Source organism: Ruegeria sp. CJ2, assembly GCF_056536745.1.
In genome coordinates this window covers 278984-335967 of record NZ_JBQFQF010000004.1, presented here as the reverse complement: position 1 = coordinate 335967, position 56984 = coordinate 278984, and the positions used below count along the sequence as shown (strand labels likewise).

Genomic DNA, 56984 nt, shown 5'->3' with positions numbered 1-56984 from the left:
CGGGATGCAGAGCAGTACGGCGGATCCAAGTTGGCGCGCGATATGCTGCCGGTTTACGACAACATGAAACGTGCGCTTGAGGCCGCCACGGACGAGCAAAAGGACGTTGCTGCCGGGTTGCTGGAAGGTGTCGAATTGACCATGCGTGCGCTGAAGGACGTATTCCAGAAACACGGGATTGTGGTGATTACGCCTGAAGTTGGGGATCGCTTTGATCCGAATGTCCACGAGGCGATGTTCGAAGCTCCGGTGCCTGGCACCCGTGCCGGTGACATTATTCAGGTGTCGGCCGAAGGGTTTATGCTGCACGACCGGCTGCTGCGTCCGGCACAGGTGGGCGTATCGTCGACACCTGCAAGCTGATTGGCCTCTGCGAGGCCAAGCCTCCGGCGGAAGTATTTTTGAACAGAAGAAGGGGCGGTCAGGATTTGGCCGCCTCTTTCAGTTTGTAGATCAGGTCGAGCGCTTCGCGAGGAGTGAGTTCATCGGGCAAGATGTCGCCCAACATATCCGTGACAGGGGATGCCTTGGGTGCAGGTGGCGGAGGGGGCGGCGCGGCTGAAAACAGGGGCAGGTCGTCGATCAGAGCCTTTTGTTTGCCGCCTTCGCGTTCGGTTTTTTCCAATTGGTCCAGCACCACGCGGGCACGTTCGACCACGGATGCAGGAAGCCCGGCCAATTGCGCGACCTGAACGCCGTAGGACCGGTCGGCGGCGCCTTTGTGCACCTCGTGCAGAAAGATGACTTCGCCTTCCCATTCCTTGACGGCGACGGTGGCGTTTTCGACACCTTCCAGCTTGCCTGCCAGTGCGGTGAGTTCATGGTAATGGGTGGCGAACAGCGCCCGGCATTGGTTGGCGGCGTGTAGATGTTCCAGCGTGGCCCAAGCGATCGACAGGCCGTCATAGGTGGCTGTACCGCGACCGATTTCGTCCAGAATGACCAGAGCGCGATCATCGGCCTGATTCAGGATCGCGGCGGTTTCCACCATCTCAACCATGAAAGTTGACCGCCCTCGGGCCAGATCGTCCGACGCTCCGACGCGGCTGAACAGTTGGCTGACGATGCCGATATGCGCCCTCTCAGCCGGGACATAGCTGCCCATTTGCGCCAATAGCGCGATCAAGGCGTTCTGGCGGAGGAAAGTTGATTTACCGGCCATATTGGGACCGGTCAGCAACCAGATCGCCGCGCCTTGATCTGCGCTCAGATCGCAGTCATTGGCGATGAAGGCATCGCCCGACTGCTGACGCAGGGCGTGTTCGACCACCGGGTGGCGGCCACCTTTCACGTCGAACGCGCGCGAATTGTCGACCTGCGGGCGGCACCAGTTTTCTCCGCGTGCCAGATCCGCGAGGGCCGTGGTCAGGTCCAGCTCGGCCAGCCCTCGGGCGGCCTGGTTCAGGCGAGCGGCGAGAGCCAGAATTTCATCAGAAAGCCTTTGATAGAGCCTTTTTTCGATCTCCAACGCCAGATTGCCCGCGTTTAGGATGCGCGTTTCGATCTCGGACAGTTCCACCGTGGTGAACCGCACCTGGTTGGCGGTGGTTTGACGGTGGATATAGGTCTCAGAGAAGGGCGGGTTCAGCATTTTCTGGGCATGGGTGGCCGTGGTTTCGATGAAATAGCCCAGCACGTTGTTGTGCTTGATCTTCAGAGAGGTGATGCCCGTATGTTCTGCGTATTTCTGTTGGAATCCCGCGATGACCGAGCGGCCTTCGTCGCGCAGGGTACGAGCCTCATCTAGCTCACTGTCGAAACCGGGGGCAATGAAGCCGCCATCACGGGCCAGTAAGGGGGGTTCAGCGACCAGGGCTTCGTCCAGCAGGTTCAGTAGATCGTCAAAGCCGACAAGGTTCTGTACCGCAGTTGCCAATAGGACGGGGAGATCCTGACTTTTGCACAATTCAGCGATTGCCGATGCCTGTGTCAGCCCGTTGCGAATGGCGGCCAGATCGCGGGGACCGCCGCGCTCAAGCGATAGGCGCGACAGGGCGCGGTCCAGATCGGGAGTCTTGCGCAGCGCCTCGCGCAGATCCGAGGTGGTCAGGCTGTCCTCAGCGGCAAAACTCACCGCATCCAGCCGGGCGTGGATCACATCCAGATTGCGGGAGGGGCTGGACAGGCGCTGTTCCAGCAGTCGCGCGCCACCCGGTGTCACGGTGCGGTCAACCACCGACAGCAGTGATCCGGCGCGGCCACCGGACAGGGACCGGGTCAGTTCCAGATTGCGGCGCGTGGCGGCGTCGATCTGAACCACGCGGTCTTCGGATTCCTTGAGCGGCGTTTGCAGCAGGGGCAGTTTGCCCTTTTGCGTGATCTCAAGATAGTCGATCAGCGCGCCCATCGCCGACACCTCGGCCCGGCCAAAACTGCCGAACGCGTCCAAAGCGCCCACGTGAAACAGCCCGCAGATGCGTTTTTCGGCAGCCGTGCTGTCGAAGCTGGCCCGTCCGATCGGGGTCAGGGAAATACCCAGATCACGTACCGTCTCGTTCAGCGCCTGTTCCATTCCGTCGCCCACGATCAGCTCGGACGGGGCCAGACGCGCCAGTTCGGGGCTGAGCCGGACCGAGGTCAAGGGCATCACATGAAACGCACCTGTCGAGATATCGGCCCATGCCAAAGCAGCCTCATCCCGAACTTCGGCGTAAGCGGCCAGAAAGTTGTGGCGGCGGGCCTCTAGCAGCGCATCTTCGGTCAGCGTGCCGGGGGTGACCAGACGCACAACATCGCGCCGAACCACTGATTTAGAGCCTCTTTTCTTGGCCTCAGTCGGGCTTTCCATCTGTTCGCAGACGGCGACGCGAAAGCCTTTGCGGATCAGAGTCAGCAGATACCCTTCGGCCGAATGGACCGGGACACCGCACATCGGGATATCGTCGCCATTGTGCTTGCCGCGCTTGGTCAGGGCTATGTCCAGCGCCTCAGCCGCGTTCACGGCGTCTTGAAAAAACATCTCGTAGAAATCGCCCATACGGTAAAACAACAGGGCGTCGGCATGGGCCTCTTTGATCTCAAGATACTGTGCCATCATCGGCGTGACTGTGGACAAAAGCGGCCCCCTTTTGGCGTCTTCCGGGCGCGACCTTACAAATCCCCCATCCGTGACGAAAGGTGAAAACGTATTGTCGTTGAGGCGCAGCCCTGCCTGCGCTATGACGCAGCAGCCCTGAAGTCATGGAAACGACCGATAAGATGCCCAAAACGAAGATCACAAAAGAAGAGGCGCTGGCCTTTCACCTGGACCCCACCCCCGGCAAGTGGGAGGTGCAGGCCACTGTTCCCATGACCACGCAGCGCGATCTGTCGCTGGCCTACAGTCCCGGTGTGGCCGTTCCTTGCGAAGCCATCGCCGAAGCGCCCGAGACCGCCTATGACTATACCAACAAGGGCAATCTGGTCGCCGTGATCTCGAACGGGACGGCTGTTCTGGGCCTTGGTAACTTGGGTGCGCTGGGCAGTAAGCCGGTGATGGAGGGCAAAGCGGTTCTGTTCAAGCGTTTTGCCGACATAAACTCGATCGACATTGAGCTGGACACCGAAGACCCGGACGAGTTCTGTCGCGCTGTGCGGCTGATGGGGCCGACCTTTGGCGGCATAAATTTGGAAGACATCAAGGCGCCCGAATGTTTCATCATCGAACAGCGCCTGAAAGAAGAGATGGACATCCCCGTCTTTCACGACGATCAGCACGGCACGGCGGTGATCTGTGCGGCGGGTCTGCTGAACGCGCTGCATATCTCGGGCAAGAAGATCGAGGATGTGAAGATCGTTCTCAATGGCGCGGGCGCGGCGGGGATCGCCTGTATCGAATTGCTCAAGTCGATGGGCGCGCGGCATGAGAACTGCATCGTTTGTGATACCAAGGGCGTGATCTATCAGGGCCGCACCGAGGGGATGAACCAGTGGAAATCGGCCCATGCGATCACCACGGACCTGCGCACACTGGAAGAAGCAATGAAGGGCGCGGATGTGTTTCTGGGTGTGTCGGTCAAGGGGGCCGTGACCCAAGAGATGGTTAAGTCGATGGCCGACAACCCGGTGATTTTCGCCATGGCCAACCCCGACCCCGAGATTACCCCGGAAGAGGCCCACGAAGTTCGTGTGGATGCGATCGTCGCCACCGGCCGCAGCGACTATCCGAACCAAGTGAACAACGTATTGGGCTTCCCCTACCTGTTCCGTGGCGCGTTGGATATCAACGCCCGGGCCATCAATGACGAGATGAAGATTGCCTGCGCCCATGCGTTGGCGCGTCTGGCGCGTGAAGATGTGCCGGATGAGGTCGCAATGGCCTATGGCAAATCGCTGACGTTTGGCCGCGACTATATCATCCCCACGCCGTTTGATCCGCGCCTGATCCACCGTATCCCTCCTGCCGTGGCCAAGGCCGGAATGGATACCGGGGCCGCGCGGCGCCCGATCATCGACATGGACGCCTATGAGCTGAGCCTGAAATCCCGCATGGACCCGACCGCCAGCATCCTGCGTGGTCTGAACGCCCGTGCGCGCCAGGCGCAAAGCCGGATGATCTTTGCCGAGGGCGACGATCCCCGTGTGCTGCGCGCCGCTGTTACCTATCAACGCTCGGGCTTTGGCAAGGCGCTGGTTGTGGGGCGCCCCGATGACGTGAAGGTCAAGCTGGAAGAGGCTGGTCTGGGCGATGCCGTGCGCGAGCTTGAGGTGGTAAACGCCGCCAATACCTCGCATCTCGAAACTTACTCGAACTTCCTGTACGAGCGGCTTCAGCGTAAGGGTTTCGACCGCAAGGACATCCACCGCCTTGCTGCGCGGGACCGTCACGTGTTTTCCTCGCTGATGCTGGCGCATGGGCATGGCGATGGTCTTGTGACTGGGGCCACGCGCAAATCGGCGCATGTTCTTGACCGGATCAATCACGTGTTTGATGCGGATGCAGCGCATGGGGCGGCTGGCGTGACCGCGCTGTTGCACAAGGGGCGGATCGTGCTGATCGGCGATACGCTTGTCCATGAATGGCCCGATGAGAATGATCTGGCCAATATCGCCGAACGCTCGGCTGCTGTTGCGCGTCACATGGGGCTTGAGCCGCGCGTGGCCTTCGTCAGCTTTTCGACCTTTGGCTACCCGGTGTCGGAACGGGCCGAGAAAATGCACCGCGCGCCAGCGGTTCTGGACCAGCGCGGCGTTGATTTCGAATATGAGGGCGAGATGACTGTCGACGTTGCCCTGAATGTCGATCAGCAGGCCAGCTATCCGTTCCAGCGTCTGACGGGTCCTGCGAATATCCTGATCGTACCCGCACGCCACTCGGCCTCGATCTCGACCAAGCTGATGCAGGAAATGGGCGGCGCGACTGTCATTGGCCCGATCCTGTCGGGTGTCGATAAGCCGATTCAGATTTGTTCGACCGTTTCGACGGCGAATGACATTCTGAACATGGCTATCCTGGCGTCTTGTGACATTGGATAAGCCATGACGATCTGGAACCTCGGCTCGATCAACGCGGACATGATTTACGACGTACCGCATCTTCCCGGGCCGGGGGAGACGCTCTCGGCCAGCCGTTTGGATCGCTTTCTGGGCGGCAAGGGCGCGAACATGTCCGTGGCCGCGGCCCGGGCCGGGGCGCAGGTGGCGCATGTTGGGGCCGTGGGGTCGGATGGGCGCTGGGCGCTGGATCGTTTGACGGAATATGGCGTGGATACGCGCCATATCGCTCTGGTCGATGTGCCGACGGGCCACGCCATCATCGCCGTGGATGCGCAGGGTGAGAACAACATCATTCTGTTTCAGGGGGCGAACCACGCCCTTTCGACCGATCAGTTGGGTCAGGCACTGTCATCAGCTTCGCAGGGTGACTTGCTGGTGATGCAGAACGAAACCAACTTGCAGGTTGAAGCCGCGAAGATGGGGCGCGAGATGGGTTTGACCGTCTGCTACGCCGCGGCACCGTTTCAGGCCGAGGCAGTGCAAGCCGTGCTGCCCTATCTGGATTTCCTGATCCTGAACGAAGTTGAGGCCGAGCAACTGCATCAGGCCACAGGTCAATCGGTCACGAATTTGAAGGTCGAGCATGTGATCGTCACTTTGGGCTCGAAAGGTGCGCGATATTATCATCGCGCTGCGGCTTCGGATTTCCCGGCCCACAAAGTTCAGGCTGTGGACACAACCGGCGCGGGGGACACGTTCACCGGCTATGTTCTGGCCGGTATGGATCGAGGGATGCCGATGGCGCAGGCGATTTCACAAGCAAATCGTGCCGCGGCCCTGATGGTCACGCGGCACGGTACAGCCGATGTCATCCCGGATTTGAAAGAGGTCCGGGACGCGCAGTTCGATTAGGATCCGGCAAACGGCGCGTCGCTGCCCCAAAGCTGTTTCACGCGGGCGTCCCGGCCGCAGGCTTTGCGGTACGCCTTGTATGCGCTGTGCTGACGTTTGGGACCAAACCGTGTGAGAACCAGCTTGGATCCCTTGTAGTAATCCTGATGATATGCCTCGGCCGGGTAGAACGCACCCGCCTGCAGGATCGGAGTAACCACAGCCTGTCCCAGCGCACGCTGTGCATCTGCTTTGGCTTGTTCAGCAGACGCTTTTTCACCTGCGTTAGAGACGAAAATAGCGGTTCTGTAGCTGTCGCCCCGGTCGCAGAACTGCCCTCCGGCATCTGTGGGGTCGACCGAGCGGAAGAAGAGGTTCAACAGCGTTTCACGGGAAACGACCGATGGGTCAAAGGTGATCTGAACGGCCTCGTAATGACCGGTGCCCCCTTTTGAGACCTGATCATAGGTTGGGCTTGCCGAAGTTCCGCCGGTATATCCCGAAACCGCCCCTGTCACGCCTTTCACGGATTCAAAATCGGATTCCACACACCAAAAGCACCCGCCTGCCACCGTCAGGGTTTCAGTTCCTGCGGCTGGCGCTGGGGTTGCACGCAACAGTGCGGCTATGGTGATCAAGGCAAAAAGAAGCGTCGGTTTGACGTAGTCGAGATAAGCAATGCGGGTCATGGCAGGTCTCCTTCTGAGATCAGGCTGCCCTGTCTTTTTGCCCGACGCAATCACCTGACATCGTATGTCACGCGCTGGTGAGAGGAGTTTATCCCAGCAACTGCCCCAGTTTCATCGCAACGCCCATATTTCCCGAAATCTTGAGCTTGCCCAAAGCCACGCCCGTCATCGGGTTCAGTTTCCCTGTCAGTAGCTTGGTCAGGTTCTTCTGCGAGATGCGGATGGTGCAGTCGGTGTCCTGATCCTGCGTGGTGGCCTGATTTTCGGACAGCACGATCACGCCGTCATCGCCGCAATCGAACTTCAGTGAGCCTTCGAAGCTTTTACCAACCAGATTTTTCTGAATGTCGTCCGCAATGGCTTGCAGCATGGTATCTCTCCTCGGTTGACCCGTGCGTAAAGCGAAACAGGTTAACCAAGCAAGGATGACCCAACGGGAACCGCTGGCTACGACCCCTGCAAGACCTGGGCGGTGCGCTCGCAGTGATGGCCGTCATAGAATGCGTCGAGTACGGCCTGAAATTCCTGCGGTGCGCCGGGTACAGACGAGAACAGCGTCATGCTCGACCGCAGTTTCTTGGCATCAATCCCGCCCAGAATGTCCGTGGCGTCGCGTCCTTTGTGCAGCAGTACCAGCTGCGCCGTTTCCGTCAGGCGTTTGCGCAGCTCTGGATGATCCAGATAGGCGGTCGCCTCTTCCAGATCTTCAATTCCATATAGCTGCGCCATGTCAGACCGGCCAAGCTCGGCCAGTTGTGGAAAGACGAACCACATCCAATGGCTGGTTTTCTGCCCCTGTTTCAGCTCGCGCAGGACGTCGGACCAGACCGTGTCCTGCGCTTCGATGAACAGATCAAGCTCATCACCGATGTCGTCGTCTTCGGTCACTTGGACAAACGCTTGTCGCGCGCGGCCAGAAGTTTCAGACGCAGGGCGTTCAACTGGATGAATCCTGCCGCATCTGTCTGGTCATACGCGCCTGCGTCTTCTTCAAAGGTCACGTGTGCCTCGGAATAGAGCGAGTGATCCGACCAGCGGCCCACGGTCGAGGCCAGACCTTTATACAGTTTCACCCGCACGGTGCCGGTGACATGTTCCTGAGATTTGTCGATGGCGGCTTGCAGCATCTCGCGTTCGGGCGAGTACCAGAAGCCGTTATAGATCAGCTCGGCATATTGCGGCATCAGCTGGTCTTTCAGATGCATCGCGCCCCGGTCCATGGTGATGGATTCAATGCCACGGTGCGCTTCCAACAGGATAGTGCCGCCGGGCGTTTCATAGATACCGCGCGACTTCATCCCAACGAAACGGCCTTCGACCAGATCCAGACGGCCAATGCCGTGCTTGCCGCCATATTCGTTCAGTTTGGTCAGGATAGTCGCGGGGCTCATCGCCTCGCCATTGATGCTGACCGCGTCGCCTTTTTCAAAGCCGATTTCGATGAATTCAGGCTCGTTCGGTGCGTCCTCGGGGTGGACGGTGCGCTGATAGACGTAGTCGGGCGCCATGTCTGCCGGGTCTTCCAGAACCTTACCCTCGGACGAGGTGTGCAGCAGGTTGGCATCGACCGAGAACGGAGCCTCGCCGCGCTTGTCCTTGGCGATCGGAATCTGGTTCTGTTCGGCGAACTCCAACAGCTTGGTGCGGCTGGTCAGGTCCCATTCACGCCACGGCGCAATCACCTTGATATCGGGGTTCAGCGCGTAGGCGGCCAGCTCGAACCGCACCTGATCGTTGCCCTTGCCGGTTGCACCATGCGCCACAGCATCGGCACCTGTTTCAGCCGCAATCTCGACCAGACGTTTCGAGATCAGCGGGCGCGCAATCGAAGTGCCCAGCAGGTACAGACCTTCGTATTGCGCGTTGGCGCGGAACATGGGGAAGACGAAATCGCGGACGAATTCTTCGCGGATGTCTTCGATATAGATGTTCTCGGGTTTGATCCCCAGCATCTCGGCCTTTTGTCGTGCCGGTTCCAGTTCCTCACCCTGACCCAAATCAGCGGTGAAGGTGACGACCTCACAGCCATACTCGGTCTGCAACCATTTCAGAATGATCGAGGTATCAAGGCCACCGGAATAGGCCAGAACAACTTTCTTGGGCGCGGACATCTGAACTTCCCCTTATGCGTAGAACGATTGGCCCCTAACGGGTTTTGAAAGCGGGGGCAAGTTATCTGCGTTGACGCAGGCAGCGATTTCAGGTGAAACGGACGGATAGAGAACAAGGATTGGTTGAAAGGGCAGTTTTCACAATGTTGGGTTGGCAGATTTTTGTGCATTCTGTGCGGATGGTTTTTGGAAACATCAAGCAGGTTCTGCAAATTACTTTTGGTCCGGCACTTGCGGCAACTGCCGCCATCGTCGCGCTGTTACTGGTTCTGGACATACCGTGGGATCAGCTTGACCCGGAATCCGGCGCGTTGCCACCGGGCACCTCATACGGATCACTGGTGTTCTTTATCGCAAGCGTGGCCATTTTGGGGATAATCACGATGTTCTGGATCGCCGTGTCCTGGCATCGCTTTATCCTGCTTGAAGAATATCCACGTGGTATCTTTCCGACTTTCCGGTTTGACAGGATTCTCGCGTATTTTGGGCGGGTGTTGCTGTTGGGTTTACTGATGGGCCTTGCCTTCTTGCCGCTTAGTTTGGTTATGGCCGCGATGGGGGCTGGCGCTCTAACCATGGTCGTAATGGTCGTTTTCGCCATTTTTCTGATTGTTTCATTCTATCGCTTGTCGATCATCCTGCCGGCGGCTGCAATAGGCCATCCGGTAACGATTGGGGATGCGTGGAACAGTACACAGGGCATGGGTGGCGCAATCATCCTGCTTTTGATCGTGAACTTCCTGTTTCAGTTTCTGGTGCAGCTTGCGTTCACTGCGCTCGCGTTCATTCCCCTGCTGGGCATCTTGCTGACGCTGTTCTTCGGTACTTTGGTGTTGCCGCTGATCAACGTCAGTATTCTGACCACGATGTTCGGTGTCTTCATTGAAAAACGCGACCTCGCCTGAGCGCCCGTACACATATGTATTCCTTGCGCTTTCGGCGGTGATGCGGCACTGAAACCGTCATGAGTGATTTCATGACCCGTGCCCGCGCCGCCGAACAGGAAATGCGATCGGTTTTTCCGCCGACACCCTTGCAGCGGAACGCCCACCTGTCTGATCGCTATGGGGCTGATATCTGGCTCAAGCGTGAAGACCTCAGCCCGGTGCGCTCCTACAAGATCCGTGGTGCGTTCAACGCCATGCGCAAGCAGCAGGGGCATGACCTTTTCGTCTGTGCCAGCGCAGGCAATCACGCGCAGGGCGTGGCGTTCATGTGCAAACATCTGAACGTGCGCGGTGTGATCTTCATGCCGGTAACGACACCGCAGCAGAAAATTCAGAAAACCCGCATCTTCGGCGGTGACAATATCGAGGTTCATCTGTCCGGGGACTATTTCGACGACACTCTGGCAGCGGCGCAGCAGTGGTGCGCACAGCAGGGCGGCTATTTCCTGTCGCCCTTCGACGATGAGGACGTGATCGAGGGGCAGGCGTCCCTTGCTGTTGAGATCGAAGCGCAACTGGGCCGCGTCCCGGACCACGTCATCCTGCCGGTCGGTGGTGGGGGAATGTCTTCGGGTGTGGCAACGTGGTTCGCGGACCGAACTCATTGCCTGTTTGTCGAACCCAAGGGCGGGGCGTGCCTGCATGCGGCGATGGCGGCGGGTCACCCCGTTTCGCTGGATCACGTGGACAATTTCGTTGACGGTGCCGCGGTTGGCCGGATTGGGGCCAAGCCGTTTGAGTTGCTCAAATCACGCCATCTTTCGGATGTGCTGGTCCTGTCCGAAGATCGCATCTGCACCACGATGATTGAAATGCTGAATGTCGAAGGCATTGTTCTGGAGCCCGCGGGTGCCCTTGCGGTCGAGGCGGTTGCCGATGTGCAAAGCTTCATTCGTGGCAAGACCGTGGTTTGCGTCACGTCGGGCGGGAATTTCGATTTTGAGCGTTTGCCCGAAGTGAAAGAACGCGCGCAGCGCTACTCGGGCGTGAAAAAGTACTTTATTCTGCGCTTGCCGCAGCGACCCGGAGCGTTGAAGGAATTCCTGAATATCCTTGGCCCGGACGACGATATTGCCCGGTTTGAGTATATGAAGAAATCGGCGCGCAATTTCGGCTCGGTCCTGATCGGCATCGAAACCCGGAAGCCCGAGAATTTTGCACGTCTTTTTGCGCATCTGGACGAAGCGGGGTTCACCTATACCGACATAACAGACGACGAGACGCTGGCGCAGTTTGTCATCTAAGTCAGGTTCTGTGCCTTTTCGGTCAGGAAACAGGCACGCGACTCGTCAAATGCGGTCAGGATTTCCGGCAGGTTGACATCGACGGCCTGGCCAGAGGCCGCCGACCGCTCACCGTCCTGACACAGCCGCGAGAAGTGATCAAACCCAAGACTCAGGGCACTGCCCTTGAGGAAATGCAGGTTTTGTTCCAGATCCCGCCGCGCCGTGTCCTGTTCCAGACGGTCGATCGCTTCCTGAACTTCGTCCAGAAAGATCTGAACGACCTCATCAAACTCTGCGCTGCCAACCTCGTTCCGCAACTGAATGACCCTGGACCAGTTGATCATGCCCGCATTCTCCACAAAAATCGTGATGTGATTTTGGTAGCGTTTCGCCGGTAAAGGGCGGGTTAAGCGATGCGAAATTCAACCTTCACCGGATGTTAAACAGCCCAAGCCTAGGGTCCTCTTGCGCGGGGATAGCTTGGGAACAGAGGATTCGGGTGGCAGAGGTCAGTCAAGCAGAAGCCAGATCGGAGCTGGATTTTGGAGTAATCCAAAAGGTGCTTGTCGTGGATGACAGTCGGCTTCAGCGCCGCATTCTGGTGGCATCGCTCAAGAAATGGGGGTTTCAGGTTCTCGAGGCGGATAACGGCGATGCGGCGTTGGAAATCTGTGCAACGGACCCTCCGGACCTGGTCCTGAGTGACTGGGTCATGCCGGGGATGAGCGGTCTGGATTTCTGCCGGGCGTTTCGGTCATTGAACCGCGAACTATACAGCTATTTCATCCTTCTGACCTCGAAAAGCGAAAAGCAGGAGGTCGCGCGTGGGCTGGACGCCGGGGCAGATGACTTTCTCATCAAACCGCTTGAGGCAGACGAGCTGCGGGCCCGTATCTCGGCGGGTGCGCGAATTCTGGATATGCAGCGCGAATTGTCCGAGAAAAACCGCTTGATTGAATCGGCGCTGGAAGACCTGAAACTGGCGCATGACGCCATCGACAAAGACTTGATTCAGGCCCGCAAGATTCAGGAATCGCTGGTGCCTGAGCTGACGCGCAGCTTTGGGAATTCCCGGGTCAGCCTGCTGCTGAAACCCTGCGGACACATCGGCGGTGATCTTGTCGGGATGTTCTCGCCGGGTGTGAACAGGTTGGGGTTTTACAGCATTGACGTGTCCGGCCATGGCATCACCTCGGCTATGATGACAGCGCGGCTGGGCGGGTATCTGTCCAGCAAGCATTTCGATCAGAACGTCGCGATGGAGAAGCGGTTCGACAAGTTTTACGCCTTGTTGCCGCCCGAGCGGGTGGCCGAGACTCTGAATTCCCGATTGATGGCCGATGCCGGGATCGAAGAATACTTTACCATGGTCTATGGGATCATCGACCTGCGCAACGGTCACTTGAAAATGGTGCAGGCGGGCCATCCCCACCCATTGGTGCTTCGTCAGAATGGAGGAACCGCGTTTCTGGGCGAAGGCGGGTTGCCCATCGGGTTGCTGCCGGACGTGTCCTTTCAGCGGATTGAAACTTATCTGAATCCCGGCGACAGGCTTCTGTTGTATTCCGACGGCTTTACGGAATGCACGATGGCGGATGGGCAATTGCTTGAAGAGGAAGGGCTGCGTCAAATGGCGACCAAATGCGCCAAGGGTGCCGGAGGGTCCGATTTTCTTGACAACATCTTTCATGACCTGACCCACGCCATGGCCCCCGGCAGCAGCATGGATGACGATGTCTCGGCCGTATTTTTCGAATACGGAGGTCCCTAGAGCGTATCCAGATGCAAACCCGCGAAATGACGGTCGCCGCCATTGCCCAACATCTCAACCGCGTCGGCGGTATCCATCCACAGCGCTTCGTGGAACGGCTCGGTCGGCGCGCCGATATTGCGGACGGGACGCGCGCGGTAGATCAGGCAGACCTTTTCGGCCCATAAGTCATATTCCGGCATATAGGTGAACCGGCGAAATGCGCCGACACGACGCGGATTGGCCACCAGCCAGCCCGTTTCCTCAAAAACCTCTCGGTGCAGGGCTGTGATGGGCGATTCGCCGGGATCAATACCGCCACCGGGCAGTTGCAGATCGGGGCCGGGTTCCGTCTGACAGGTCAGCAAAAGGTGCCTGCCCCGAGGCAGCAATGCGTAAACGCCCACCCTTCGCGTGTATTTACGACCCGCTTGTGGGGTTTCACCGAACCGTCTGATCATGTATGGCCCCTTACAACCCGAATTGTTCGACCTATATGCTGGCGGTATGCCAACCTGTGGCGTGTAAGGAAACCCCATGTCTCTTGGAACCAAAATCGCGTGGGACGATACCGTCCTGCCCTTTCAACTCGATGTATCGGACATGCGTGGCCGTGTGGCCCGTCTGGACGGGGTGCTGGATGGCATCCTGAAGCAACACGACTATCCCGAAAAGGTCGAAGCGCTGGTTGCTGAGATGGCCCTGCTGACTGCGTTGATCGGTCAGACGGTTTCGTTGCGCTGGAAGCTGTCCCTTCAGGTTCAGTCCAAGGGCGCCGTCCGTATGATTGCCACCGATTATTATGCGCCCACCGAAGAAGGTGAACCGGCGCGCATCCGGGCCTATGCCAGCTTTGACCGGGACAGGCTGACCGATGCCAGCCCGTTCGATCAGGTAGGCGAAGGGTATTTTGCGATCATGATCGACCAGGGCGAAGGCACGCATCCCTATCAGGGGATCACCCCCTTGGCCGGCGGGTCGCTCAGCGCCTGTGCCGAAGCCTATTTTGCCCAGTCCGAGCAGTTGCCGACCCGGTTCTCGCTGAGCTTTGGGAAATCGACCGAGCCCGGCGTTGGCGAACACTGGCGCGCGGGCGGGATCATGTTGCAGCACATGCCCAAAGCCTCACCTTTTGCAGCCAAGGGTGAAGGCACCGGTGACATCCTGACCGCCAGCGATCTGGTCGATGGTGAGGAAGGCGAAAACTGGGGTCGCGTCAATATCCTGCTGGATACGGTCGAGGATCTGGAGTTGATCGGCCCGTCAATCGCGCCGACCGACTTGCTGGTGCGTTTGTTCCACGAGGAACAGCCCCGCGTCTATGACGCGCAGCCGGTGCAGTTCGGGTGTACCTGCTCCGAGGATCGCGTACGGCAAAGCCTGTCGATCTATTCGGCGAAGGACATCGAAAAGATGACGACGCCCGAAGGCGAAGTTACAGCCGACTGCCAGTTCTGTGGCGCGCATTATGTGTTGGATCCCAGCACCGTTGGCTTTGATGCTGACCGGGCCTGATCCGACAGACGTGCTGCGGGCGGCGCTGAGTCGCCCCGGCCACGGGTCAAGCGACTTTGACCTGAACCCCGACACGGTTCTGCCCGCAGGCCGCAAGTTGCGCCCGGCCGGAGTTTTAGTTCCGGTTTCCGTTGTCGGAAACACCCCGCGCGTGATCCTGACCAAGCGTTCGTCAGCGCTTAAACATCATCCCGGTCAGATCGCCTTTCCGGGCGGCAAGCAGGATGAGGGTGACGAGGATGTCACCGCCACCGCCCTGCGTGAAGCGCAGGAGGAGATCGGTTTGCCCCCGGATCTGCCGGACATTCTGGGCCATTTGCCGACCCATGAAACGGTGACATCTTTCACGGTCACTCCGGTAATCGCCATTCTGCGGGACAGGTTCCAACCCGTGCCGGAACCGGGCGAAGTGGATGAGGTGTTCTCGGTCCCGCTTGCGCATGTCCTTGATCCTGCAAATTACATTGTTGAATCGCGCCGCTGGCGGGGTCAGAAACGGTATTATTTCACAGTGCCGTTTGGCCCCTATTATATCTGGGGCGCGACGGCCCGCATGTTACGGGGTCTGGCCGCGCGGGTGAGCGAATGACGCAAATATCCGAAAGCTGGGTATCCGATCCGGCGACGCAAAAGGTTTGCGCGGCGTTGACGAAGGGCGGTGCGCAGGCGCTGTTTGTGGGTGGCTGCGTCCGAAACGCGCTTTTGGGTGCGCCAGTGTCCGATATCGACATTGCGACGGACGCCCACCCTCAGCAAGTTGTCGAACTGGCGCAGAATGCAGGGCTGAAAGCAATCCCAACCGGGATGGATCATGGCACGATCACGGTGGTCTGTGACGGCATCCCGCATGAGATCACCACCTTCCGCCGCGATATCGAAACCGACGGACGCCGCGCGGTTGTGGCCTTCTCGGACAATATCGAAGAGGACGCAGCGCGCCGGGATTTCACCATGAACGCGCTGTATGCGCAGCCTGACGGGACGGTGTTGGATCCGCTGAACGGTTTGCCGGACTTGCGGGCGCGGCGTGTGCGCTTCATCGGAACCGCCGAACACCGCATCCGCGAAGACTACCTGCGGTCTTTGCGCTATTTCCGGTTTCACGCCTGGTACGGTGATCCCGAGGCTGGGTTTGACGCCGACGCGTTGGCGGCGATTGCGTCCAATTTGGACGGCTTATCCGACTTGTCCCGCGAACGCGTTGGGGCCGAGCTTTTGAAGTTGCTGGGCGCCCCCGATCCCGCACCCTCTGTTGCGGCCATGCGCAGTGTCGGCGTACTGGCGCAGCTTTTGCCGGGGGCGGACGACCGGGCCCTTGCGCCGCTGATCATGTTGGAGCAGCAGGCTGGCACCGCGGCAGAGCCGATCCGACGGCTCGCCGCGATTGCAACGCCCGAAATTGCAAAGACCTTGCGCCTGAGCAAGGCGCAGCTTCAGCGTCTGACCCGGATGCGGGACGAGGTAAGCGGGGCTGCATCCGTTGCCGAGCTGGGGTTCCGTTATGGAGAAGAAAGCGGTTTGCACGAAGTGCTGCTGCGATGCGCCTTTTTCGAACAACCCTGGTCCGAGGAAATGCGCGCCGACCTTCAAGCAGGGGCCAAAGCCGAGTTTCCGATCAGCGCATCAGACTTGATCCCCGAATTCTCTGGCCCCGCGCTGGGCCGGAAACTGGCCGAGCTTGAGGCTCGCTGGATCGCCTCGGGTTTTGCCCTGACCCGTGACGACTTGTTGGGCGGCTAAGGCGAAGTCTCAAAAAGGGATGACAAATAAATCATATTGTGGTTACGTGCCCCTGTTACCTGATTTGGAGGGAGGCATGCGAATGTATTACGGGATCTGGTTCGGCTAAAGCCGGAACACTTTGACCCGTAAGGGTGGTGTTCTGGCGCCATCTTTTTTCGCACGTCCTGAATTTCCTGCTCAATCGGAGCACTCTCCATGTTTCGCTATTTCGAAAACCTCGTTGACCCTTTTGTCGCCTACAAGGAATCTGACACGCCGCCCACGCGGTTGTGGCCATTCATGCTGGAATACACCAAGCCGTTCTATCGGGTGTTCTTCTGGGCGGGTCTGATCTCGGTCGTCGTTGCGGCGATTGAGGTCGGGTTGATCTACTATATGGGTCGCGTGGTTGACCTGTTGACGGGTCCACCCGCCGAGGTTTGGCAAGCGCACGGGACCGAATTGATCCTGATGGCAGTCTTTGTTTTGTTGCTGCGGCCTTTGCTGCACGTGGTCGACGTGCTGCTGCTGAACAACGCGATCCTTCCGAACATTGGCACGATTTTCCGCTGGCGGGCGCATAAGCACGTGCTGCGTCAGTCGGTGGGTTGGTTCGAGAATGACTTTGCGGGCCGTATCGCCAACCGGATCATGCAGACACCCCCGGCAGCGGGCGAGGCGGTGTTTCAGGTCTTTGACGCGATCTCTTTTTCGCTGGCCTATCTGATCGGGGCGGCGGTGCTGCTTATGGCGGCTGATCCACGCCTTTTGCTGCCATTGCTGGTCTGGTTCGTTCTGTACGGCCTGCTGGTGCGCTGGACGGTTGCGCGGGTCGGTCCCGCGTCGCAGGCGGCGTCTGATGCGCGGTCTGCCGTGACGGGCCGGGTGGTCGACAGCTACACCAACATCCACTCGGTCAAGATGTTTGCCCATGACGCGCAGGAACTGGACTATGCCCGCGAAGCCATCGAGGAAACGCGCCGCACTTTCCAGATCGAGATGCGGATCTTCACCATCATGGACGCGGTTCTGGTCACGCTGAACGGTCTGCTGATCGTTGGCGTTGTTGGATGGGCGATTGCCCTGTGGATGCAAGGCAGCGCGTCCGTCGGAGTAGTCGCGGCGGCAACGGCTTTGACTTTGCGGCTGAACGCGATGACTGGCTGGATCATGTGGGCGCTGACCAGCTTTTTCCGTCAGCTTGGTGTCGTGGCCGAGGGGATGGAGACGATTGCCCAACCCATCGACTTGCTGGACGCCCCCGGTGCCAAACCTCTGCACCTGGGCAACGGTCAGATCGACATCTGCGATCTGTCGCACCATTACGGGCGCAAGACCGGGGGTTTGGATCACATCAATCTGACCATTCAGCCGGGCGAAAAGATCGGTTTGATTGGCAGGTCGGGTGCCGGTAAATCGACCCTAGTAAAGCTGCTTTTGCGGTTTTATGACGTCGAGCAGGGCGCGATCCTGATTGACGATCAGAACATCGCGCAGGTCACGCAGGACAGTTTGCGCAGTCATATCGGAATGGTGCAGCAGGACAGTGCCTTGCTGCATCGTTCGGTCCGCGACAACATCCTGTACGGTCGTCCCGACGCGTCCGAGGCGCAGATGATCGCCGCTGCGAAACAGGCCGAAGCGCATGAATTCATTCTTGATCTTCAGGACCCACAAGGGCGCACCGGCTATGACGCGCATGTGGGTGAGCGGGGCGTGAAACTATCCGGCGGGCAACGTCAGCGGGTGACCTTGGCGCGGGTGATCCTGAAGGATGCTCCGATCCTTCTGTTGGATGAGGCGACATCCGCCCTAGATTCCGAGGTCGAAGCGTCGATACAGGAAACTCTATACGGCATGATGCAAGGTAAAACCGTGATCGCCATTGCCCACCGGCTGAGCACCATTGCCCAGATGGATCGCATTCTGGTTATGGACGGAGGTCGCATTGTTGAGCAGGGCGGCCATGCAGAACTGCTGTCGCAAGGTGGGCTTTACGCCCAGTTCTGGGCGCGGCAATCTGGGGGCTTCCTGAACCCGGAGGCCGCGGAATGAGGATAGCCGACCTCATAAACCCGTTAAAAAACATCGAAACGCCCCCGCCGCAAACGCTGGGGGCGTTCATTCGCTGGTGCTTGTCCGGCGCGTGGCCCATGCTGTTTGTCGCGGCCTTCTTTTCCGCAACCGCAGGCGCGATGGAGGCCGGAACTGCCTGGATTTTGGGGTTGGTGGTAGACGTTGCAACCGCCGGCGGGCCCGAGAACTTTCTGACCGCCAGCAATATGTGGATGATCCTTGGCGCAGTTGCGTTTTTCATGCTGTTGCGCCCGGTCCTGTTCGGACTGTCGTCATTGTCGAACAATTACATCGTGATGCCCAATATCACGCCGCTGGTTCTGGCCAAGCTGAACCGTTGGACGCTGGGGCAGTCCGTCACCTATTTCGACGATGACTTTGCAGGTCGGATCGCGCAAAAGCAGATGCAAACCTCGAATGCGATGGCGTCCGTTGTGTCCGAGACCATCAGTGCGATTGTCTTTGCACTTGCCTCGCTTGTGGGCTCTTTCCTTTTGTTAGGGTCTATTCATCCGCTTGTTATGCTGCCCTTCACGGTCTGGCTTGCGGTCTATTTCCTGTTGATCCGCTGGTATTTGCCGCGCATCCGCAAACGCTCGGCCGCGCGGGCCGGCGCGCGGGCGATGGTGTCGGGACAGGTGGTCGACACCATCACGAACATCAAGACCGTCAAGCTGTTTGCGCATTCTGCCTATGAAGATCAGGCCGCCCGGAATGCGATGGTTGATCTGCGGGAACGGTCGCTGGAATTCGGCAGCCTGTCTGCCAGTTTCAGGTTCATTCTGATGACCCTGGCCGGGGTGCTGCCGGTTCTGCTGATGGGTGCCACGCTATGGTTGTGGCAGGCGGGAAGCGCGACGGCGGGCGATATCGTTGCGGCGGGTGCGGTTTCGATCCGTATCGCCCAGATGACGGGCTGGGTCAGCTTCACGCTGATGGGTCTCTACGCGAATGTCGGTGAAATTGAAAATGGAATGAAGACGCTCGCCAAGCGGGACCGGGTTGAGGACGCGACAGGCGCGTCTGATCTGCAGGTGCCGGATGGTCGGATCGAGTTTGACCATGTCAGCTTTGCCTACGGGCGCGATGTTGGCGGCGTAAGCGATGTGAACATGACCGTATATCCGGCTGAGAAACTGGGCATCGTCGGTGCATCGGGGGCGGGAAAGTCAACCTTGGTTTCGCTTCTGTTGCGGCTCTATGACGGGGAAAAGGGCGCGATTCGTATCGACGGTCAGGACGTCAGCCAAGTGACACAGGACAGCCTGCGCAGGCATATCGGTATGGTCACGCAGGAAACCGCGATGTTCAATCGGTCCGCGCGTGAAAATATCCTGTACGGCCGTCCTGACGCCACCGAAGATGAGATGATCGCCGCTGCAAGGAAGGCCGAGGCACATGAGTTTATCCTTGGCCTGCAGGACGCCCATGGTCGCACAGGGTATGATGCCCATCTGGGTGAGCGGGGCGTAAAGCTCAGCGGGGGACAGCGGCAGCGGATCGCCTTGGCGCGTGCGATACTGAAAGACGCGCCGATCCTTGTATTGGATGAGGCGACATCTGCGCTGGATTCCGAGGTTGAAGCCTCGATCCAGGCCGCGTTGCACCGTGTGATGCGGGGTAAGACCGTCCTGGCGATTGCACACCGGCTTTCGACGCTGCGAGAGATGGACCGGATCATCGTTCTGGATCAGGGGCGCATTGTCGAATCCGGCACGCATGACGATCTACTGGAACAGGGCGGCCTTTATGCACGGTTCTGGCATCGTCAGTCCGGCGGTTTCATTCAAGCTGAGGCCGCGGAATAGCGATTGACTGACTAGCAGGCACGGCGTGTGCGTTTTGCCGGGACCAGCGGCGTATTTTTGTTCAAGCTGACCTTGGTGATGCCTAGGGGGTTTTGTTGCAGACAAAGCCCCGGTATCAGGCGCATCATGACTCAGACATTCACCATAACGCGCCTTGGCCATCAGGGGGACGGCATTGCCGAAGGCCCCGTTTTTGCGCCGCGCACCTTGCCGGGCGAAGTGGTCAGCGGCACCGTTGTTGGGCAGCTTTTGACCGAGATCCGGGTCGAAACCCCCTCGGATCAAAGGGTTAAGGCGCCGTGCCGCCATTACAAGTCTTGTGGTGGATGCCAACTGCAACATGCATCAGAGGCTTTCGTCGCCGACTGGAAGGTCGAAATTGTGCGCAAGGCACTTGATGCGCAGGGGATCGAAGCGGACATGCGCCCGGTCCATACCTCACCCGAACGGTCCCGGCGTCGCGCAACCGTTGCCGTGCGGCGGACGAAAAAGGGCACGTTGGCCGGGTTCCATGGCCGCGCATCCGATACGATTACCGAAATCCCCGATTGCCACTTGCTGCATCCCGACCTGATCGCCGCGATCCCGGTGGCCGAGGCGCTGGCCCTGCTGGGGGGCAGCCGAAAAGGGGTTCTGGCCGTGACCCTGACCCTGTCCGAGGGTGGTCTGGACGTGGCAGTTAAAGGCGGCAAGCCATTGGACGGCCCGCTTGAGCTGGCCCTGGCGCAGGCGACCGAACACCACGGTCTTGCGCGGCTGAGTTGGGATGATGAGGTGATCGCCACCCGGCAGCAGCCGGTTCAACGCTTTGGGGCAGCCGAAGTCGTGCCTCCTCCCGGCGCGTTTCTGCAGGCGACAAAGGATGGGGAACAGGCTCTATTGCAGGCTGTTTTGCAAGCGACCGAAGGTGCAAAACGCGTTGTCGACCTGTTCGCGGGTAGCGGTACATTTTCGTTGCCGCTGGCGCAGACCGCCGAAGTTCACGCAGTGGAAGGCGAGGCTGACATGACGGCCGCGCTGGATCAGGGGTGGCGCAAGACCAAAGGGCTGAAGCGGGTGACGACCGAGGCGCGCGACCTGTTCCGCCGACCCTTGATGCCAGATGAACTCCGGCATTTTGACGCAATCGTGCTGGACCCGCCGCGCGCGGGGGCCGAGGCGCAGGTGTCCGAACTGGCGCAGGCAAAACGCCCGGTGATTGCTTATGTCTCGTGCAACCCGGTCACGTTTGCCCGTGACGCAAAAACGCTGGTTAACGCGGGTTACACCCTTGAATGGGTACAAGTGGTTGACCAATTTCGGTGGTCGTCACATGTCGAACTTGCCGCCCGCTTTACTTTGAACGCAAAACCCTGACAGGAGAGCACCCGAATGGGGATCACCCAACGCCTGCAGACCATCATCGACGCCCCAGCTTTTGGGCATTTCATCACCGGAGTCATCCTGTTCAACGCAGTTCTGCTGGGGATGGAGACGTCTCCGACCCTGATGGAACTGGCAGGCCCGGTAATCGTGACGTTGGATCAGCTATGTCTGGCCATCTTTGTTGCCGAAATCTCGATGAAACTGATCGCAACGGGGCGGAATTTCTTCAAGAACGGCTGGAACAATTTTGATTTCCTGATTGTGGGCATCGCCCTTGTACCCAGTGCAGGCAGCCTGTCGGTTCTGCGCGCGTTACGTATTCTCAGGGTTCTGCGTGTGATTTCGGTTGCGCCCCGTTTGCGCCGGGTGGTCGAAGGGTTCATTTCAGCCTTGCCGGGTATGGCCAGCGTGTTCCTTCTGATGGCGATCCTGTTTTATATCGGCGCGGTGATTTCGACCAAGCTGTTCTCGGACTCTTTCCCGGACTGGTTCGGCGATCTTGGCCTGTCGGCCTATACACTGTTCCAGATTATGACGCTGGAAAGCTGGTCGATGGGTATCGTGCGTCCGGTCATGCAGGTGTATCCTTATGCGTGGGTGTTCTTTGTGCCCTTCATCATGGTCACGACTTTTGCCGTTGTGAACTTGCTGGTGGGTTTGATCGTGAACTCGATGCAGGATGCCCACCATGCCGAGGATGAGGTAAAGACGGATGCCTATCGCGATGAGGTGCTGGAGCGGCTGGAATCCATCGAACGTCGTTTAATTGAGCAGTCGAACATCAAAAAGTGATTTCAGTTTTTCGGATTTCTGGCATAATCCTGAAAAAAACAAAACGGCAGGCAGTGAAACATGGATCGTCGAGCATTTGGATTGGGTGCTATGGCAACGCTGGGCCTATCGGCCTGTGCCTCGGCAAGCCCCAGATTTCTGACATATGATGGGCCTGAGGTGACCTCGTTGGTCATCAATAAGGGCGCGCGGAAGATGTATCTTCTGCACAACGAACACGTTCTCAAGGAATATAAGGTGGATCTGGGTTTCGCACCCGCAGGAACCAAGACCAAACGCGGTGACGGGCGCACGCCCGAAGGCACCTACCTTATCGACCGCCGCAATCCGAACAGCAGCTATCATCTGTCCCTTGGGATTTCTTACCCGAATTCGGAAGATATCGCGCTGGCGAAAGCGGCGGGTGTTGATCCCGGTGGCGATATCTTTATCCACGGCCAGCCGAACAAGCGATCTGAACGTAAGCGCGCGAAAAAGACGCCGGATTGGACGGCTGGATGTATCGCCGTCAAGAATGAAGAGATTGAAGAAATCTACGCGATGGTAAACCGCGGAACGCTGATCACTCTGCGCCCTTAACAGGTTTCCACGCGCCAAAGCCGAATTGCATATAGTCGCGCTGGTAGGCATCTGTCGCCAGCGTTTCGAGCGTTTCGTCGTAGATTTCACCCAATGTGTAAGGGCTGTCAGGGTCGGTTATTGCTGGCACTGGCGGAGTTTCGTGCCCCAATGACCGGGCCAGATCGGGAAGGGTTGATGGCAGTTCCTCTTCCCTCAGGATCACATCGGGCAAGGCAAATGACGCCATTCCTTCCAAAACCTGCGCCTGACTACACCACATTCCATCAACCCGAACGGGTGTCTGACCCGCAAGATTTTGGCGCAGAAATTGCAAAAAGGCGGAAAACGCGTCGAAGTGCTGATCGACCGGGTAATTGTCTTTGCGCAACTGGCCCGGAATGGGAATCTTGAACCGATTGCGCAGCATGTTGCGGATCTTCAGGTAAGAACCCGGACCTGTGCTTAGGATTTTAGAACAAAAGACGGAATGCGCACGGGCCAGCGGATGGCGCAACACAGTGAATTTGCGATGGCCTGGATGGGACGTCATCCAGTCCCGCACTTGTTTTCGGTTCTGGTTGGTGATCAGGGCGTCTGTTTTCACTCCATCCAGATCGGCCAGCCATTGAGAAACCTGCGCTTCACCCCCCCCGCGCACAGGGAGATACATCAGTGGCGTGTTGGGCGCGGCCACGTAATTGGCCACTGCCGGGCCACGTCGGGGCTCAAAATTGGGGGTCCGATGCAGATTGAACCTGTCGACCTGAGGCAGGTCACGCTCAAGCTGATCCGGGTTAGTGACTTTGGACAGGGGCGCTTCGGGGTTTTGCGGTTTCAGCGTGTCATCAAGTTCCGTAAGTCGCCCGGCAACACCCAGCCATTCCGCCAGACCATTCAGGGATTCCAGGCGAGTCAGATCGTCATACGCGATGTAAAATGGAGTTTGACCCGAATCCTGCAGGTGATGAAGCAGCAAAAGTTGGAAGTTCTGCTGTTGGTCCAAGTATTTCTGAAACTCGACCACGTCGAATTCAATACGGGCCTCACGCCTGCGTTTTACGTTTTTTAGCTGCCACTGCTTGGTTTCCCGTGCGATCTGCAGTGATACGAAACTGTCTAAAGGGTTTCGCGTCAGGATGATCTTGGCGCAGCGAGGATCGGTTAGAACAGGCTCTAACACACGCGGATCGTGGCCATCAAAGAAGCGGAACCCATTCAGCCCGCCGGGTGCCTCGCGGATCGCGTCCAGCAGGTCGGTGGGAATCTGATCCCGCTGCTCAATCGAAATGCCGAGCAACTCTTCGGTTTTCAGACGTCCTATGAAATGCGGGTTGAACGCTTCGCCGTGGCTGGTGACCCCGTCCAAGGCGTTCAGGTTGGCCTCCAGCAGGTTCGAGCCCGTGCGCATGGCGGCAAGAATAACGAAATAGTCGAATTTCTGGCTCATTTCCGATTATCGCACCAAATAAGGTTTTGGAAATGGCCTGACTTGCTTGCCGAACACATCGTCTGACGGAAAGTCGCCCATCAAATAGGGGTGCATCCCCTGATTCTTGAGGTTTTGCAGGAATTGGCCGAACCCCGACAGGTCAACCATGGTCGGAGTCTGTGTAAGATGGCTTTGGTTTTGAAGGCCCATTTCCCCGACCACCGCCTGAAGCGGTTCCATCGGTGTTTCAACAAATTCCGCAAGAGACCACGTTCGAATCCGGGCCTTGGTCCAGACCGAGTTCAAAACCTCAAGCTGTTTGGTTTCGATCTGCTGAAGCCGGGCGGCCTCGGTGCGAATATCCGAGAAATTCAAGTTGGACCGAAACAGCGGGATAGCCCATGCACCCGTGATCACCGAGACTTGGGCATTCTTGTCACGTGCCAGAAACCAGTTGATTTTCTGCGTGTCACGCGGCCCGAATTGAAAACTCTGTCGTTCGCCTCGGGTATTCCAGACCAGGTTGGATAGAAAAGCGGTCGGGTTATAGTCCCGCAATTTCGCGCAATCGCTCAACGCGCCGTTGATGATGGTTTCACCATCCGAGAACTCTGCCCGGTTGGGCGCGAAAAGGTGGCCGTGAACACGCCCGCCTGTCGTCTCAGCCAGCCAAGGTTCAAAATCCTCGAACAATTCGGCAAAGCCCTGAAAGACGGAATAGGGGAAACAGGTCAGACCATTCTCGCTGCCATGGCGGGGAAAGCGGCTTTGCATATACAGCCCGTCCCGTCCCCGCGTGCGGCGTTCAACCGCCTTCGAGAACACGCGGTCAATCTTCCCCGGATTGGGCTCTGCCGGTTTCATGGCGCCAGCCTGATCGGTGAGAAAGGACTGATACAGCCGATCCGCATCGCGCCAGACTTTTCGGGCCACAAAGCAATCCGACCTTCGCAAAAGTTGTAGGTGATCGTCGTAGAAGATATGCGGACGCCCTTGATAATCAAACTTCGACAGGGTGAGCGACCGGCTTTCGATATGGGTCGAGTAAAGGCGCGCCAGCGTCTGAAAATAGCTTTCGTCGGGTATCCAGACCCGCCGAAAATACCGATCATACACCTTGCGCCGAGGGTCCTGCAAAATGGCGGACAGTGTCTGACGGGTCAGGCACCACCATTGGCTGCCCATGTGTGGCACCAATCCTTCGGGGATGCGCCGCCGCATCCCCACCGCTCGTTGCAGTCGGACGTACAGATCGAACAGCTTGCGGTGCTTGCGCCACGAGAACGGAAACCGCAGCGTGAACCGTTCCTGATCCAGACCGCCGATGGTCCAACTGACATCGGCAGTGGTTGCGCTTTCGATGAAATCCACGCGTGGACGTTCGGCAAGATAGTCAACGAGTTCGGAAACGGGACGCAGTGGAAGGCAGGCACCCGACGACAAATAGACATGGTGAACATCCGGAAACGCATCCAGCATCAGCTCGGCCGCAGATTGCGAGGCGGCCACGATGCTCCATCCCCCCCACTGGCACGTGTGACGCTCGGAAAATTGGATCAGCGGCGTGTCCGCACAGGATGCGGCCAGATCGGAATATGCTTTGTCCGACACTTTCTGATCGACGTGAATGACAACAGGACACCCGGCGGTGGCCCAATGGCGCGCGACCTGTTCGACCCGGTGCAGCGCGGAATGGACAAGCATGACGATGCCAAGTTTGCTCATGCCCAGTTTCCTTTGGACATGAGCCCCAGAATTTCGAGCTGCCGCCAGTTGATGTATTTCTCGGACCAGTCGCACCAAAAGACGGGCTGATCGTCCAACCCCTGGGCATAGGCGCGGTATTCACCCGATCTTCGATAGTGTTGGCCGCGTTCCATTTCCTCGCGGGCCTTGTCGCCCAGCGTGTCGATCAGCTTGGCATGCAGCAGCGCCCCGCTGGTTTTTTCGCCGCCCCATTCGTCATAAACTTGGTTCAGACCCCGCGGCAGCAGAGAGTGGGTCGAACTGACATAAACATAGCGCCGGTCCCATTTCACCAGCGGTATCTTGTTCAGCGCCGGGGCTTTGGACGGGTTGTCCCTGAAAAACACCCGCGCGCGGGGGCCGCCCTGAATCCATAGGTTCCCGTAGTCGTGGTTCTTTGTGATCATGTAGTTGCCCGAGTCGAACCAGCGGGCGATTTCGAACGGGTCCTGACCCTCGGTGTAAGGTTCGGCTTCTACAGGGCCGCGCGGGTACATGTCGATCAGCATCGTGCCAAAACTGCGAACTGCGCAGCCATCCAGCCAATCGGTCAATGCCCGTACCGGGCGGGTGTCGCAGAACGGGTAAATAAAGAACTCATCCGGGTCGACTGTCAGAACCCAGTGGCCATGCGCGTATTTTCGCAGCAGGTAATTCGACCAGTCGATACCGAACGTGGCCCGTTTATAGCTTGCCTCAGCCCGCCAGACCGAAACATCCGGCTGATCGGCCAGAAACGCGCCCGTGCCGTCATCACTGTCATTGTCGACAAACAGAAAGTGATTGACCCCCAGACGGCGGTAATATTCCAGAAAGAACGGCAGACGAATTTTTTCATTTCGCACGACGCTCACCAACAGGACATCACGCCGTTTGATATTCTGTGTTTTTGTCGAAACGGCCGTAAGATCACGCCGTTTTCTAAGGCAGCGCAAAATACGGCGCTTGCGCCGCAATCTCATTCGGTAAGAATCCAACAGGCTCACGTGACTGCCCTACCTTTTAATTTACGCGAGCATACCCGGGGCCTGGATCAGCCAGAGTGGTGCCGGGTCATTATCGGGTTATGCCACTTTTCCATCTATCGAGGCAACGCATTTACAAGCCGTTAGCCGCAGGTGCTGAATTTTCAGTCAATACAGCCCATCAGCCCAAGCTGCTGTAGTTGTCTCCAACCCGTGTAACGCACTGATTGGGTTGTCCACATTAAGGGGTGATTAATTATCCCGTCATAATAGTCCGCGAACTGATCGGGGTTGTGGAAATGCTGCCGTCGGGTTTTCTCGATTTTTGATTTCTCGATCACCTCGGGCAGAAACTTGGTGTGTAGCAAAACGCCCGACGGCCTGCTGTCATCTGGGCCGTCATAGGCTGCGTTCAGTTTACGTGGCAACGCCGAATGGCACGAATTTACGTAAGCGTACCGTCGGGACCACCGAACCAGAGGAAGCTTGTTCAACGTCGGGGACCGCTGAGGCGTATCGGCAAAGAACATTCGCTCTCGCGCGCCGCCCTGAACCCAGAGATTCCCCAAAGGCGATTGCCGTTTAGCGCGGTAGGGACCGGGGTCAAACCAGTTCAAAACAGCAGTTGGGTCCGTGTCGGGCTGGTAGTCCTGAGCACCGAGCGGATCCTTGGGGTAAAGGTCCAACATCAACGCGCCAAAGGCGTTGCGACCTTGTTGGTCCAGAAGGGATGTCAGATCGCGCAGCGATCGCGTATCATGCTCGGGGTAGATCAACAGCTCATCGGCATCCACCATCAGCGTCCAGTGCCCGTGCCCGTGCCGCATCTGCAACCACGTCAGCCAGTCCAGCCCGTACCGTGCATCGCGATAGCTGCCATGCGTCTGCCACAGCGACACGTCCGGCTGATCGCCAAGAAACGCGACCAACCCGTCATCGCTGCCGTTATCCACAATCAGAAAGTGATCCACCCCCAAGGCCCGATAGTGCCGCAGGAACCAGGGCAGGCGGGTAATCTCGTTCCGAAGGGTGGTAAAGGCCAGAATGTCGCCCGGTTTGATTGCGCGGGTTCGATCCAATAACGGAGTCAACTGACGGCGGCTGCGAAACGATCGCCACAACAGCCGCCGCCGTTTCAGGCGAAACCGGTACTTCTGCACCCATGACAGGGGCGGCAGAGTATCCTCGGTTCCGGTCACAGAGGGCTCATTTCTCGTAGTTGCCGTTTTGGTGCCAGCGCCACGCATCGGCAATCATCGTCTCTAACGTGGATCTTTTTGGCGTCCAGCCAAGTTCGTCACCGGCGCGCACTGATCCGGAAACCAGCTTGGTGCAGTCCCCGGCCCGGCGCGGTCCGATGGAATACGGCACGTCGCGATTGGTGACAGACTTGGAATGTCCGATAACCTCCATCACGGAAAAACCGCTGCCTGTCCCAAGGTTGAACACGCGGCTGCCCTTGCCCTGCTCCAGCCAGTTCAGACCCAGAACATGGGCATCGACCAGATCGCAGACATGGACGTAGTCGCGGATGCAGGTTCCGTCCGGCGTGTCATAATCGGTGCCAAACACTGTCAGGCCGTCGCGCTTGCCGTCGATGGCGTCCAGCATCAGTGGGATCAGGTGCGTTTCAGGGCGGTGGAATTCACCCACTTCGCCGTCAGGGTCCGCGCCCGCCACGTTGAAATACCGGAAAATCACGTGGTTCAGACCATGCGCCGCCTGAAAGTCGCGCAGAATGTCTTCGATCGCCCGTTTAGACGCGCCATACGCGTTGAGCGGTTCCTGCGGCGTGTTTTCGTCCAGCACGACATTGTCGTGTTCACCATAAGTGGCGCAGGTCGATGAGAACACGAAGTTCAGGCATCCGGCGGCAACGGCGGCCTCGATCAGAGACAGCGATCCGGTGACATTGTTGGTCCAGTATTTGCCCGGTTCCGACATCGCCTCACCCACCTGGCTGAGGGCGGCGAAATGCATCACGGCGGCGGGCTGGTACTTGGCGAAAACCTCGTCCAGCCGGGCGCGGTCCAATAGATCTCCCTGTTCAAAGGGGCCGAATTTCACAGCGTCCTGCCAGCCGGTAATCAGGTTGTCAAAGGTCACGGGCGTGTATCCGGCTTGCGACAACGCTTTGCAGGCATGCGACCCGATGTAGCCGGCACCGCCGGTCACAAGAATATTAGTCATTCAAAATTCCAATTTGTCTTGCCGTCCAAAAGGGCCGGTTATCTGTGATAAACACTGCGGTCAGTCCAGCCCCATGGCGGCCATCATTTGCTCCAGCTTCGGCACGTCCTGCGGGTTGTTCAGTTCCCAGAACTGGCGGCCCTTGGCCTCAACCTCGACGCAAAGAACCTTGCGCCCGTTTTCCATGAAGCGCAGTTGTTCCAGCCCTTCCAACTGCTCCAGCGGGCCAATGGGCCATGTGGGGTAAGCGGCCAGCGCATCAGGGCGATAGGCGTAAACGCCGACGTGGTGAAACACCGGGGTCTCGTCTGCCGACGCATAGGTCTGAGCGGTGTAAGGAACCACTTCTTTCGAAAAATACATGGCGCTGTGATCTGCGGCAAAGACCGCCGTTGTGCCACCGACGCGCCCGTGCTTGCGATCGTTCAGCAGGCTGTTGAGCGCTTCGCCATCACAGCGCAGCACCGGCGTGGCGACACCGGCATCCGGTGCGGCGCGCAGCCCTGCGATCAGGTCTTCGACGAACCAATGCGGGGTCAGCGGCGCGTCGCCTTGAAGGTTGACCACGATATCATAGCCCATACCCAGATTGGCGTGAGTTTCGGCGCAGCGCTCGGTGCCATTGCCACAGGAGTCCGAGGTCATGACAACCTCGGCCCCGAACCCTTCGGCTGCTTCGCGGATGCGGTCGTCATCGGTGGCGACAACCACGTTGTCCACACCAGATACGGAACAGGCCGCGCGCCAGGACCGTTCGATCAAGGTCATTGCTTTGCCGCTTGCTCCGGTCAGGGGAACCAAAGGTTTGCCCGGATAACGGGTCGAGGCATAGCGGGCGGGAATGGCGATCAGAACGGACATCAGGCCTCCTTCAGGTCAACACCCGGAGCGTAGGCGATGAAGAACGGGTTTGCATAGCCGTCCTTGCCGTATGTCAGGGGCGTATGGTCGTCAAACCGAACCACATTGCCGCCGGCACCCGCCAGAACTGCGTGGCCAGCGGCCGTATCCCACTCCATCGTGCGACCGACGCGGGGATAGAGATCGGCTTCACCCGTAGCCACCAGACAGAATTTCAGCGACGAGCCCGCGCTTTTGCTGTCCTGTACCTGATATTTGTTGATGTAATCCTCGGTCGCCTGATCCCGGTGCGATTTCGAGGCCACGATCAACAGCGCGGAATTGTCTGGTTTAGAGACTGATATGGGAGTTGTTTCGCCGACCTCTTCCTTGTCTAGCGGGCCGGTTTCCTCAACCGATTGCCCGTCCGACAGCGTGTAGAACATGCGTCCTTTGGCTGGGGCATAAACAACGCCTCGGGTCGGCGTGCCATTTTCAACCAGCGCGATATTCACGGTGAAGTCACCGCGGCGGTTGATGAACTCCTTGGTCCCGTCCAGCGGATCGACGATCAGGAACGTGTCGCCTTTTTCCGAGTGAGAGTCAGCCTGTTCTTCGGTCACCAGCAGAATATCCGGGAAAGCGTCGCGCAAACCGGCCGAGATCAGCGCGTCTGCGGCCTCGTCCGCTTCGGTCACGGGGCTGGAGTCGGATTTGACCTTCACGTCGAAATCATCCGAATTATAGATTTCCATGATCTTGTCGCCAGCTTCCAATGCCAAACGGCGGATGACGGGGATAAGGGCGTCGTAGGTCACAAAAATGCTCCGTTCCTGTGATTTGTTGATTGAATATTCTGTGGGCCTTATGATGTGCCAGTTACGGATCGGCAAGAATTTCGTGACAGTTTACAGGTGAATGGGCAGGAAAGAGCGCGCGCGTGTTTTATTTTAAGCGAAATCAGACGCTTTTGGGCAGCGCGTTTACGACGGCTGAACTGGTGTTTCATGCTGTCGTGCGCAACATCCGTGCGGGTCATTCCAATGCCATTATCGCGATCGTGAAAAATATCATCCAGGTTCTGGCGCTGGTTGTCGTCTTTTATTTGATCATGTCCTTCCTGGGGACCCGTGTCGCCAAGGTTCGGGGTGAGTTCATCTTGTTTCTGCTCTCAGGCATCTTTTTGTTCATCACACATGTCAAAGCGGTTGGTGCTGTTTCCAATGTTGGTACCGGCGACAACCCGATGATGCTGCATTCCCCAATGAACATGATGGTGGTTCTACTGGCCGCCGCGTTTGGGACTTTGTACACGCAGTTGGCTTCCATATTCGTGATCCTGTTCGGTTACGTAGTCGTCGTTGCCCCGTTGGAGATTCAAGACCCAGGCGGTGCGTTCTACATGCTGATACTGGCGTGGTTCACGGGGTGCGCTGTCGGTGTGGTGTTCATGGCCCTGAAACCTTGGTTTCCAACGACTTCGACGATCCTGAGCACGATTTATCGCAGATTGAACATGGTCTTTTCCGGAAAGATGTTCGTAGCGAATGCGCTGGGCGGTTTCATGCTGACCATGTTTGCGTGGAACCCGCTGTTTCATATCATCGACCAATGTCGCGGGTTCGTGTTCCGGAATTACTTTCCGCGCAATACGAACTGGGAATATCCAATCTGGGTCGGCCTGACGCTGTTGTTGATTGGCCTGCTCGGAATTTTCTATACGCGCCAGCATATCTCGCAAAGCTGGAATGCGCGCCGTTAACTGGCCACGCGTAGGGTCAGGTTGATCCGGCCACCTTTCGGCAACAGCTTGGATGACCCGAACCGGATGCGATCCACACCGTGATAGGTCAGACGTGCGGGGCCGCCCATGATCACGACATCGCCCGAGTTCAGCCAGATCGACTCGGTCTTGCCGCCTCGGGTGTCATTGCCGATGCGAAACAGGGCGTCATCGCCAAGCGAAACTGACAGGACCGGCCAGGAAAAATCGGCTTCGTCCTTGTCCTGATGCAGACCCATTCGGGCACCTTCTCCGTAGTAATTGATTAAACAGCAATCCGGGTCCCGTTCCGTGCTGGCCAAATCGCGCCAGATTTCAAGAATGGGTTCGGGAATTGACGGCCAGCGGGCGCCTTTGGGATGCTGCGGCTGATATCTGTAGCCCGCGTGATCGGTGACCCAGCCCAGTGCCCCGGCCGAAGTCATGCGAACCGACATTTCCCTGCCCGAAGGCGTAACGGGCCGGAACAAAGGCGCGGATTTCAGAATCGGGCGCAGCACCTCAATCAGCCGCGTCTGCGCGGTGCTGTCCAAATAGGCTTTTCTGATGTCGAAATCGCGCAAAACAAGCCGCGCCATTGAAGAATCCTCAATCCTTGCCAAAACCTTGCGAAAAAAGGCCACAGAATCCCGAAAACCTGTGATTTACACCGCTTGCAGGCTTTTGGTCCCGCCCTTATATACGCCGGGACGCGTGATGGTGTAGGGCTATCGCGCAAATCAGATCGGGGGCGGGTGCCATAACGGGTCCGGACCTCGGACATCGCCTTGAAGAGAAAGGGATTGAACATATGAGTAAAGTAATCGGGATTGACCTCGGAACCACCAACTCGTGCGTGGCCATCATGGACGGCTCGCAGCCGAAGGTCATCGAAAACGCAGAAGGGGCGCGGACCACGCCCTCGATCGTCGCCTTCACCGAAGATGAGCGACTGGTCGGTCAGCCGGCAAAACGTCAGGCGGTCACCAACCCCGACAACACGATCTTTGGCGTCAAACGTCTGATCGGTCGTCGTGTGGATGATGCAGAAGTCGAAAAAGACAAGAAAATGGTGCCGTACGCCATCGTCAATGGCGGCAACGGTGACGCATGGGTTGAAGCCCGCGGTGAAAAGTACTCCCCAAGCCAGATCTCGGCCTTCACTCTGGGCAAGATGAAGGAAACCGCAGAAAGCTATCTGGGTGAGGAAGTCACGCAGGCGGTTATCACTGTTCCGGCCTACTTCAACGACGCACAGCGTCAGGCCACCAAAGACGCCGGTAAAATCGCCGGTCTCGAAGTGCTGCGGATCATCAACGAACCGACAGCGGCAGCGCTGGCCTATGGTCTGGACAAGGAAGAAACCCAAACCATCGCGGTCTATGACCTTGGTGGCGGTACCTTCGACGTGACCATTCTGGAAATCGACGACGGTCTGTTCGAAGTTAAGTCGACTAACGGCGACACCTTCCTGGGTGGTGAAGACTTTGACATGCGCATCGTCAACTACCTGGCGGATGAGTTCAAAAAGGAACACGGTGTCGATCTGTCTTCCGACAAGATGGCCCTGCAGCGTCTGAAAGAAGCCGCTGAAAAAGCCAAGATCGAGCTTAGCTCGACCTCGCAAACCGAAATCAACCAGCCTTTCATCTCGATGGGCGCAAACGGTCAGCCGCTGCACATGGTCATGAAACTGACCCGTGCCAAGCTGGAATCGCTGGTGGGCGACCTGATCAAGAAGTCGATGAAGCCTTGCGCCGCTGCTTTGAAAGACGCGGGTCTGTCGGCTGGTGACGTGGACGAAGTTGTTCTGGTCGGTGGTATGACCCGGATGCCGAAAGTGATCGAAGAGGTCACCAAATTCTTCGGTAAAGAACCGCACAAGGGTGTGAACCCGGACGAAGTGGTTGCCATGGGCGCCGCAATTCAAGCCGGCGTTTTGCAGGGCGATGTCAAGGACGTGGTTCTGCTGGACGTGACCCCGCTGTCGCTGGGCATCGAAACGCTGGGTGGTGTATTCACCCGTCTGATCGACCGCAACACCACGATCCCGACCAAAAAGTCTCAGGTCTTCTCGACCGCAGAGGACAACCAGAATGCCGTGACCATTCGCGTGTTCCAGGGTGAGCGTGAAATGGCTGCGGATAACAAGATCCTGGGTCAGTTCAACCTTGAAGACATCCCGCCCGCGCCGCGCGGCATGCCTCAGATCGAGGTGACTTTTGACATCGACGCCAACGGCATTGTCTCGGTTTCAGCCAAGGACAAAGGCACCGGCAAAGAGCAGAAGATCACCATCCAGGCTTCGGGCGGTCTGTCCGACGCGGATATCGAAAAGATGGTCAAGGACGCCGAGGAAAATGCCGAGGCCGACAAGGAACGTCGCGAGCTGGTGGACGCCAAGAACCAGGCGGAAAGCCTCATCCACTCGACCGAAAAGTCGATGGAAGAACACGCCGACAAGGTCGACCCAACCACCATCGAAGCCATCGAGCTGGCCATTGCCGCGCTGAAGGACGAGCTGGAAACCGAGAATGCCGACAAGATCAAGTCCGGCATCCAGAACGTCACCGAAGCGGCCATGAAGCTGGGCGAGGCGATCTACAAGGCGCAGTCGGAAGAGGCCGAGGATGAGCCTGCGGCGGCAGACGCCGCACCGGGCGATGATGACATTGTCGACGCCGAGTTCGAAGATCTGGACGACGACAAGCGTAACTAACGGGTAACCGGGCCAATTCGGGCCGGTCCGGTTGTCGGGCCGGCCCGATTACGTTGAGGCAGAAGGAAACACTGATGTCAAAACGCGACTACTATGATGTGCTCGGCGTATCAAAGGGCGCATCTGCGGACGAGATCAAGAAAGGCTTTCGCAAGAAAGCCAAGGAATTGCATCCCGACCGCAACAAGGACAACCCGGATGCCGAGGCGCAGTTCAAAGAAGCGAACGAAGCCTATGACGTTCTGCGCGATGCCGAGAAAAAGGCCGCATATGACCGCTTTGGTCATGCCGCGTTTGAAAATGGCATGGGCGGCGGCGGTCGTCCCGGCGGCGGGTTTGGCCAGGGCGATTTCTCCAGCGCCTTCTCAGATGTATTTGACGACCTGTTCGGTGATTTCATGGGGGGTCAGCGTGGCGGTGCCGGTGGCGGCCGCCGTGCTGCGCGCGGATCAGACCTGCGCTACAACTTGCGCGTGACGCTGGAAGAGGCGTTTTCGGGACTTCAAAAAACCATCAACGTTCCCGCGGCCGTTGCCTGCTCCGCCTGCGACGGTTCGGGTGCGGAAAGTGGCGTCGAGCCTACGACTTGCCCCACCTGTTCCGGCATGGGCAAGGTCCGCGCGCAACAAGGCTTTTTCACGGTTGAACGGTCCTGTCCGACGTGTTCGGGCCTTGGCCAGATCATCAAGAATCCCTGTAAATCCTGCGGCGGCGCAGGTCGTGTCGAAAAAGAGCGTGCCCTGTCCGTGAACATCCCCGCTGGTGTTGAGACCGGCACCCGCATCCGTCTTGCAGGTGAGGGTGAGGCCGGGATGCGTGGCGGCCCTCCGGGGGATCTCTATATCTTCGTCGAAGTGTCCGACCACAAACTGTTCGAACGTGACAGCGTGAACCTCTATTGCCGCGTCCCGGTCAGCATGGCAAAGGCCGCGTTGGGCGGGTCGATCGAGGTGCCGACGATCGACGGTGGCCGCGGCCGCGTGCAGATTCCGGCAGGCAGTCAGTCGGGCCGCCAGATGCGCTTGCGCAGTAAGGGTATGCCTGCGCTGCGCGGTGGTGGTGTCGGCGACATGTTCATCGAACTGGCGGTGGAAACACCGGTGAACCTGACCAGCCGTCAGAAAGAACTGCTGAAAGAGTTCGACGATCTGGGTGAAGACAATCATCCGGAATCCAAAAGCTTCTTTTCTTCCGTCAAATCCTTTTGGGATGGGATGAAAGGTTGAACCTTCGGTTAGGGGGCTCTGCCCCCGCCTCCCTTCGGGAGACTCCCCCGGGATATTTCTAGCCAGATGAAGCAGGGGATCCGTACTTCATCTGGCCCCAAATATCCCGGAGCGCGAGGCAGAGCCTCGCAGAATCCTCTTGATTAATTTGACTGCGCCTGAGATGGTCCGCGCCAACCGTTGGGGTGCCCTGTTCATTGGGCTGAGAGGTGCGAACGCATCAACCCATCGAACCTGATCCGGGCAATACCGGCGGAGGGAACGGTCTTACAGTTTACAGACGTTTTCCACGCCACCGTTGCCCCAACTGAACCGGAGCAACCAAATGGCGCCTATTGCATTGACAATTGCGGGATCGGACAGTGGCGGTGGGGCCGGAATTCAGGCCGACCTGAAAGCGATGTCGGCTCTTGGCGTGTTTGGCGCGAGTGTTGTCACGGCGGTTACGGCGCAGAACACTTGCGCCGTGACGGCCGTGCATGGAATACCGCTGGATGTTGTCGCGGCACAGATAGATGCGGTTCTGACCGATTTTGACGTTGGTTCCATCAAGATCGGAATGTTGGCGACGTCCGAGATTATCCGTACCGTGGCCGAAAGTATCGCGGCTTTTGAAGGTCCTGTCGTCCTGGATCCTGTGATGGTTGCCAAGTCGGGCGATTCCCTGCTGGCAGAGGACGCGGTTCAGACCTTGCGGGATGTGCTCTTACCCCGAGCTTCGGTGTTGACGCCCAATTTGCCAGAAGCTGCGTGTTTGCTGGGCAGCGACGCGGCCACGTCTCCTGCAGAGATGACGGATCAGGGGCGTAGCCTGTGCGCGTTGGGGGCAAAGGCCGTGTTGATGAAGGGCGGGCATGGCGCAGGGGATATTTGCCACGATATCCTGCTGGACGCTTCGGGTGTTATTGGCGAATACACTGCCCCCCGCGTCGATACGCGCAACACGCATGGCACCGGTTGCACGTTGTCGTCGTCGATTGCTGCAGGGTTGGCTAAAGGTCTGGCGCTGCCCGATGCGGTCGCGCAGGCGCATGACTATCTTCAGGGGGCCATCGCCAAGGCGGATGAGTTGAATATCGGGCAGGGCCACGGGCCGGTTCACCATTTTCACCGGATGTGGACGGCGTGACGCTCTGGTCGGTCATAGGGGCCGGTGTTGCCGGTTTGACCGTCGCCAGCGAGCTTGTGTCGCGGGGTGTGAAGGTGCAGGTTTTTGACCCCGGCGGACCTCCGGGTGCCCATGGGTGTTCCTGGTGGGCCGGCGGTATGTTGGCGCCGTGGTGCGAGTTTGAAAACGCCGAGGAACAAGTGCTGCGCCTGGGGCAAGGCGCGTTGGAGTGGTGGGGCTCTCGCACTCAGGTCTATCGGCGCGGGACTTTGGTTGTTGCCAATTCAAGAGATCTGCCTGATCTACGCCGGTTTTCGCGTCGGACGCACGGGTTCAAGGATGTCGATCAGACAAAACTAACCGAATTAGAGCCTGATTTGGCCGGCTTTTCGAAGGGCTTGTTCTTTTCGGATGAGGCGCATTTAGATCCGCGCCGGGCATTGAAAGACCTGTATCGGCAGTTGCAAGCCGAGGGTGTCGTGTTTCATCAGAAGCTGGCCCCAGCTGGTTTGAAAAACGCCATTGATTGCCGGGGGTTGCACGCGCGCGAGACATTGCATGACCTTCGTGGGGTCAAGGGTGAGATGCTGGTGATCCGGTGCCCTGACGTTACCCTGTCTCGCCCCGTGCGCCTGTTGCACCCGCGGATGCCGCTTTACATCGTGCCGCGCGGCGATGGCGTCTATATGCTGGGCGCGACAATGATCGAGTCCGAGGACAGCAGCCGCATCACCGCGCGATCCATGTTGGAATTGCTGAGCGCCGCATACGCGCTGAACCCCGCCTTCGGAGAAGCCGAGGTGTTGGAAATCGGTGTCGACCTGCGCCCGGCTTTCCCCGATAACCTGCCGCGCATTCGGCGTCTGGGGCATACGATCTATGCGAACGGGCTGTATCGTCATGGCTACCTGTTGGCCCCGGCACTTGCGCAGGGTGTGGCTGATTTGGCGCTTGAGAACACACATTCGGAGATGGTCGATGAAGATCGTGCTTAACGGTGAGCCGCGCGAGGTGCGTGCCGAAACCTTGTCGGACCTATTGCTGGAATGCGGGTTTACCGGTCGCGTCGCGACGGCTGTGAACGAAGAATTCGTGCCCTCGTCCCTGCGCGTCGCTCATAAACTGACAGATGGCGACAGGATCGAAGTTGTTGCGCCGATGCAGGGGGGCTGAAGATGAAGACGTTCTATGGCACTAAGCTGCCGAATCCACTGATGCTTGGGACGGCGCAGTATCCCAGCCCGGCGATACTTGAGACGGCTTTTCGCGAAAGCGGGGCCGGGGTTGCCACCGTGTCGTTGCGGCGCGAGTCCGGTGCCGGGCAGACGTTTTGGCAAATGATCCGCGATCTTGGCGTATTGGTTCTGCCCAACACCGCTGGCTGCCATACCGTCAAAGAGGCCGTGACCACCGCGCATATGGCACGCGAGGTGTTCGATACCACTTGGATCAAACTAGAACTGATTGGCCATACCGACAGTCTGCAGCCGGATGTGTTTCAACTGGTCGAGGCCGCACGCATCCTGATCGAAGATGGGTTTCAGGTTTTCCCGTACACCACCGACGATCTGGTTGTGGCGGAACGCCTGTTGGGGGCTGGGTGCGAAGTGCTGATGCCCTGGGGCGCGCCGATTGGGTCGGGGCGCGGATTGAACAACGAATACGCACTGCGCGCGATGCGGGCTGAATTTGCCGATGTGCCGTTGGTCATTGATGCAGGGATCGGCCTGCCAAGCCACGCGGCACATGCGATGGAGCTGGGCTATGACGCCGTTCTATTGAACACAGCGGTGGCGCGGGCAGGTGATCCGGCGGCGATGGCGCGGGCGATGATGCTGGCGATTGAGGCAGGGCAACTGGCGCATGAGGCTGACCCGATCGAGGCCCGCGATATGGCCGAGCCTTCGACCCCGGTGATCGGAAAGGCGTTTCTGTCATGACGCTGGACCGGTTCTATCCGATATTCGATCATTCCGGCTGGTTGCGTCGTATGTTGCCGCTAGGGGTGAAGCTGGTTCAACTGCGGATCAAGGATCAACCGGACGAGGTGGTGCGAGAACAGATTTCTGCGTCGCGTGATCTCTGCCGGGCATTTGGGGCCGTGTTGGTTGTTAACGACTATTGGCATGCTGCCATTGATGCGGGGTGTGACTGGATTCATCTGGGTCAGGAGGATTTGGACGACGCCGATCTGAAAGCCATCCGGAAGGCCGGGCTTAAACTGGGTGTGTCCACCCATGACGATGATGAGCTTGAACGCGTTCTGGCGATGGACCCGGATTATGTGGCGCTTGGCCCCGTCTACCCGACCATCCTCAAGAAAATGAAATGGGAACAGCAGGGTTTGCCGCGCGTGACAGAGTGGAAAGCACGGGTGGGCGACATTCCCCTTGTTGGAATTGGCGGGATGAGCGTTGAACGCGCCGAGGGCGTGCTGCAGGCAGGTGCGGATATCGTTTCAGCCGTGACCGACATTACCCTAAACGCCGACCCCGAAGCCCGCGTGCGCCAATGGATCGAGGTCACGCGATGAGCCGCTACGCGCGTCAAACCCTGTTGCCCGAAGTCGGGGCCGAAGGTCAGGCGCGCTTGTCCGATGCGCGGGTTCTGGTGATTGGTGCCGGAGGTCTGGCAGCACCGGCTTTGCCCCTGCTTGCCGGTGCCGGTATCGGGCAGATCACGATTGTCGATAACGATAGGGTTACCCTGTCAAACCTGCACCGCCAGACGCTGTTTACTGAGGCAGATTGCGGGCGATCCAAAGCCGTCGTCGCCGCTGAGCGGTGCCGTGCGTTGAATAGTGAAATCCTCGCATCAGGGAAAGAACAGGCTCTAACAAACGAAAATGCTGTTGAATTGGTGGCGCAGGCAGACGTGGTCTTGGATTGTGCCGACAGTTACGCCGCCAGCTATATCCTGTCGGATACGTGTTTTGCCGCAGGAAAACCACTGATCACCGCATCGGTTCTGGGTCTGTCAGGTTATGTTGGCGGGTTCTGCGGCGGTGCCCCGTCGTTGCGCGCTGTGTTCCCGGATGCGCCGGACAGCGGGGCAAGCTGCGCAACTGCGGGTGTCTTGGGTCCTGTCGTGGGATTGATCGGTGCGACGCAGGCGCAAATGACGCTGAACCTGATTTTGGGGCTGGACCCCTCACCCTTGGGCCAGATGGTTCAGTTCGATGCGCGGACACTGCGTAGTACCACGTTTCGTTTTGACAATGCGCCCGAACCCGAGCGGCATTTCAGATTTGTCGCCCCGGGCGAACTGACTGCGGACGACTTGATCATAGAACTGCGCAGCCAAGACGAAGCACCAAAACCCGTGCATCCGAATGCGCAGCGCCTGTCGCTCATCGCCCTGAAATCAGAGCCTAACAAAAAGAAAACGCTGGCTCTGTGCTGCGCCACAGGTTTGCGTGCGTGGCGCGCCGCCGAAGAAATACAACCGGATTGGTCCGGCGAGATTGTCCTCGTCGCGGCCGCAACCTCGTGAACAGAAGGAAACGCGAGACATGAAAAAGCTGATCACAGCCATAGCTCTGCTGGCCGCCGCGCCTGCATGGGCCGAGGACAAGATGACCGTGCTGCTGGACTGGTTCATCAACCCCGACCACGGTCCTATCATCGTCGCTCAGGAAAATGGCTACTTCGCGGATGAGGGGCTTGAGGTCGAGATCGTCCCACCTGCGGACCCGTCTGCGCCTCCGCGTCTGGTTGCTGCGGGTCAGGCAGACCTGGCCGTGTCTTATCAGCCGCAACTGCATCTGCAGATCCACGAGGGGCTGCCGCTCAAGCGTGTGGGTACTTTGGTCGCGACCCCATTGAACTGCCTGCTGGTTCTTGAGGACGGCCCAATCAAGTCGCTTGCTGACCTCAAGGGCAAGAAGGTCGGATTCTCGGTCGCAGGTGTGGAAGAGGCAATCCTGACGGCGATGCTGAACGCGCATGGTGTGGCGCTGGACGATATCAAGCTGATCAACGTGAACTTCTCGCTGTCTCCGTCGCTGATGACCGGTCAGGTCGACGCGGTGATCGGTGCGTTCCGTAACTTTGAGCTGAACCAGATGGATATCGAAGGTGTCGCGGGCCGTTGCTTTTACATCGAGGAAGAAGGCGTTCCGCCCTATGATGAGCTGATCTATGTCGCCAATCCCGACAAGATGGACACCGACATGATCGCGCGTTTTCTGGCTGCGACCGAAAAAGCCACCCAGTACATCGTCAACAACCCCGAAAAAAGCTGGGAGATTTTCGCCGCCACGTCGCCTGAGCTGCAGGATGAGTTGAATGCACGCGCATGGGTCGACACTCTGCCCCGTTTCGCGCTGCGTCCGGCGGGTTTTGACGCTGGCCGGTATGCCCGGTTCGAGGAATTCCTCAAGGACAGCGGCATGATCGACAGCATCAACCCGGTCAGCGACATCACCATCGACGTGACCGCGAAATGAGCGCGTACGGCAAAGCCTTCGCTCTGATGCGCGATGCGGCGCAAGGGCCGTGGCGGGACTATACCCGCCACGCTTTTGTCGAAGGGCTGAGGGACGGAAGCCTGCCGCGCGAGGCGTTCCTGCACTATCTGCGTCAGGACTATGTGTTTCTGATCCATTTCTCCCGTGCCTGGGCGCTGGCGGTGGTGAAGTCGGAAACCCATTCCGAGATGCTGACCGCCGTCGGCACTGTGAACGCGCTGGTGGCCGAGGAAATGCAACTGCATATCGGTATCTGCGAGGCCGAGGGCATCTCGGGCGAGGAACTGTTCGCCACCCCCGAACGCGCCGAGAATTTGGCCTATACGCGGTTCGTGCTCGATGCGGGTTATAGCGGTGATCTGCTGGACCTGCTGGCAGCCCTTGCGCCCTGCGTTATGGGCTATGGCGAGATCGGAGCGCGACTGGCGTCCGAGGCCACGTCCGAGACCTATCGCGATTGGATCAACACCTATGCAGGTCCCGATTATCAAGAGGCGTGCAAGGCAGTGGGATCATTGCTTGATCAGGCTCTAACACGGCGAATTGGGCCAGATTTTGAAACCCCACCCCGGTGGGGCAGGCTGTGCCAGACCTTCCGAACCGCCACAGAGCTAGAGGTCAATTTCTGGCAAATGGGCCTGACACCATGACCCCTGCACCCGATCTGACCATAAGCGGCAGGGCCACCATTGACGGAGCGACGCTGTTCGCGCCGCTTAGCCTGACCCTTGGGTCGGGACAGTGGACCTGTTTGCTGGGGGGATCGGGTGTTGGAAAGACAACGGTCCTGCGTCTGATCGCAGGGCTGGAAACGGGCGCGGATTTCGACGGTCAGATTACCGCAAGCGATGGCCACACCGTGGCGGATCGCGTCGCATATATGGCGCAGGACGATCTGCTGTTGCCTTGGGCGACAGTTGCGCAGAACGTGTCACTGGGCGCACGGCTGCGCGGTGAGGCACCTGATGTCGAACGCAGGGATCGTTTGATCGAACGGATGCGTCTTCAGGATCACATGGCCAAGAAACCGTCAGAACTGTCAGGCGGGCAGCGCCAGCGGGTCGCGTTGGCGCGTACACTGATGGAGGATCGGCCCATCGTGCTGCTGGATGAGCCGTTTTCGGCCCTCGACGCGCGGACGCGTGCGGATATGCAGGACCTTGCCGCCGATGCACTGAAGGGCAGGACCGTTCTTTTGGTGACCCATGATCCGGGCGAGGCCGCGCGGCTGGGTCAATCCATTGTGGTGATGACACCGCAGGGGCTGACCTTCTGCGATCCGCCAGCCGCGCCTGCGCCGCGCCACGTGGATGATCTGGAAACGCTGGAAACGCAGGGTGCTTTGTTGCGACTGCTGAGAGAGGCGGCATGAAGATCCTCTCGGCCCTTGCAGCAACACTGTTCGCGCTGGCTATTTGGCAGGCGATCGTCAGCCTGACCGGGTTGCCGAAATTCATCCTGCCCGGCCCGGCGCTGGTGGCCGAGACTTGGTGGCAGAACCGCTGGATCATCGCGGAGCACACGTGGATCACGGCGGTTGAGGTGGTGATCGGTCTGGCCTTTGGGACGGTTCTGGGCGTTCTGACCGCCCTGCAGCTGGCCAATTCACGTGCGGCCCGAGTGCTGGTGCAACCGATGCTGGTTTTTACGCAGGCTTTGCCGGTTTTTGCGTTGGCACCTTTGCTGACGCTCTGGCTGGGTTACGGGTTGTGGTCCAAGGTCGCCATGGCCGTGTTGATCATCTACTTTCCGATCACGTCCTCATTCTTTGACGGGCTGATGCGGACGCCACAAGGGTATCTTGACCTTGCGCGCACCATGCAAGCCAGCCCCCGCGCCGTGTTGTGGCACATTCGTATTCCCGCCGCGCTGCCGTCGCTGGCCTCGGGGATGCGGCTGGCGGCCGTTTATGCTCCGATCGGGGCGGTGATCGGCGAATGGGTCGGGTCCTCGCAAGGGTTGGGCTATCTGATGTTGCTGGCCAATGGGCGCGCAAAGACCGACCTGATGTTTGCCGCTATGCTGACGCTGGGGGTGTTTTCCATTCTTCTGCACCTGATTGTCCGACGGGCCACCGCGCGTATGGCAGGTGAGATGCGTTAACCTTTCAGAAACTGATTCTGAGCCAATCTTTGGATATGACTCAGGATGCCTTTGCCGAAGCCCCCTCATTGTTCGACGTTGACGAAGCCCCGATGCAGCCTTTGCCACAGGGGAAGTTGCCGTCCTATATCAAGGACCACCGCAAGCGGCTGCGCGAACGGTTCATGGCGGGCGGGTCGGCTGCCATGCCGGATTACGAGCTGCTGGAACTGGTTCTTTTCCGCTCGATCCCCCGGCAGGATGTGAAGCCCTTGGCGCGGGCCTTGATGGACACATTCGGTGATTTCAACCGCGTTCTGACTGCGCCCGAAGAGCGGCTGCGGCAGATCAAGGGCGTGGGCGATACGGTGATTACCGATCTCAAGATACTCGAAGCTTGCGCGCACCGGATGGCCCGGGCGCGGGTGATGCAGCGGCACGTGATATCGGGATGGGATGCGTTGCTGGACTATTGCCACACAACGATGGCGCACCGCGAAACAGAACAGTTTCGGGTGTTCTTTCTGGATCGCAAGAACGTGCTGATCGCGGATGAGGAGCAAGCCAAGGGCACGGTGGATCACGTGCCAGTCTATCCGCGCAAGGTCGCCAAACGCGCGCTTGAGTTAAACGCCTCGGCGCTGATTCTTGTGCATAACCATCCCTCGGGTGATCCGGCGCCATCGCAATCGGACATCGACATGACAAACCGAATTCAGGATGCGTGCACAGCCTTGGGGCTGACCCTGCACGATCACCTGATCATCGGAAAATCGAATGAGTTGAGTTTTCGGTCCGAAGGGTATCTGTAGCCTTTACTCGACCCAAACCTCGACCCGGCGATTGACCTTGCGGCCCCAATTCGTGTCATCGCAGGCCATAGGCATCGCCTCACCAAAGGCATCCACAGTCAGTTCGACGCTGTCTGGCACCGTGGTCTCGACGGCTGCCAGCACCGCATTACGAACCGTTTTTGCGCGCAGCAGGGCAATACGCGCATTGCCTGCGGCCGGACCGTCGCCATCGCTGAACCCGACAAAGGTCAGCTTGCGCGCATCGAACGCCCCGGATTCAATCTGGTGTGCCAGTTGCCGGATATTGGATCGTGACTGCGCATCGGGCCGGGACGATCCCGCCTCGAACCGAAAGGACAGCGACAAGCGTGACAGGGGACGCAGGGTTTCGATCATGCGCTGCAATTCATCCAGCCCGACCTCGGGGCCGCCAGATGCTATGGCATTTGCCAGACGATCCCCCTGAAGCCCGATTTGCATCGTTTCAGGGGCCTGGTCCACAAAGCCAGAGTTTCGGATCTGCAACTGTGCCGCGTCGCTTTGGGTATAGGCCAGAAACTGCCGTGCGATACGGGGCAGGCGGCGGTTGGGCAGATACAGGAACATCGGCGAGGTCAGCGGATAATCCTCGGTCTTGATGGTCTGCCGCGTAGCTGAAAGCGCATGACCGCACCCCCCGGTCAGCGGCAAAGCGCGGACAGTGTCCAGTTCGGCCTGACTTGCAAGTCCGACGGCGAACGGGTCCCGTGCCACCTCCCGCACAAGCGCACCGCTGTGATGATGTCGAACCACGCTATCCGAGAGTGTGGTGCCAGATGGCGCAAATAGCTGATCCTCGACAATCTGGGCCAGTCCTGATCCGGCGCCAGGCAGATGCGTTGAGATCGGTGCATCCGGACCCCCCAAATCTGCCCAGTTCACGATCTCTCCTGCAAAGACACGAACCAGATCGGTGGGGGAAATCTGCCGCACGGGATTATCGGTTGAAACGATCGGGACCAACGCGTCCAATGCCACAACACGTGACCGCCGCACATGGGTCAGGTCGCCCAGACCGGCTGCCCCTGCTGCGGTTTGCTCTTCATCGCGTATTTCGCGCAGGGCCATCACGATGTCGGTCTCATTGTTGGTCAGATCGACAAAACCCTGTCCCGTGTTGCTTGCGCTGAAAAAGAACCGTCCTAACGGTGCATTCCGACCCGTTTTCTGTAGCTCGATCACGAGGTTGCCAGACTCAGAGTCATGAGACGTGGCCAGCAACCCCTCTTGCCGGGCGAAACCTGCGATCAGCGCTGGCAGGACTTTTTCAGCCATCACGGACGAGCCTGAGAAGCGAATTTCTGCCACGAAATCAGTCAGGCTGGGGCATGCCGGGCCGTCACACGTGACGCCTGATCCATCAACGGTCAGCGTTCCGAACGGGGTGTCCACCCGATAGAACTCACCATCAAAGCCAAGCAGGTTACCGACAACCTCAACCTTGCCGTCATGGGATGTCAGGGTGATGTCCTGCGCGGACACGTCTGTGGTTAGCGTCAGCGAAAAAAGTGCAGCGACTGCCACACGAAGAAAGGTCATAAGAAGCTCGAGCCTGCCTGCGTTTAATTTGCGGCGATTGTCAGGTCTTCGATCAGATTATTCAACACCAGAAACTCACCCGTCTGCGCGCAATTCGGCAGGTTGAGCGTCATCTCGCGTGACGTCAGGCGGCGATCTGAACGCAACTCGAAAGACTGCACACTCAGGTCGCGGTCACAGTTGGCGTTGGTCACCTCGGCCTCGACCGTCAGGGCAATTGATCCTGACTGCCCAACGTGACCGGCTGGAAAGGAATACACTTCGACATTGCGCGCGCTTTCCAGACCTGAATGACCAAGAGTGACGACATTGCCCGCGCCCTGCGCATTCGGATCAGAGGAAACGTGACCTGCGCCGCCATAGCTGGCCCCAAATTCAAGGGCATGGATTTGCAGATCGGTCTCGCCTGTCCACTGCAGGGCAATCCGATTGTATTGGTCCAGGTCCGGAACATGCGTTGTTGCCACCGTTCCATTCTGATCGTCGACCGAGATCAGAAAGATGGCATATTCGGACAGTGCCGGAAGGGTCAGCTCCATCCTGCCGTTCTCGTCCGTCATCTGCGTGACGGTCAGACCGCTGTGCAACACGTCGACCCGGTGATTGGCGTGACAGGGTGCCCTGACAGTCAGCGCGGCGGCTGCACCCGGAACGGCGCGGGCCCGCGCACTGAGATTGCAATCCAACGGTTCTGAGGGGGCCGAACGGCTGGGTTGCAGGGATTTTCTGGTTTGGGTCACATCCGGGGCTGGAGACGAGGAGGTCAGAACAATATCCTCCAGCCCGGCGATGATCGAGGCCTGGTCTGTCATTGAGGTCGTATTGGTCACGGTCTGCGTGCCGATTGGCTGCGCAGGCGATCCATTCTGCATCAGGTAACCGATCGCAAGGGCACAGGCGACCGTGCCCCCGGTGGTCACGTAGTTCTTAATTACAAACAAGACACCCTCCCCAGTTGAAGGAGCGAGTCGCATACTGGAGATGAATCACGGCCAATATGTGGCCGTGAAACGGACTCATTGTGTCTGAATTACGTCGGCGTCAGGTCAGGCGGCCGTGGCAATGCTTGAATTTTTTCCCTGATCCGCAGGGGCATCTGTCGTTTCGTGAGGGGTTGCCCCAGGTGCTTGGGTCGTCTTCAACAAAGCCGGGACGGGCATCGCCCGAGGCTTCGGCCTCAGCCACGGCTTCGGCTTCATCCACCGCCTCATCGACGGCTTGTTGCGCCTGTGCCTGCTGTGCCTGCATTTGCGCCAACATCTCACGCTGTTCTTCTTCGGTCAGCGGGCGGACGCGCGACAGTTGCTGGGTTACGGTTTCCCGCAGACTGTCCAGCATGCTTTCGAACAACTGGAAGCTTTCGTTCTTGTATTCGTTCAGCGGGTCGCGCTGGGCGTAACCGCGGAACCCCACGACCGAGCGCAGATGCTCGAGCGTCAGCAGATGCTCGCGCCACTTGCTGTCGATGGTGTTCAGCAGAACCTGCTTTTCGATGTTGCGCATGTTTTCGAGGCCAAAGGCTGCGGCCTTCTGCGCCATCATCTCGTCCGAGGCGTTGACCAGGCGTTCGCGCACCTGTTCGTCATCCACGCCTTCCTCGGCTGCCCAGTCCTGTACGGGAGCGTCGATGGTCAGCTTGTCCTTGACCGCCTCGTGCAGGCCGTCGGTGTCCCACTGATCGGCGTAGGATTTCGGCGGCATGTATTCGTCGATCAGGTCGTCGATCACCTGTTCCCGCATATCCGACACGATTTCTGACAGATCATCCGAGGACATGATCTCGCGCCGCTGGCTAAAGACCACCTTACGCTGGTCGTTCATGACGTCGTCGAATTTCAGGACGTTCTTGCGCATGTCGAAGTTGCGCCCTTCGACCTTGGACTGCGCCCGTTCCAGCGATTTGTTCACCCACGGGTGAATGATCGCCTCGCCTTCCTTCATGCCCAGCGTGTGCAGGACCTTGTCCAGACGCTCCGACCCGAAGATGCGCATCAGGTCATCTTCAAGGCTCAGATAAAACACTGTGCGGCCCGGATCACCCTGTCGTCCGGAACGGCCGCGCAACTGGTTGTCGATGCGGCGGCTTTCGTGGCGTTCGGACGCCATGACGTAAAGGCCTCCGGCGGCGAGTACCTTTTCTTTCTCTTCCGCGTGGCGGGATTCCTCGGCGGTGCGTAGCTCGGCTGGGTCGGCCTCGGGGTTCTCAGCCAGTGCCTGAAGAACCTTCATCTCGACATTGCCGCCCAGCTGAATGTCGGTGCCACGGCCTGCCATGTTGGTGGCGATGGTGACGGCACCAAACCGGCCTGCATCGGCGACGATCTGCGCCTCTTGCTCGTGCTGGCGCGCGTTCAGAACATTGTGCTCGACACCTTCCTTGGCCAGCATCTGGCTCAGAAGTTCGGACTTTTCGATCGAGGTGGTGCCCAGCAGGACAGGTTGCCCGCGTTCCTGCGCTTCCTTCGTTTCCTGGATCATCGCGCCGTATTTTTCACCGGCAGTGCGATAGACCTGATCGTCTTCATCCGCACGGGCAATCGGCTTGTTGGTCGGAACCTCGACCACGCCCAGACCGTAAATTTCCTGAAATTCCTCGGCCTCTGTCAGCGCGGTGCCGGTCATGCCGCCCAGCTTGTCATAGAGGCGGAAATAGTTCTGGAAGGTCACGCTGGCCAGCGTCACGTTTTCCGGCTGGATCGGCACGCCTTCCTTGGCTTCGATGGCCTGATGCAGACCTTCCGAAAGACGGCGGCCCGGCATCATACGGCCCGTGAATTCGTCGATCAGAACCACGTTGCCATCGCGCACGATGTAGTCCTTGTCGCGCGTGAACAGTTTATGGGCCCGCAGGCCCTGATTGACGTGGTGAACAACAGTGGTGCTTTCGGGATCATACAGCGAATGACCTTCGGGGATCAGCCCACCGGCGATCAACTGCTGTTCGAGGAACTCATTGCCCTCATCCGTAAAAGTCACGCTGCGCGATTTTTCGTCCAACGAGAAATGGTCGTCCTGCAAGGACGGGATCAGCGCGTCAATCGTGGTATAAAGCTCGGACCGGTCCTGCGACGGGCCCGAGATGATCAGCGGCGTCCGCGCCTCGTCAATCAGGATCGAGTCAACCTCGTCCACGATCGCGAAATTGTGGTGGACCTGATAAATCTCGGCCAGATCAGCCTTCATATTGTCACGCAGGTAATCAAAGCCCAGTTCGTTGTTGGTGGCGTAGGTCACGTCACAGGCATAGGCGGCCTTCTTCTCGGCATCGGGTTGGCCCGACCAGATGACACCGGTGGTCATGCCGACAGCGCCGAACACCTTGCCCATCCATTCCGAGTCGCGCTTGGCCAGGTATTCGTTGACCGTAACAACATGCACGCCCTTGCCGGTCAGCGCGTTCAGATAGGCCGGGAAGGTGGCAACCAGCGTCTTGCCCTCACCCGTTTTCATTTCCGAGATATTGCCCTGATGCAGGAAGGCACCGCCCATGAGCTGTACGTCAAAGGCGCGCAGACCCAGTGCGCGCTTGGCGCCTTCGCGGACGTTGGCAAAGGCTTCGGGCAGCAGGGCGTCCAGGCTTTCGCCGTCCAGCGCGCGTTTGCGCAGCTCGGCGGTCTTTTCGATCAGACCCTCATCGGACAATTTCTCGAACTCGGGCTCCAGCGCGTTGATCTGTTCGATCAGCGGGCGGGTCGCCTTGATCTTGCGGTCGTTCGGTGTTCCGAACACCTTTTTGGCGAGCGTTCCGAGTCCCAGCATGTTCACTCCAGCGGATCTGTTCTTGTCTTGGTTGCGACAGGCTTGCCCACCTTGCGCGCAACCCATAGATACGGGGGGTGAAAGGCGGCCCTGTCCAAGGCTTCAAAGCGATGTAAGCGGCAGGTTCCTGAGTGTCAACGCTGCGCCCTGTCGCGGCAAAGAAATAGGATGATTCCATGCCCAAAGGCTTCACTTTTCTGCCATCTCTGGCGCTTGCAACTGTGATGGCCCTGCCGCTGGCCGCCGAAACACAGCCCGATGCCAGCACGGTTGTCGCCCGTGTAAACGGGGACGAGATCACTTTGGGTCACGTCATTGCAACCGTTGCGACCCTGCCGCCCAATTATCAGCAGATCGAAGATGACGTTCTGTACGACTTTGTCATCGAGCAATTGATCCAGCAGCAATTGCTGGGCCAGCAGCAGGACGCGCTGACGGAATTGAACGCCCTTGCGCTTGCGAATGAAACCCGATCGTTGCTGGCGGTTCAGACCGTGAATGCGCTGGTCGAGGATGCGGTCACCGACGAAGCCATCCAATCCGCCTATGACGCGCAATTCGCTCAGTTCGAGGGCGAGGATGAATTCAACGCCAGCCATATTCTTGTGGCGACGGAAGACGAGGCCAAGGAAATCAAGACGCAACTGGATGACGGCGCGGATTTTGCTGAACTGGCCAAAGAGAAATCGACAGGTCCGTCCGGACCCAATGGCGGTTCGCTGGGGTGGTTCGGCAAGGGCCAGATGGTGCCCGAGTTCGAGGCCGCCGTTCTGGAACTGGTGCAAGGTCAGGTGTCCGACCCGGTGCAAACCCAATTTGGCTGGCACGTCGTGACATTGAATGACAAGCGCAAGTCCGAAGCCCCGGAACTGGACGCTATTCGCGATGAACTGACCCAGACGATTCAAAACGAAGCAATACAGGCCCGTATTGATGAATTGACCGAGGCAGCACAGATCGAGCGGCCCGAACTGGAAGGGGTAAGTCCCGACGTCGTTCGCCAGATCGAGCTGATTCAGGAGTAAGCGACCGTGGCGACGATCACCAAAGTTTCGCCGCTGGCTCCGGCGGCGTTTCCTGAGTTGCCAGCGATTGACGGCGTGCGATTTGCGACCGTCGAGGCGGGCGTGCGCTATCAGGGCCGCACCGATGTGATGCTGGCGGTGCTGGATCCCGGCACCGCGGTCGCTGGAGTGTTCACCCGCTCGGCCACACGTGCGGCACCCGTGTTGGACTGTCAGGACAAGATCGGTGGGGCCTGCGATGGCCCAGCGGCGATCCTTGTGAATTCGGGCAATGCCAACGCCTTCACCGGACATTACGGTCAGACTTCGGTGGCCGAGGTCACGCAAGCTGTTGCCAAAGCCACCGGTGTCGCTGTCGAACGGGTGTTCACCTCGTCAACCGGCGTGATTGGTGAGCCGCTGCCCCATGACAAGATCATGGCCCAGCTTGAGGCGCTGAAGTCGGGCCTCAGCCGCCATGCCATCGAAGACGCGGCGCGGGCGATCATGACCACTGATACCTTCCCGAAAGGAGCCTCGGCGCAGGTCGAGATTGACGGGAAAACAGTCTCTATTGCGGGGATTGCCAAGGGGTCGGGCATGATCGCGCCGGATATGGCGACGATGCTGGTTTACATCTTCACCGATGCGCAGGTCGAACAATCGGCGCTGCAAGCGATGCTGGGCGCGCAGACGGATCGTACCTTCAATTGTATAACCGTGGACAGCGATACCTCGACCTCGGACACCCTCTTGTTGTGCGCGACTGGCGCTTCGGGCGTGGATGCAACCGGCAACGCGGCGTTTGCGCAGGCGCTTGAGACGGTGATGCTGGACCTTGCGCAGCAGGTGGTGCGCGACGGGGAAGGGGCCACGAAATTCGTGGAAATTCGCGTGACCGGCGCGGCCTCGGACGCGGACGCCAAGGTGCATGGGCTGGCGATTGCCAACTCACCCTTGGTGAAAACGGCAATTGCGGGTGAAGACCCGAACTGGGGACGTGTCGTCATGGCCATCGGCAAATCCGGTGCCGCTGCCGACCGCGACCTTCTGAGCATTTCTTTCGGTGACATACTTGTGGCCGAGAAAGGCTGGGTCTGCCCCGATTACCGCGAGGAAGACGCCGCCGCTTATATGAAAGGTCAGGATCTGGTGATCGCGGTCGATCTGGGACTGGGCGAGGGCGCATCCACCGTTTGGACCTGTGATCTGACCCACGGCTATATCGAGATCAACGCGGATTATCGTTCATGAAGACCGTTTTGGTGTCGGCCGTCGCCCTGATCGACGTCGAAGGCCGCGTGCTGCTGGCGCAGCGCCCCAAGGGGAAGTCCATGGCCGGGCTGTGGGAGTTTCCCGGCGGCAAGGTTGAACCCGGCGAAACCCCCGAGGTCGCCCTGATCCGCGAGCTAGAGGAAGAACTGGGCATCAACACCTGGGCCTCCTGCCTTGCCCCGCTGACTTTCGCCAGCCACAGCTATGATGAGTTCCACCTGCTGATGCCGCTTTTTGCCTGCCGCAAATGGGAGGGGATACCTCAGTCGAAAGAGGGTCAGGCGTTGAAATGGGTGCGCGCGAATGATCTGCGGAACTACCCGATGCCAGCGGCGGATGTGCCGTTGATTCCGATAATAAGGGATTGGCTATAGAGCCACAGAGAATAGTTAGGATGCTTCTTGGACAAAAAGCAAAGTCACTTCTATCCTATTCCCCCATCAGCCATCCCATTGCCTTTGCTACGGGCAAGCTCCTTTGCGTCGTAACCAGCGCCCAAAGTATGCGGGCCGTGTACTTTTGGAGCTTGGTTTTTCTTGCGTTTCCTCGATTTGAGGTAAACTGCCACTATCACTAGCAGAATTGCGATCGGCACAAGTAGTAAAGTAATCTGGTTCGCGGTCATTAAATACCTCTTTGATAACTGTGTAGATCACTGTTGGAAACAAAGACTAAATTTCATCAGGTAATTGGCAAATGTTTGCGTGGATCAAATCCTCACGCAATGTGAGCACTTTGTAAATCCCGTGGGCGCTCCACCCCTGTTACAATTCGTAAGAATTGAGAAAACATCAGGCAAAACTTGCCGCTGATCGTGCCCAAGCCCTTACCGGGGCATTGGCATCCGGGCCTTAGTCCCGGTTCGCCGTTTCTGGCCCAAGAGAGGCTGGATTGGGAGGAGAAAGAGATTGGCTCAGACGCAGTCGGGCGCTGAAGGGATGACCTCTCTTCCGGCGCTGCTACACCGCAATGCGACGCAGTTCGGGGATACCCCGGCCTACCGGGAAAAGGAATTCGGGATCTGGCAATGCTGGACCTGGGCCGAGGCCGCCGCTGAAATCCGCAAACTGGCGCTGGGATTCCTGGAAATCGGCGTGGAAAAAGGTGACCATATTGCCGTGATCGGACGAAACCGTCCGGCGCATTACTGGTCGATGGTGGCCGCGCAGATGGTGGGCGCGGTTCCGGTGCCTCTGTATCAGGACTCGGTCGCCGAAGAGATGGCTTATGTTCTGGAACATTGCGGCGCGAAATATGTCGTCTGCGGTGATCAGGAGCAGGTCGACAAGGTCATCGAGATTCAGGAAAACCTGCATCAGGTCAAACACATCCTCTATACCGACAAGCGCGGGATGCGGAAATACGACCACAGCCAGATGAACGCGCTTGAGGACATCATGGCTGAAGGTGGCGCGGGACACGCCCGTTTCGACACCGAGCTGGACAGGCGAATTTCCGAGATCGGATATGACGATACCTGCGTGATGCTTTATACGTCGGGCACGACCGGAAAGCCGAAAGGCGTGGTGCTGTCGAACCGCAATGTGATCGAGAGCGCCAAGAACTCCTCTGAATTCGACCATCTGACGCGGCATGAGGATATCCTGTCCTACCTGCCGATGGCGTGGGTGGGCGATTTCATTTTCTCGATCGCTCAGGCCTATTGGTGCGGGTTCTGCGTGAACTGCCCCGAAAGCGCCGACACGATGATGACCGACCTGCGCGAGATCGGTCCGACCTATTTCTTTGCGCCGCCGCGCGTGTTTGAGACGCAGCTAACCAATGTGATGATCCGGATGGAGGACGCAGGCAAGCTGAAGCAGCGCATGTTCCACCACTTCATGGATCACGCCAAGAAAGTGGGCGGCCAATTGCTGGATGGGAAACCGGTGGGGTTTGCCGACCGGATGAAATACGCGCTGGGCAATATGCTGGTCTACGGCCCGCTCAAGGATACGCTGGGCTATGGCCGGTTCCGCGTGGGCTATACGGCGGGTGAGGCCATCGGGCCCGAGATTTTCGATTTCTACCGCTCGCTGGGGATCAACCTGAAACAGCTTTACGGTCAGACCGAAGCGACCGTCTATATCACCATCCAGCCCGATGGTGAGGTCCGCGCCGATACGGTGGGAGTGCCTGCGCCTGCGGTCGAGTTGAAGATCGACGACAAGGGCGAGATCCACTACCGCTCACCCGGTGTATTTGTGGAATATTACAACAACCCGGACTCGACCGCCTCGACCAAGGATGCCGAGGGGTGGGTGGCCACCGGGGATGCTGGGTTCATCGAGGAAAGCAGCGGCCATCTGCGGATCATCGACCGCGCCAAGGACGTGGGCAAGATGGCTGACGGGTCGATGTTTGCGCCGAAATATGTCGAGAACAAGCTGAAATTCTATCCCGACATTCTTGAGGTCGTGCTGTTCGGCAATGGCAAGGACCGCTGCGTGGCCTTCATCAATATCGACCTTACGGCGGTCGGCAACTGGGCCGAGCGCAACAACGTGGCCTATGCGTCTTATCAGGAACTGGCCGGTCATCCGCGTGTGTTAGAGACGATCAAGGCCCATGTGGAAGAGGTGAACAAGTCGGTCGCGGCGGATGAGATGCTGTCGGGCTGTCAGGTGCATCGCTTTGTGGTTCTGCACAAGGAACTGGATGCCGATGACGGCGAAATGACCCGGACCCGCAAGGTGCGCCGCGGGTTCGTTGAGGAAAAGTTCAACGACATCATCACCGCGCTGTATGACGGCTCGCCCAGCGTCGCGACCACGACCGAAGTGACCTATGAGGATGGGCGCAAAGGGTCGATCAGCGCAACGCTGGATATCGTCGACGCGGCGGTTGTGCCATCGACACAGCACAAGGTGGCAGCGGAATGAGGGCCGTTCGAGCGCCGCTCGACCTGCGGTCGTCGCCCCGCCCTCCGTCCCGTTTTTGCGCAAGTCAGGGAGTGACTGATGCTGGATAATTCCGAAGGATATGTCACCGAGGACGGCCGCAAGATTGGCGGCGTTGTGATGGAGATGAAGAACATCACCCTGCGTTTCGGCGGTGTGGTCGCGATCAAGGATATCTCGTTCGACATCCGCGAAGGTGAGATCCGCGCCATTATCGGTCCGAACGGTGCGGGGAAATCCTCGATGCTGAACGTGATCTCGGGGTTCTATGTCCCGCAGGAGGGCGAGGTTTGGTTCCACGGTGCCAAACGCCCGGCGATGCGGCCCTTTGAGGTGGCGCAGCAGGGGATCGCGCGGACCTTCCAGAACATCGCGCTGTTTGAAGGCATGAGCGTTCTGGACAACGTCATGACCGGGCGGCTTGGTTACATGAAGACCAACATTTTCCAGCAGGCGCTGTGGAAAGGGAAGGCCGAGGCGGAAGAAACCGAAAACCGCGAAGCGGTCGAAAAGATCATCGACTTCCTTGAAATCCAGCACATTCGGAAAACACCGGTGTCGCGCCTGCCTTACGGCTTGAAGAAACGCGTGGAACTGGCACGTGCGCTGGCGGCCGAACCCAAGCTGTTGCTGTTGGACGAACCGATGGCGGGGATGAATGTCGAGGAAAAAGAGGACATGAGCCGCTTTATCCTGGATGTGAATGACGAGTTCGGCACGACGATTGCCCTGATCGAACACGACATGGGCGTTGTCATGGATCTGAGCGACCGGGTCGTCGTGATGGATTACGGAAAGAAGATCGGGGACGGCACACCGGATGAGGTGCGCAACAACCAGGAAGTCATCGACGCCTATCTGGGGGTGAGCCATGACTGACCAACTGACAGACATGAGAGGGGGCACACATGCCTGATCAGCTGATTTTTGCGATGGAGGTCATCCTGAATGGCCTGATGGCTGGGGTTCTCTATGCGCTGGTCGCGCTGGGCTTTGTGCTGATCTACAAGGCTTCGGGCATTTTCAATTATGCTCAGGGCGTTATGGCCCTGTTCGCGGCCATGACCCTTGTCGGGATCATGAAGGGGCAGGTGCCGTTCTCGCACCTGATCAACGCGATCTTCGGAACGCATATCCATTATTTCGGTTGGAATGTTCCGGCGCTGCTGGCGATCCTTCTGACGATGGCGGTGATGGTGTTCCTGGCCTGGGCGGTGCAGCGGTTCGTCATGCGCCATCTGGTTGGCCAAGAGCCGATTATCCTGTTCATGGCGACCATCGGTCTGGCCTATTTCCTAGAAGGCGTGGCCGACCTGATGTGGGGGTCCGAGATCAAGACGCTCGACGTGGGTCTGCCGCAGGGCATCAACCTGTGGATCGACGAGGCGACGTTCAACATCTTTGGCTATGGGTTCTTCATCGACAACCTCGACATCGTGGCGACCGTGATTGCGGCGTTGCTGGTGGCGGCGCTGGTGGTGTTCAGCCAATACACCAAGCAAGGCCGGGCCATGCGCGCCGTGGCGGATGACCATCAGGCTGCGCTGTCGGTGGGTATCTCGCTGAACTTCATCTGGATCATGGTCTGGTCGGTCGCGGGGTTTGTCGCGCTGGTCGCCGGGACCATGTGGGGCACCAAATCGGGCGTTCAGTTCTCGCTGTCGCTGATTGCACTCAAGGCGCTGCCGGTGCTGATGCTGGGCGGCTTCACCTCGATCCCCGGAGCTATCGTGGGCGGGCTGATCATCGGTGTGGGTGAAAAGCTGTTTGAATTCGCGATCGGCCCTATGGTCGGTGGCGCGACCGAGAACTGGTTCGCCTATGTTCTGGCGCTGATCTTCCTCGTGTTCCGGCCGCAGGGCCTGTTCGGTGAGAAGATCATCGAGAGGGTGTAGCGATGCAGAAGGTGGTCGCCATCATCAATGTGATCGCATGGGCGGGGTTCTGGGCCTTTGGGTATATCGCCGTCACCTCGGACGATCTGACCGCAAGCCAGCTGGTTATCGCAGCGATCCTCGCCTTTGCCGGGCTGGTCACGGGCATCATGGCCTACATGAAACTGGTGCGCGCGTCAGAGGCGAGCGGATATGCAAAAGGGTCCAACCAACTGGACGCCGCAGCCCGGAACCGGGCGCAGGAACAATGGGGAAAGTGACACATGTTCTATCGTGAGGCCGGAGACTTCAAAGTTTCCTATGTGGATGACAGCCAGACTTTCCCGATCAAGTTCGACCGGTACCGGTACTATGTGGTTCTGGCGGTGGCGTTTGG

The 56984-nt window shown here is 58.7% G+C and carries 54 protein-coding genes and 1 riboswitch (2 of these 55 running past the window's edge); of the genes, 36 read left to right on the top strand and 18 right to left on the bottom strand.

Annotated elements, in window-relative coordinates; all coding sequences use genetic code 11:
- A protein-coding gene (locus tag ACR0MS_RS08260; protein WP_480571048.1) for a nucleotide exchange factor GrpE crosses the window boundary here: on the top strand, positions 1 to 363 show its 3' portion. Its footprint begins 201 nt before the window's first position; the window shows 363 of its 564 coding nt (coding positions 202-564); its start codon lies off the left edge, out of view; it ends in the stop codon at positions 361 to 363.
- Positions 364 to 421: 58 nt separating this feature from the next.
- On the opposite strand, the gene mutS is transcribed toward ACR0MS_RS08260, so the two are convergent.
- Positions 422 to 3037: a DNA mismatch repair protein MutS gene (gene mutS / locus ACR0MS_RS08255; RefSeq protein WP_480571943.1), complete on the bottom strand. Its 2616-nt coding sequence runs from the start codon at positions 3035 to 3037 to the stop codon at positions 422 to 424.
- A gap of 161 nt (positions 3038 to 3198) precedes the next feature.
- Between mutS and ACR0MS_RS08250 the strand changes: the two genes are divergently transcribed.
- Together ACR0MS_RS08250 and ACR0MS_RS08245 are read left to right on the top strand one after the other, a co-directional pair.
- Positions 3199 to 5454, top strand: a complete 2256-nt coding sequence (locus ACR0MS_RS08250) for an NADP-dependent malic enzyme (protein WP_480571946.1) — start codon at positions 3199 to 3201, stop codon at positions 5452 to 5454.
- A gap of 3 nt (positions 5455 to 5457) precedes the next feature.
- Positions 5458 to 6327, top strand: coding sequence for a ribokinase (locus ACR0MS_RS08245; protein WP_480571052.1), 870 nt, complete (start codon positions 5458 to 5460; stop codon positions 6325 to 6327).
- Here the strand turns inward: ACR0MS_RS08245 and msrA are convergent.
- From msrA to ACR0MS_RS08225, 4 genes are all read right to left on the bottom strand, one after another.
- Positions 6324 to 6995, bottom strand: a complete 672-nt coding sequence (gene msrA / locus ACR0MS_RS08240; protein ID WP_480571055.1) for a peptide-methionine (S)-S-oxide reductase MsrA — start codon at positions 6993 to 6995, stop codon at positions 6324 to 6326. The genes ACR0MS_RS08245 and msrA overlap by 4 nt on opposite strands.
- A gap of 88 nt (positions 6996 to 7083) precedes the next feature.
- Positions 7084 to 7365 (bottom strand): SCP2 sterol-binding domain-containing protein, encoded by a 282-nt coding sequence (locus tag ACR0MS_RS08235; RefSeq protein ID WP_480571058.1) that lies wholly within the window; start codon positions 7363 to 7365, stop codon positions 7084 to 7086.
- Between the two features lie 77 nt (positions 7366 to 7442).
- On the bottom strand, positions 7443 to 7883 hold the full coding sequence (locus ACR0MS_RS08230; RefSeq protein ID WP_480571061.1) for a DUF1810 domain-containing protein: 441 nt from the start codon (positions 7881 to 7883) through the stop codon (positions 7443 to 7445).
- Positions 7880 to 9106 (bottom strand): argininosuccinate synthase, encoded by a 1227-nt coding sequence (locus ACR0MS_RS08225; protein WP_480571064.1) that lies wholly within the window; start codon positions 9104 to 9106, stop codon positions 7880 to 7882. Before ACR0MS_RS08225 ends, ACR0MS_RS08230 begins: the two co-directional genes overlap by 4 nt.
- A 143-nt stretch (positions 9107 to 9249) precedes the next feature.
- Between ACR0MS_RS08225 and ACR0MS_RS08220 the strand changes: the two genes are divergently transcribed.
- Together ACR0MS_RS08220 and ilvA are read left to right on the top strand one after the other, a co-directional pair.
- On the top strand, positions 9250 to 10011 hold the full coding sequence (locus tag ACR0MS_RS08220; RefSeq protein WP_480571067.1) for a hypothetical protein: 762 nt from the start codon (positions 9250 to 9252) through the stop codon (positions 10009 to 10011).
- A 59-nt stretch (positions 10012 to 10070) separates the two neighbouring features.
- Positions 10071 to 11297, top strand: coding sequence for a threonine ammonia-lyase IlvA (gene ilvA, locus ACR0MS_RS08215; RefSeq protein ID WP_480571070.1), 1227 nt, complete (start codon positions 10071 to 10073; stop codon positions 11295 to 11297).
- On the opposite strand, the gene ACR0MS_RS08210 is transcribed toward ilvA, so the two are convergent.
- Positions 11294 to 11623 (bottom strand): Hpt domain-containing protein, encoded by a 330-nt coding sequence (locus tag ACR0MS_RS08210; protein WP_480571073.1) that lies wholly within the window; start codon positions 11621 to 11623, stop codon positions 11294 to 11296. The genes ilvA and ACR0MS_RS08210 overlap by 4 nt on opposite strands.
- A gap of 224 nt (positions 11624 to 11847) precedes the next feature.
- Here ACR0MS_RS08210 and ACR0MS_RS08205 point away from each other — a divergent pair, with 224 nt between their 5' ends.
- Positions 11848 to 13050, top strand: a complete 1203-nt coding sequence (locus ACR0MS_RS08205) for a PP2C family protein-serine/threonine phosphatase (RefSeq protein ID WP_480571076.1) — start codon at positions 11848 to 11850, stop codon at positions 13048 to 13050.
- On the opposite strand, the gene ACR0MS_RS08200 is transcribed toward ACR0MS_RS08205, so the two are convergent.
- Complete coding sequence (locus ACR0MS_RS08200; RefSeq protein ID WP_480571079.1) at positions 13047 to 13490, bottom strand: NUDIX hydrolase; 444 nt, start codon at positions 13488 to 13490, stop codon at positions 13047 to 13049. The genes ACR0MS_RS08205 and ACR0MS_RS08200 overlap by 4 nt on opposite strands.
- Before the next feature lie 76 nt (positions 13491 to 13566).
- Here ACR0MS_RS08200 and hslO point away from each other — a divergent pair, with 76 nt between their 5' ends.
- From hslO to ACR0MS_RS08160, 8 genes are all read left to right on the top strand, one after another.
- On the top strand, positions 13567 to 14544 hold the full coding sequence (gene hslO / locus ACR0MS_RS08195) for an Hsp33 family molecular chaperone HslO (RefSeq protein ID WP_480571081.1): 978 nt from the start codon (positions 13567 to 13569) through the stop codon (positions 14542 to 14544).
- A complete protein-coding gene (locus ACR0MS_RS08190) occupies positions 14498 to 15133 on the top strand; it encodes a CoA pyrophosphatase (protein WP_480571084.1) in 636 nt (211 codons plus the stop codon). Before hslO ends, ACR0MS_RS08190 begins: the two co-directional genes overlap by 47 nt.
- Positions 15130 to 16284 carry a CCA tRNA nucleotidyltransferase gene (locus ACR0MS_RS08185; RefSeq protein WP_480571087.1) on the top strand — a complete coding sequence of 385 codons (1155 nt, stop codon included), beginning with the start codon at positions 15130 to 15132 and terminating at the stop codon, positions 16282 to 16284. The genes ACR0MS_RS08190 and ACR0MS_RS08185 overlap by 4 nt, the downstream gene beginning before the upstream one ends.
- A 198-nt stretch (positions 16285 to 16482) precedes the next feature.
- Positions 16483 to 18321, top strand: coding sequence for an ABC transporter ATP-binding protein (locus ACR0MS_RS08180; RefSeq protein WP_480571090.1), 1839 nt, complete (start codon positions 16483 to 16485; stop codon positions 18319 to 18321).
- Complete coding sequence (locus ACR0MS_RS08175; RefSeq protein ID WP_480571094.1) at positions 18318 to 20150, top strand: ABC transporter ATP-binding protein; 1833 nt, start codon at positions 18318 to 18320, stop codon at positions 20148 to 20150. Before ACR0MS_RS08180 ends, ACR0MS_RS08175 begins: the two co-directional genes overlap by 4 nt.
- Positions 20151 to 20276: 126 nt before the next feature.
- Complete coding sequence (locus ACR0MS_RS08170; protein ID WP_480571097.1) at positions 20277 to 21506, top strand: class I SAM-dependent RNA methyltransferase; 1230 nt, start codon at positions 20277 to 20279, stop codon at positions 21504 to 21506.
- Positions 21507 to 21521: 15 nt separating this feature from the next.
- Positions 21522 to 22307, top strand: coding sequence for an ion transporter (locus tag ACR0MS_RS08165; RefSeq protein WP_480571100.1), 786 nt, complete (start codon positions 21522 to 21524; stop codon positions 22305 to 22307).
- 60 nt (positions 22308 to 22367) lie between these two features.
- Entirely contained in the window at positions 22368 to 22886 is a 519-nt protein-coding gene (locus ACR0MS_RS08160) for a L,D-transpeptidase family protein (RefSeq protein ID WP_480571103.1), read from the top strand.
- Here ACR0MS_RS08160 and ACR0MS_RS08155 read toward each other — a convergent pair.
- The 7 genes from ACR0MS_RS08155 to cysQ form a co-directional block, all read right to left on the bottom strand.
- Positions 22870 to 24315 (bottom strand): nodulation protein NodH, encoded by a 1446-nt coding sequence (locus ACR0MS_RS08155; RefSeq protein ID WP_480571106.1) that lies wholly within the window; start codon positions 24313 to 24315, stop codon positions 22870 to 22872. The two genes, ACR0MS_RS08160 and ACR0MS_RS08155, sit on opposite strands and share 17 nt — an antisense overlap.
- A gap of 6 nt (positions 24316 to 24321) precedes the next feature.
- Entirely contained in the window at positions 24322 to 26022 is a 1701-nt protein-coding gene (locus ACR0MS_RS08150) for a DUF5927 domain-containing protein (protein ID WP_480571109.1), read from the bottom strand.
- On the bottom strand, positions 26019 to 27005 hold the full coding sequence (locus ACR0MS_RS08145; RefSeq protein WP_480571949.1) for a glycosyltransferase family 2 protein: 987 nt from the start codon (positions 27003 to 27005) through the stop codon (positions 26019 to 26021). Before ACR0MS_RS08145 ends, ACR0MS_RS08150 begins: the two co-directional genes overlap by 4 nt.
- A 167-nt stretch (positions 27006 to 27172) precedes the next feature.
- Positions 27173 to 28207 carry a glycosyltransferase family 2 protein gene (locus ACR0MS_RS08140; protein ID WP_480571112.1) on the bottom strand — a complete coding sequence of 345 codons (1035 nt, stop codon included), beginning with the start codon at positions 28205 to 28207 and terminating at the stop codon, positions 27173 to 27175.
- A gap of 7 nt (positions 28208 to 28214) precedes the next feature.
- Positions 28215 to 29198: a UDP-glucose 4-epimerase GalE gene (gene galE / locus ACR0MS_RS08135; protein ID WP_480571115.1), complete on the bottom strand. Its 984-nt coding sequence runs from the start codon at positions 29196 to 29198 to the stop codon at positions 28215 to 28217.
- A 60-nt stretch (positions 29199 to 29258) separates the two neighbouring features.
- On the bottom strand, positions 29259 to 30059 hold the full coding sequence (locus ACR0MS_RS08130; RefSeq protein WP_480571118.1) for a 3-deoxy-manno-octulosonate cytidylyltransferase: 801 nt from the start codon (positions 30057 to 30059) through the stop codon (positions 29259 to 29261).
- Positions 30059 to 30856: a 3'(2'),5'-bisphosphate nucleotidase CysQ gene (cysQ, locus tag ACR0MS_RS08125; protein ID WP_480571121.1), complete on the bottom strand. Its 798-nt coding sequence runs from the start codon at positions 30854 to 30856 to the stop codon at positions 30059 to 30061. The genes ACR0MS_RS08130 and cysQ overlap by 1 nt, the downstream gene beginning before the upstream one ends.
- Before the next feature lie 122 nt (positions 30857 to 30978).
- Here cysQ and ACR0MS_RS08120 point away from each other — a divergent pair, with 122 nt between their 5' ends.
- Complete coding sequence (locus ACR0MS_RS08120) at positions 30979 to 31800, top strand: ABC transporter permease (RefSeq protein ID WP_480571124.1); 822 nt, start codon at positions 30979 to 30981, stop codon at positions 31798 to 31800.
- Here ACR0MS_RS08120 and ACR0MS_RS08115 read toward each other — a convergent pair.
- A complete protein-coding gene (locus ACR0MS_RS08115) occupies positions 31797 to 32399 on the bottom strand; it encodes an alpha-ketoglutarate-dependent dioxygenase AlkB family protein (RefSeq protein WP_480571127.1) in 603 nt (200 codons plus the stop codon). The genes ACR0MS_RS08120 and ACR0MS_RS08115 overlap by 4 nt on opposite strands.
- Before the next feature lie 212 nt (positions 32400 to 32611).
- On the opposite strand from ACR0MS_RS08115, the gene dnaK reads away from it, so the two are divergent.
- The 13 genes from dnaK (at position 32612) to radC (ending at position 44215) form a co-directional block, all read left to right on the top strand.
- Entirely contained in the window at positions 32612 to 34519 is a 1908-nt protein-coding gene (gene dnaK / locus ACR0MS_RS08110; RefSeq protein ID WP_480571130.1) for a molecular chaperone DnaK, read from the top strand.
- Between the two features lie 74 nt (positions 34520 to 34593).
- Positions 34594 to 35745 (top strand): molecular chaperone DnaJ, encoded by a 1152-nt coding sequence (gene dnaJ / locus ACR0MS_RS08105; RefSeq protein WP_171123856.1) that lies wholly within the window; start codon positions 34594 to 34596, stop codon positions 35743 to 35745.
- A gap of 171 nt (positions 35746 to 35916) precedes the next feature.
- A riboswitch (TPP riboswitch) is annotated at positions 35917 to 36023 on the top strand.
- A 47-nt stretch (positions 36024 to 36070) separates the two neighbouring features.
- A complete protein-coding gene (thiD, locus tag ACR0MS_RS08100) occupies positions 36071 to 36874 on the top strand; it encodes a bifunctional hydroxymethylpyrimidine kinase/phosphomethylpyrimidine kinase (protein ID WP_480571133.1) in 804 nt (267 codons plus the stop codon).
- A complete protein-coding gene (locus tag ACR0MS_RS08095; protein WP_480571136.1) occupies positions 36871 to 37848 on the top strand; it encodes an FAD-dependent oxidoreductase in 978 nt (325 codons plus the stop codon). Before thiD ends, ACR0MS_RS08095 begins: the two co-directional genes overlap by 4 nt.
- Complete coding sequence (gene thiS / locus ACR0MS_RS08090; protein ID WP_480571139.1) at positions 37832 to 38026, top strand: sulfur carrier protein ThiS; 195 nt, start codon at positions 37832 to 37834, stop codon at positions 38024 to 38026. The genes ACR0MS_RS08095 and thiS overlap by 17 nt, the downstream gene beginning before the upstream one ends.
- Before the next feature lie 2 nt (positions 38027 to 38028).
- A complete protein-coding gene (locus ACR0MS_RS08085) occupies positions 38029 to 38793 on the top strand; it encodes a thiazole synthase (protein WP_480571141.1) in 765 nt (254 codons plus the stop codon).
- Positions 38790 to 39386, top strand: coding sequence for a thiamine phosphate synthase (locus tag ACR0MS_RS08080; protein WP_480571143.1), 597 nt, complete (start codon positions 38790 to 38792; stop codon positions 39384 to 39386). Before ACR0MS_RS08085 ends, ACR0MS_RS08080 begins: the two co-directional genes overlap by 4 nt.
- Positions 39383 to 40345, top strand: coding sequence for a HesA/MoeB/ThiF family protein (locus ACR0MS_RS08075; RefSeq protein ID WP_480571145.1), 963 nt, complete (start codon positions 39383 to 39385; stop codon positions 40343 to 40345). Before ACR0MS_RS08080 ends, ACR0MS_RS08075 begins: the two co-directional genes overlap by 4 nt.
- A 19-nt stretch (positions 40346 to 40364) precedes the next feature.
- Positions 40365 to 41300, top strand: a complete 936-nt coding sequence (locus ACR0MS_RS08070) for an ABC transporter substrate-binding protein (protein WP_480571147.1) — start codon at positions 40365 to 40367, stop codon at positions 41298 to 41300.
- A complete protein-coding gene (tenA, locus tag ACR0MS_RS08065; RefSeq protein ID WP_480571150.1) occupies positions 41297 to 41971 on the top strand; it encodes a thiaminase II in 675 nt (224 codons plus the stop codon). Before ACR0MS_RS08070 ends, tenA begins: the two co-directional genes overlap by 4 nt.
- The gene (locus ACR0MS_RS08060) at positions 41968 to 42693 is read left to right on the top strand and encodes an ABC transporter ATP-binding protein (protein ID WP_480571153.1); all 726 of its coding nucleotides are present in this window, start codon (positions 41968 to 41970) and stop codon (positions 42691 to 42693) included. Before tenA ends, ACR0MS_RS08060 begins: the two co-directional genes overlap by 4 nt.
- Positions 42690 to 43424, top strand: coding sequence for an ABC transporter permease (locus ACR0MS_RS08055; protein ID WP_170697005.1), 735 nt, complete (start codon positions 42690 to 42692; stop codon positions 43422 to 43424). Before ACR0MS_RS08060 ends, ACR0MS_RS08055 begins: the two co-directional genes overlap by 4 nt.
- A gap of 35 nt (positions 43425 to 43459) precedes the next feature.
- Positions 43460 to 44215, top strand: coding sequence for a RadC family protein (radC, locus tag ACR0MS_RS08050; RefSeq protein WP_480571952.1), 756 nt, complete (start codon positions 43460 to 43462; stop codon positions 44213 to 44215).
- A 3-nt stretch (positions 44216 to 44218) separates the two neighbouring features.
- On the opposite strand, the gene ACR0MS_RS08045 is transcribed toward radC, so the two are convergent.
- The 3 genes from ACR0MS_RS08045 to secA form a co-directional block, all read right to left on the bottom strand.
- Positions 44219 to 45775: a phosphate ABC transporter substrate-binding/OmpA family protein gene (locus tag ACR0MS_RS08045; RefSeq protein ID WP_480571156.1), complete on the bottom strand. Its 1557-nt coding sequence runs from the start codon at positions 45773 to 45775 to the stop codon at positions 44219 to 44221.
- Positions 45776 to 45798: 23 nt separating this feature from the next.
- On the bottom strand, positions 45799 to 46716 hold the full coding sequence (locus ACR0MS_RS08040) for a hypothetical protein (protein WP_480571159.1): 918 nt from the start codon (positions 46714 to 46716) through the stop codon (positions 45799 to 45801).
- Positions 46717 to 46816: 100 nt separating this feature from the next.
- The gene (gene secA, locus ACR0MS_RS08035; RefSeq protein WP_480571161.1) at positions 46817 to 49534 is read right to left on the bottom strand and encodes a preprotein translocase subunit SecA; all 2718 of its coding nucleotides are present in this window, start codon (positions 49532 to 49534) and stop codon (positions 46817 to 46819) included.
- 176 nt (positions 49535 to 49710) lie between these two features.
- Between secA and ACR0MS_RS08030 the strand changes: the two genes are divergently transcribed.
- The 8 genes from ACR0MS_RS08030 to ACR0MS_RS07995 all read left to right on the top strand — a co-directional run.
- Positions 49711 to 50559: a peptidylprolyl isomerase gene (locus ACR0MS_RS08030; RefSeq protein WP_480571163.1), complete on the top strand. Its 849-nt coding sequence runs from the start codon at positions 49711 to 49713 to the stop codon at positions 50557 to 50559.
- 6 nt (positions 50560 to 50565) lie between these two features.
- Positions 50566 to 51792, top strand: coding sequence for a bifunctional glutamate N-acetyltransferase/amino-acid acetyltransferase ArgJ (gene argJ / locus ACR0MS_RS08025; protein ID WP_480571166.1), 1227 nt, complete (start codon positions 50566 to 50568; stop codon positions 51790 to 51792).
- Positions 51789 to 52187, top strand: coding sequence for an 8-oxo-dGTP diphosphatase MutT (mutT, locus tag ACR0MS_RS08020; RefSeq protein WP_480571168.1), 399 nt, complete (start codon positions 51789 to 51791; stop codon positions 52185 to 52187). The genes argJ and mutT overlap by 4 nt, the downstream gene beginning before the upstream one ends.
- Positions 52188 to 52751: 564 nt before the next feature.
- Positions 52752 to 54695, top strand: coding sequence for an AMP-binding protein (locus ACR0MS_RS08015; protein WP_480571954.1), 1944 nt, complete (start codon positions 52752 to 52754; stop codon positions 54693 to 54695).
- A gap of 78 nt (positions 54696 to 54773) precedes the next feature.
- Positions 54774 to 55592 carry an ABC transporter ATP-binding protein gene (locus tag ACR0MS_RS08010; RefSeq protein WP_170387071.1) on the top strand — a complete coding sequence of 273 codons (819 nt, stop codon included), beginning with the start codon at positions 54774 to 54776 and terminating at the stop codon, positions 55590 to 55592.
- Positions 55593 to 55621: 29 nt separating this feature from the next.
- Complete coding sequence (locus ACR0MS_RS08005; protein WP_480571170.1) at positions 55622 to 56608, top strand: branched-chain amino acid ABC transporter permease; 987 nt, start codon at positions 55622 to 55624, stop codon at positions 56606 to 56608.
- A gap of 2 nt (positions 56609 to 56610) precedes the next feature.
- Positions 56611 to 56868, top strand: coding sequence for a hypothetical protein (locus tag ACR0MS_RS08000; protein WP_480571173.1), 258 nt, complete (start codon positions 56611 to 56613; stop codon positions 56866 to 56868).
- Positions 56869 to 56871: 3 nt separating this feature from the next.
- Positions 56872 to 56984, top strand: the 5' end (the start) of a protein-coding gene (locus ACR0MS_RS07995) for a branched-chain amino acid ABC transporter permease (protein ID WP_171123898.1). Its footprint extends 964 nt past the window's final position; 113 of the gene's 1077 nt are visible here — the first part of the coding sequence; it begins with the start codon at positions 56872 to 56874; its stop codon lies off the right edge, out of view.

Excerpts from the sequence above, each read along its gene's own strand:
- thiD (WP_480571133.1), top strand. The coding sequence starts at position 36,071 with ATGGCGCCTATTGCATTGACAATTGCGGGATCGGACAGTGGCGGTGGG.
- ACR0MS_RS08055 (WP_170697005.1), top strand. The coding sequence starts at position 42,690 with ATGAAGATCCTCTCGGCCCTTGCAGCAACACTGTTCGCGCTGGCTATT.
- galE (WP_480571115.1), bottom strand. The coding sequence starts at position 29,198 with ATGACTAATATTCTTGTGACCGGCGGTGCCGGCTACATCGGGTCGCAT.
- ACR0MS_RS08220 (WP_480571067.1), top strand. The coding sequence starts at position 9,250 with ATGTTGGGTTGGCAGATTTTTGTGCATTCTGTGCGGATGGTTTTTGGA.
- ACR0MS_RS08080 (WP_480571143.1), top strand. The coding sequence starts at position 38,790 with ATGACGCTGGACCGGTTCTATCCGATATTCGATCATTCCGGCTGGTTG.
- ACR0MS_RS08155 (WP_480571106.1), bottom strand. The coding sequence starts at position 24,315 with ATGAGCCAGAAATTCGACTATTTCGTTATTCTTGCCGCCATGCGCACG.
- dnaJ (WP_171123856.1), top strand. The coding sequence starts at position 34,594 with ATGTCAAAACGCGACTACTATGATGTGCTCGGCGTATCAAAGGGCGCA.
- ACR0MS_RS08160 (WP_480571103.1), top strand. The coding sequence starts at position 22,368 with ATGGATCGTCGAGCATTTGGATTGGGTGCTATGGCAACGCTGGGCCTA.
- ACR0MS_RS08200 (WP_480571079.1), bottom strand. The coding sequence starts at position 13,490 with ATGATCAGACGGTTCGGTGAAACCCCACAAGCGGGTCGTAAATACACG.
- ACR0MS_RS08250 (WP_480571946.1), top strand. The coding sequence starts at position 3,199 with ATGCCCAAAACGAAGATCACAAAAGAAGAGGCGCTGGCCTTTCACCTG.
- tenA (WP_480571150.1), top strand. The coding sequence starts at position 41,297 with ATGAGCGCGTACGGCAAAGCCTTCGCTCTGATGCGCGATGCGGCGCAA.
- thiS (WP_480571139.1), top strand. The coding sequence starts at position 37,832 with ATGAAGATCGTGCTTAACGGTGAGCCGCGCGAGGTGCGTGCCGAAACC.
- ACR0MS_RS08070 (WP_480571147.1), top strand. The coding sequence starts at position 40,365 with ATGAAAAAGCTGATCACAGCCATAGCTCTGCTGGCCGCCGCGCCTGCA.
- dnaK (WP_480571130.1), top strand. The coding sequence starts at position 32,612 with ATGAGTAAAGTAATCGGGATTGACCTCGGAACCACCAACTCGTGCGTG.
- ACR0MS_RS08245 (WP_480571052.1), top strand. The coding sequence starts at position 5,458 with ATGACGATCTGGAACCTCGGCTCGATCAACGCGGACATGATTTACGAC.
- ACR0MS_RS08115 (WP_480571127.1), bottom strand. The coding sequence starts at position 32,399 with ATGGCGCGGCTTGTTTTGCGCGATTTCGACATCAGAAAAGCCTATTTG.
- ACR0MS_RS08210 (WP_480571073.1), bottom strand. The coding sequence starts at position 11,623 with ATGATCAACTGGTCCAGGGTCATTCAGTTGCGGAACGAGGTTGGCAGC.
- ACR0MS_RS08145 (WP_480571949.1), bottom strand. The coding sequence starts at position 27,005 with ATGAGATTGCGGCGCAAGCGCCGTATTTTGCGCTGCCTTAGAAAACGG.
- ACR0MS_RS08085 (WP_480571141.1), top strand. The coding sequence starts at position 38,029 with ATGAAGACGTTCTATGGCACTAAGCTGCCGAATCCACTGATGCTTGGG.
- hslO (WP_480571081.1), top strand. The coding sequence starts at position 13,567 with ATGTCTCTTGGAACCAAAATCGCGTGGGACGATACCGTCCTGCCCTTT.
- msrA (WP_480571055.1), bottom strand. The coding sequence starts at position 6,995 with ATGACCCGCATTGCTTATCTCGACTACGTCAAACCGACGCTTCTTTTT.
- ilvA (WP_480571070.1), top strand. The coding sequence starts at position 10,071 with ATGAGTGATTTCATGACCCGTGCCCGCGCCGCCGAACAGGAAATGCGA.
- ACR0MS_RS08175 (WP_480571094.1), top strand. The coding sequence starts at position 18,318 with ATGAGGATAGCCGACCTCATAAACCCGTTAAAAAACATCGAAACGCCC.
- ACR0MS_RS08190 (WP_480571084.1), top strand. The coding sequence starts at position 14,498 with ATGTGTTGGATCCCAGCACCGTTGGCTTTGATGCTGACCGGGCCTGAT.
- mutS (WP_480571943.1), bottom strand. The coding sequence starts at position 3,037 with ATGATGGCACAGTATCTTGAGATCAAAGAGGCCCATGCCGACGCCCTG.
- ACR0MS_RS08015 (WP_480571954.1), top strand. The coding sequence starts at position 52,752 with ATGACCTCTCTTCCGGCGCTGCTACACCGCAATGCGACGCAGTTCGGG.
- ACR0MS_RS08060 (WP_480571153.1), top strand. The coding sequence starts at position 41,968 with ATGACCCCTGCACCCGATCTGACCATAAGCGGCAGGGCCACCATTGAC.
- ACR0MS_RS08170 (WP_480571097.1), top strand. The coding sequence starts at position 20,277 with ATGACTCAGACATTCACCATAACGCGCCTTGGCCATCAGGGGGACGGC.
- secA (WP_480571161.1), bottom strand. The coding sequence starts at position 49,534 with ATGCTGGGACTCGGAACGCTCGCCAAAAAGGTGTTCGGAACACCGAAC.
- mutT (WP_480571168.1), top strand. The coding sequence starts at position 51,789 with ATGAAGACCGTTTTGGTGTCGGCCGTCGCCCTGATCGACGTCGAAGGC.
- ACR0MS_RS08030 (WP_480571163.1), top strand. The coding sequence starts at position 49,711 with ATGCCCAAAGGCTTCACTTTTCTGCCATCTCTGGCGCTTGCAACTGTG.
- ACR0MS_RS08005 (WP_480571170.1), top strand. The coding sequence starts at position 55,622 with ATGCCTGATCAGCTGATTTTTGCGATGGAGGTCATCCTGAATGGCCTG.
- ACR0MS_RS08010 (WP_170387071.1), top strand. The coding sequence starts at position 54,774 with ATGCTGGATAATTCCGAAGGATATGTCACCGAGGACGGCCGCAAGATT.
- radC (WP_480571952.1), top strand. The coding sequence starts at position 43,460 with ATGACTCAGGATGCCTTTGCCGAAGCCCCCTCATTGTTCGACGTTGAC.
- ACR0MS_RS08235 (WP_480571058.1), bottom strand. The coding sequence starts at position 7,365 with ATGCTGCAAGCCATTGCGGACGACATTCAGAAAAATCTGGTTGGTAAA.
- ACR0MS_RS08185 (WP_480571087.1), top strand. The coding sequence starts at position 15,130 with ATGACGCAAATATCCGAAAGCTGGGTATCCGATCCGGCGACGCAAAAG.
- ACR0MS_RS08180 (WP_480571090.1), top strand. The coding sequence starts at position 16,483 with ATGTTTCGCTATTTCGAAAACCTCGTTGACCCTTTTGTCGCCTACAAG.
- ACR0MS_RS08165 (WP_480571100.1), top strand. The coding sequence starts at position 21,522 with ATGGGGATCACCCAACGCCTGCAGACCATCATCGACGCCCCAGCTTTT.
- ACR0MS_RS08075 (WP_480571145.1), top strand. The coding sequence starts at position 39,383 with ATGAGCCGCTACGCGCGTCAAACCCTGTTGCCCGAAGTCGGGGCCGAA.
- ACR0MS_RS08225 (WP_480571064.1), bottom strand. The coding sequence starts at position 9,106 with ATGTCCGCGCCCAAGAAAGTTGTTCTGGCCTATTCCGGTGGCCTTGAT.
- ACR0MS_RS08000 (WP_480571173.1), top strand. The coding sequence starts at position 56,611 with ATGCAGAAGGTGGTCGCCATCATCAATGTGATCGCATGGGCGGGGTTC.
- ACR0MS_RS08150 (WP_480571109.1), bottom strand. The coding sequence starts at position 26,022 with ATGAGCAAACTTGGCATCGTCATGCTTGTCCATTCCGCGCTGCACCGG.
- ACR0MS_RS08045 (WP_480571156.1), bottom strand. The coding sequence starts at position 45,775 with ATGACCTTTCTTCGTGTGGCAGTCGCTGCACTTTTTTCGCTGACGCTA.
- ACR0MS_RS08130 (WP_480571118.1), bottom strand. The coding sequence starts at position 30,059 with ATGTCCGTTCTGATCGCCATTCCCGCCCGCTATGCCTCGACCCGTTAT.